The organism is Centipeda infelix ATCC 43532 (assembly GCF_000234095.1).
GTDB lineage: Bacteria > Bacillota > Negativicutes > Selenomonadales > Selenomonadaceae > Centipeda > Centipeda infelix.
In genome coordinates this window covers 149,095-205,894 of sequence record NZ_JH376798.1, presented here as the reverse complement: position 1 = coordinate 205,894, position 56,800 = coordinate 149,095, and the positions used below count along the sequence as shown (strand labels likewise).

Genomic DNA, 56,800 nt, shown 5'->3' with positions numbered 1-56,800 from the left:
GAGACATTTGCCACGACGCTCGCCTGACTGCCGATCAGACCGCCCGTGAGATCAGCAAGCCCGAAGGAATCCTCTTTCGCCGAGAGGTTTGTGAGTGCGCCGAAGATCTTGTACTCGACACCGCTCAGGTTGCCGACCTCGGCAGCGGTGTCCTCTGCGATGAGTCCGGTCATACCGAGACTCTGCTCATCCACGAGATCTTGGAGTTCGATACGTTCATAGACTTGGAACACGTCGGGACGGTCGCTGATGAGGGTGATCAACTCCTCGGTTGCGATGCCTGCATGGTCGCCGAAGCCTCCCCACCGATCCGGCACCTTGTTCTGGAAGGGCATGATGGCGACGGTGGGATTGTCGTACAGTCCTGCCTGACAGACAGAACCCATCGTCAGCCCCAGGAGCAGGACGAGGGTGCCCATCATTTTCTTAAGCATAGAATTCCTCCTTAACGATGATCCAATGGCTCCCTGCGTGCACCGCGCGGTCGGGCGAATGATGGCGATTGGCAGAAAACACGCGGACTGCCCGCCGTGGGTACATGGATGTCGACATACAGGATGTCGCCTGTTATTTTAACACAAATTAAAACGAATTGAAACTGTAGAATATGACAGGTGAAAAAGTCCCGTGTTTCTCGTAAGGCCTGTAATGGCGGGATCTTTCGCGATTTTTGAAGCAGTGGACGGGCGGCAGAGATTAGAAAAATTTTTACAAAAAAAGTCTGCCGCACGATGGATTTCGTACGGCAGATTCTTGTTTTGCTGTTTGTGTACCTTTCCCCTGCAATGCGGGAACGGTATCAGCGCAGTGCGATCTTGAGCTCGCTGTCGCTTGTGCTCTCCACGAAGATGGAGAGATCCGTCTCGCGCTGGAGCATCTGGAGAATGGTGAACGGCTTTTGTGCCGAGGCGATGTCGATGGTCGTCTTGCCCGCGCTCGTGCCGCGCACGTAGACATCCTGTACGCCGCGCAGTTCCTTGAGCTCGCGTACGAGCTTCTCGACGAGGGAGAAGTCATTCGCGCGGACGGTGAGCTGGATGCCCGAGAATCCGCTTGCCGCAGCTTTGAGGAACTGCTGCTCGAGCTTCTCCGCCGCCTTGCCTGCTGCTGCTTGACGCGACTTGCGCGCCGCGAGCGCAGGGCTGTTTTCGACGCCCTGTCCATCGACGGAGTAGGTGCCGATGATCGTGCTCGTGCCGAAGGAGATGATCTTGAGGTCGAGGTGTGTGCGTGCCGAGGACATCTGTGTCTCGACGTACCCGCCGTGATTGTCCGGCAGCTTCACCTTGTAGCCCTCTGCGTGGCTGCGTCCGATGACGAGATAGTCGATCGGGCGCGCAGAGGCATCACCGTCGTATGGGAGACGGCTGTCGCCGCGATAGACGGCGTTCAGTACCGACGAATCCTGCAACTGCGAGAGGAGGTTCACATCGACGACGTGTTTGAAGCCGACGGTGAGAAGCCGCTCGTTGAGTGCTGTCTCGAGGATGGTGTCGTGGCCGGGGAGGCCGTCGAAGCTGTGGTCGAGATCCGCATCGTCCGAGAGAATGACGACGCCGATGCGCGGGTCGCTGAGGCGCATGACGGCATCCATACGCTTCATGAACGCCGAGTTCGGATCGGTGTTCACGTCAACGCTTGCGCGGACGCGGTACTCACCGCCATTCATGGACTCGCTGATGACGGTGATGTTCTGGACGTAGCCCTGCGCGTGCGAGAGGATCTCGTCCATCTCCACGGAGGTATTCGACACGACTGTATTCGAGTTGATGTACATGCCTGCGACCTGTTCGACTGCCATACGGGCCGCGTCGCGCATGGCGGAGTCGCGGTCAACGCCCACGCCGTCCACGGTGACGGTCTGTGCGAGGGCGGTCTGTGCGAACGCCATGCATAGGAAAAGCATGATGAGAATTTTCTTCATAACGTGTGGATGCTCCTTTCGTTGATCAAAGGAATGCACGTGTTTTCTGCATATTTATCATACCACAAAAATGACCACACGTACAGAGGAAAGAAGCCGCACTATTTCTTCTTGGGGTCGAGATCGGCGAGATCGAGGTGTCCCGTCGAGCTCACGGTATCGTTGAAGTCGTCGATGACATCGTTGCCGTCCGCCTGTCCTGCGAGATAGCTGCGCACCGTGCCGATAAAGCGGTTGAGGTTCGACTTGTAGGAGCCGAGAGCGGGTACGTCGGTCAGCTTCGCAGACAGGTCGTTCATCTCGGCGATCTTTGCCTCGGCAGCGGTCTTGTCAATGTTTTCTTTGTCGAGCATATCGACCAGTTCGCGCGTCTTGATCGTCAGCTCAAGGTAGTTGGCGGCGTTCACTCGGCCGTCCTTGCGCATTTCCTCCAGCTGGGCGACACGCAGCTCTTTGAAATGCTCCGTGACCGTCGCGTCAAACTTGTCATACGCCGCATCGAACTTGTCGTAGAGCGGGAGGAACTGTGCCGCCATGCGGTCGCTTTCGGCGTAGCCATCCGCCATGTAGCTCTTGGAGGAGTAGTACGCTTCCATCTTGTCCGCGAGCGGTGCGAGATCCTTCAGCAGAGCGAGCACTTCGTCCGCATCCGCGTCAATGTCCTTGAAGACACCTGCGGTTTTCGGATTCGCGCGTGCTTCCTCAAGATCCTTTTTCAGCTGTGAGAGGTTCGGGAGGGAGATGTAGGTGTCATGCCCCCCGTTTCGCAGGTTGTTGAGGGACGGCGAGATCGCGTAGTCGAACGTGACAATGTTGTGGTTGTAGTTGTTCGTTGCGTCGAGATAGGGCGAGAGTGCCTCCCCCTTGCTTTCGACGCTGTTGTCCGAGAGTAGGGATGAGACGGCGGCAGCAGCATCGTCTGCCTTGCTGCTGCTGCCAAAACAGCCTGTCATGAGCGCGGCGGGCGCACAGAGCAGTCCGCCGACAGCGAGGACAGAGAGGGTGCGGCGCATGGAATAAAACATAAAATCCTCCTTTTGATGCAGGGCGCGCATAGGCGTCCGTGAAACAAATGGATGCCGCGGAGCGGACATCCACATAAAACGCTTGTGTAAAAACGAGAGGAGCTCGTTTTGTGTGATGTGCATTTTCAGCACGCAGTATTTACGGGACGATGACGACGTTCCAACTGCGTGCGCCGCCGTCCCTGCGTACGGCGTGGCGGCGGTCCTGCTCTGCCCGACGCTCGGCGCGGCGTAGGCTCATCCAGAGCTCGTCGTCCGTCTTGTCCGAGGCATCCCACGCGCTCATGAGGTCGTTCGTCGCGTCCTCATAGTGCCCCTCGTTGTAGGCGATCAGTCCGCGGTACTGGTAGAGCCGCCAGATGGGATAGGCACTGTTTGTGTGGGGCGTATGCTCTGCTGCCGTAAAGTCGGCGCGTGCGAGTGCGTTCGCGTGACGATCATAGTAAGCGCGTCCGCGCAGGACGTAGGCATAGGCACGCACATCATCTGTCACGGAGGGGTCTTGGAGGAGCAGCGAGAGATCGGCGACTGCGTGTTCGTTCTCACCGCGCAGGATCATTCCTTCCACATCGGCAAAGATGGCGTTCCACTTGGCGCCGTCCGATGAACCTTGTGCATTTGTCGGATCCGGCTGTGCATCGCGTGCGCGGAGAGCGTCGTTCGCGCGTTTCAGCTCGTCGCGCTCCCGCGTCAGACGTGCCAGCTCCGCCTTGCTGCCTGCGAGTTCCTTGAGGTCAATTCCCTCCGTATCCACGGAACAGACGAGATGAACGCGGTAACGCCACGCGTCGCCGACGAGCTCGGGGGTCGCCTCCTCGCGCAGGACGCGCAGGACGGCGGCAGCAACCGTGCGGATTTCGTCGCGCGTCAGTGTATAGCCCTGCACCTCGCTCGTACTCTCGATGTAGATGCCCGCCCGCTCCGTCGCGGCACGCATCGCCTCCGCCCGCGCCGCATCGCGTGCGAACTTCGGCGCGTCGTTGTCGCCCATCATGTAGACACCGTCCACATCGATGATCTCGGGCGCGGCAGAGACATTGGGGGCGATGGCAAGGATCAGCGCACACAATCCGGCACGCAGAGTCTTTTTCAGCATGACATTCCCTCCTGTTTGTATTGTTCCAAAAGGCGATTAGAGCATGGTGAAGAAGGGATGAGAAGGAGATTGATTTTTCGCGCAAAAAGGAGTTTTCTTTTGGCGGTAGAATCTCTATATAATAAGGAGGGATTTGCGATGAAACGAATCATCATGCTGCTCGTGGGCCTCTCTATGCTCGTGCTGCCTGCGACTGTGAGCGCGAACTATCCAACGTATCTGAACGGCGACCGGAATTTCATCCTCTGCGATGGGCATATGGGGACGGCATGGTACGTTGATGCCTCGTCGCTGAATGTCCTGCGCTACGAGCCGCCGGAGTACGTCATCGCCGTCAATGTTGTCACTGCGCGCAGTGCCATCGGGAACGAAGATGATTTCTACAGCGGCGGCAGTGGGTCGGTGACCGATGTCCGCACGATGCGCTTCCTCTATGACTGGGATGCGTGCGCGATGTATGCGTGGAACGATGCGGAGATGGACTGGTACTATCTGCCGCCGGGCGGCTCGTGGGCGGAGACGGGAATCACGATGCCGGCGGGCGAGATCGCGTTTTACCTCGCCTACCGTATGAAGTTCTACGGGCGCAGATCGCAGTACTATGCGTATCTGGATCGTAGTGTCGCTATTTATGAAGACGCATTCTATGCACGGATTCCGTGATTCGTGCCGGCAGCTCCGCATATGAGAGAAAAATTTTATTTTCAGGGTTGACAGAAGCACCCCGCTCGGGTATAATTCCACTATCGCCTGTAGAGGCGGTATGCTGATTTAGCTCAGTTGGTAGAGCAGCTCATTCGTAATGAGCAGGTCGTAGGTTCAAGTCCTATAATCAGCTCCATTTGAAACGAAGGGCTTCCGAGGGATCGGAAGCCTTTATTTTTGCGCGTGAAGGAAAATAGCACGATATGGAGAAGTAGGGAACATTGGTCAGATGTCGATGGAGGTTGTGCGATGCAGGGGCAGGTACGTGTCTATTTTTATGCCGTCAGTGCGGTTCTGATTTGGTCGACGCTCGCGGCGATGGCAAAGAGTCTCCTCACCGTGATTCCGACGTTTGAGGCACTCTTTCTAAGCAGCCTCATCGCATCGGTCTTCCTGCTCGTCCAGCAGGGCGTACGCAGAGGGTTGCGGGTATTCCGCGCGTATGATTGGCGCGGCTACCTCGCGATGGCGGCACTCGGTTTTATCGGACTCTTTGTCTACTCGGGGCTCTATTTCTACGGACTGACGCAGCTGACCTCGCAGGAGGCGTGCATTCTCAACTATCTCTGGCCGATGATGATCGTCCTCTTTGCGGCACTCCTCCTCGGGGAGCGGATCACATTACGGACTGCCGCTGCGCTGCTCCTGTCATTCTCAGGCGTGCTGGTGCTGACGCTCGGCGGGGAGGGGCGTGCGGATGGAAATGCCGTTCTCGGTGCGCTCGCGTGCGTGCTTGCGGCACTCTGCTACGGCCTGTTCTGCGTGCTGAATAGGAAGCGGAATGTGGATGCGACGGTGCTCATGACGGTCGCGTGGGGCGTGACTGCGCTCTGTGCACTGTCCGTGATGCTCATGGCGGAGACGTGGGTCGCACTCTCGTGGACGCAGTGGGCGGGGATGCTCTGGTTCGGCATCTTCATCAATGCGGTCGGCTATCTCTGGTGGACGATGGCACTGCAGCAGGCGCAGAATGCGGCGATGGTCGCGAACCTCGCCTATTTCGTGCCGCTCCTCTCGCTCGTCGTCTCTGCCGTTACGCTCGGGGAGGAGATGTCGCGTGCCGCGCTCCTCGCGCTCGTCCTCATCATGGGCGGAATCCTGCTGCAGAACGTACGGCGGGGCAGGAAATCGGGATAGGCGGCTGTGCGCACGCCACGCGAACGCCTCGTTGCGTAATCGATCGCGCGCTTGTATGCTCAAATACCGGCGGACTTCTTAAACGCGCTACGCTTGAACGAAAGAAATCCGCCGGGGCATACCGTACACTTTCCTCGATTACTCCACTAGGGTTCTCTTTGGCGTATCGCACATGTCGCCCACATCCGGCAGGGCTGCGTGCAGCGTCGCACCGATGGGCTCGCGGATGACGAGTTCGGCATGGCGGTCGGCACTCGTCTCACTCTTGTTGATGAGGACGAGATGTTTGCCGCGGAAGTAGTCGATGAGCCCCGCCGCAGGGTAGACGATGAGCGAGGTGCCGCCGATGATGAGCGTGTCCGCCGCGCGGATGGCGGCGACTGCGCCCGCGATGGTGTCATTGTCGAGGCTCTCCTCATACAGTACCACGTCGGGACGAACCATCCCGCCGCAGTCGCAGTAGGGGATGGGCGTATGCTCCATGATGTAGTCGAGTGCGTAATGTGCGCCGCAGTCCGTGCAGTGTGCGCGGCAGATCGAGCCGTGCAGTTCGTAGACTGTCTGCGAGCCCGCTGCCTGGTGGAGGCCGTCGATGTTCTGTGTTACAACCGCCGCGAGGTGTCCCTGCCGCTCCAGCTCCGCGAGTGCATAGTGTCCCGCGTTCGGCGCGGCGGAGAGATAGACGAACCGCCGCCGATAGAAGTCGAAGAACTCGGCGGGATGCGCCATGAGGAATGAGTGTGATGCCATCTGCTCGGGCGCGAACTCCCTGTGCAGCGTCTCGCTGTAGATGCCGCCCGCACTGCGAAAGTCGGGAATCCCCGACTCCGTGGACATCCCCGCCCCGCCGAAGAATACCGCACGGTTGCTGCTTGCTAGGATTTCTCTGAGTCTTGCAATCGTGTCCATCGTGTACCTCCCTTGACAATTTTTTCGTGAATCGATATAATGAGAATACAAAAGGACGACTGGTGATTGGAACCGCCGGTCTCTCCGCAGAATTTTATGTTCTTGAAAGAGGAGCCGACGTGAACCGCGCGTACGGTTCTTTTTTCTGTCTACTTCGTGATCAGAAATATAAGGAATCACTGATAAAATGAAGTCTGTCAGATTGGTGCAGATTTTTTGTCCTGTCAAGAAGACAAACCGGACGCATAGCAAAGGCTATGTGGAGGATTTGTCGACACAGACAGGGCGGAAAAGATGCGTCAAGATGGCAGTGCTGAATTTATCAGTGATTCCGTAATGTTGACCGCGAGCGTTGCCGCCGCAATCAGAAGCGATAGCTTTTCAAAAAGCGTCACGCACATCACCCCCACAAAGGGAGGAAACCGACATTCACCAGTCGCTGGATTCATTATAGCACATAGATTCGTTATGGGGAAGTGAAAACGGAGCAGATGATGATCTGCTCCGTTTTGTGTGCGATGGACGAAATCAGAAGTTGTACGTTCCGCCGAGGATAAAGTGGCGGCTCGGCATGGCATACGTACCCATGGTTACCCAGGCGGATGGTGTGACACCGATGGATTCGTAGCTCTCGTCGGTGAGGTTGATGCCCTTGAGATAGACCTTGAACTCCTTCGAGACATGATAGTTCACGCCGAGATCGAGCGTCAGGTAGCGTGCATCCGTGAAGCGCGCCGTGCTGAGCCCCGTCACATAGTTGAGGTAATGATATTCATACTCATAGAATACGGGATTTCATACTGCCTGTCAATGAAAATCTATAAGGAGGTAAAGGTATCCGCCGATACGACATTATTGAGGACGACATGGGATTGTTGCTCCTATCAAAAATCGGTCACGCGCAATGCGTGACCGATTTATGGAATTGCTGATAAAGGAATCGCTGATAAAATGAAGTCCTTCCGATTGGCGTAGATTTTTTCGTCCGAACAAGGAGACAAACCGGACGCATAGCAAGAGCTATGTGGAGGATTTGTTGACACAGACAGGCTGAATTTATCAGTACTCCCTTAACAAAAACGAGGTTCTGTCACCAAGACAGAACCTCGTTTTATGTGAGTACCTACTTCTTCGCAACCAGCGCGCTCCCGACCTTGCCTGTCATGTGCGCGATGCTCATCTCGAGCATACAGAAGCGGCTCCATGCACCGTCGATCTCCGCCGCGTGCTGCTGCTCGGTATTGTCCGGCGCGTATTTGACGGCGAGCTTGCGGGCGGCGGCACGCTTTTCCAATTCGCCCTCGATGATGCGGACGCTGCCGAAGACGACGACGCTGCGGTACGCTGTCGTGTACTTTTCGGGCAGAACCTCGTCTTGGTCGATGACGGCGAAGGAGGCATTCGGATTCCGCTGGATCGCGTCGATCTTGTGTCCCTCGGTCGCACTGTGAAAATAGATGTGCTCGCCGTCGTAGACGTAGCTGAGGGGAACGGCGTAGGGGAATGCCTTGTCGCCCGTGAGGGCGAGCACGCCCGCCGATCCACGCAGGAGCACTGCCTCCGCCTCCTCGTAGGACAGCTGTTGAACGGTGCGTCGCATTTTGTGAAACATGGCAGTACCTCCCTACCAAAAAACGGAGGGATCCAGATGGATTCCTCCGTACATAGTCAATAATGGTGGAGACGAAGAGGATTGAACTCTCGACCCCCAGATTGCGAACCTGGTGCTCTCCCAGCTGAGCTACGTCCCCGTGACTGACAGGGGATATTATACCGCGCTGCCGGGAAAAATGCAAGCAGTTTTTTACCACATCTCCCGCAGCACGTCCGCCGCGATCTGGGGGGCGGTGAGGTGGTACTGACGCGCGAGTGCGTTGGGGTCGTAGCGGTTGAAGAACTTCTTCGGCAGACCGTAGTTCCGTACGCGTACGCCCTTTTTGTCTCCATAGAATGCCGCGACTTTCTGCCCGAAGCCGCCCGCGAGGATGCCGTCCTCGATGGTGAGGATGAGGCTGTGGGTCTCGGCGAGGGAGGCGAGGAGCTCCGCATCCAGTCCCGAGAGGTAGAGCGGGTTGACAACGGTTGGGTTCAGTCCCTCGCGTGCGAGCTCATCTGCCGCCTCCGAGGCGAGCGCGGCGAAGTTGCCGATGCCGATGAGTGCGACATCTCTGCCCTTGCGCACGACGATGGAGCGGTTCAGCTCGCTGTAGTCCGCGCGCACGGGATAGGGGCTCTCCTCGTAGCCCGTGTAGGGCATACGGATCATGACGGGATGCTCGGTTTGCTCTACCGCCCAGCGCAGGACGGCAATGTGCTCGGCGACGCTCGTCGGTGCGAGATAGACGAGGTTCGGGATGTTGGAGAAGATGGAGATGTCATAGAAGCCGAGGTGTGTCACGTCCGTCGAACGATAGAGGGATGTGCCCGTCGCCAGAAAGACGGCAGGGTTATGATTGATGGCGACATCCTGCGCCATCTGATCGTAGACGCGCTGGAAGAAGGTGCTGTACGTCCCGAAGATCGGACGCGCACCGCCGCGTGCCAGCCCCGATGCCATGGCAACGGCGTGCTCCTCGGCGATGCCGACATCGACGTACTGACTGCCGAGCGCAGCGCGATCGGCGGGACTGAGGTTGATGCCGCCGACGATGCCCGCCGAGAGATAGACAAAGTTTGGATTCCGCTTCGCCGTTTTGAGGACAAAGTCCACGGTCGCGACGGCGTACGGGTCGGGGGTGGACTTCTTTTTCGCAATGCCGCTTTCGATGTGAAAGGGGGCGTGGCGATGCCAGCCCTCGGGATCGTTTTCGGCGAAGGACAGCCCTTTGCCCTTGACGGTATGGATGTGGATGACGATGGGGCGATTCGAGTCCTTTTCCTCGGAGAATACGCGGATGAGTTCCTCCGTGTCGTTGCCGTCTGCGACGTAGCGGTAGGAAAGCCCCAGCGAGCGGAACAGGTTGTCCTCCGCCGTGCCGTTTGTCTCGCGCAGTTCTTTGAACTTGCGGTACATGCCGCCGTGGTTTTCGGAGATGGACTGGTCGTTGTCGTTAAGTACGATGATGAAGTTCGAGCCCATCTCGCCGATGAAGTTCAGCCCTTCGAGCGCCTCGCCGCCCGACATCGCGCCGTCGCCGATGACAACGACGACATTCTCCGTGCCGCCCGTGAGGTTGCGTGCCTTGGCAAGCCCCGCCGCGAGACTGATGCCCGTTGAGGTGTGCCCGATGTTGAACAGGTCGTGTGCGCTCTCGTCAGTGTTGGTAAAGCCGGAGACTTCGTGATACTCTGCCTCATTGATGTACGCGCCGACGCGTCCCGTCAGCATTTTGTGGGGGTAGCACTGGTGGGAGACATCGAAGACGATCTTGTCGCGCGGCGCGTCAAACACCGTGTGGAGTGCGATGGTTGCTTCGATGATCCCGAGGTTCGGACCGATATGCCCGCCGATGAGGCTCGTGCGTGTGATGAGCGCATCTCTCATCTCCTGCGCGAGAATGCGGCGCTGCTCCGCCGTATAGCCCCGTATATCTGCGGGTTCGTTGATCTTCTCAAGATACAAGGGTAAAGCCCTCCATTATTGTGTGGTAGTTGACATTATTATAGCATAAATTCTAAGAAAATATCATCATTGGATAAAAAATAACGGGAGATACGAAAAAGGACTGCCGTTCGTGACGGCAGTCCGCGATGAAGTTGCGTATTCAGGCGAGTGATTGGATCTTTTCAACGAGACGCTGTGCATGGGCGTGGGATGCTGCAGCCATCTCTGCACGCTTTTCTGCGTCCGCACGCAGACTGTACGATACCCCGCCGGTGTAGATAAACCCGACGTAGTCCATGCCTGTGAGCCCCGCTGTGCGGACAAAGCGTTCCGCCATCGCCTCCACGGGGAAGGACGCATCGTATGCGCTCTCGGGTGCACCTGTGGTGAAGGAGAGGAGGAGTTTTTTGTGGACGAGTGCCTTGCCTGTCGTGCCGTGCGAGAAGCCGTGGACAAAGACATCTTCCATCCATTTTGCGAGGAGGGCGGGCATGCTGTACTAGAAGATCGGGAACTGCAGCACGATGATGTCCGCATCGACGAGTTTCTTCTGCTCTGCCTCCACGTCGATCCGATAGTCGGGATAGAGGTCGCTGAGGCAGTCAAATGTCGCCTTGGGCAGCAGCTTCTCCAGATCCTCCATGATGAGCTTGTTCGCAAATGAGTTGTCCCGCAGCGCGGGATGTCCTGAAATGATGAGTATGTTCTTCATAAAATCTCCCCTTGTGTTCGTCTGTTTGCGGCAATGAGATATGTGGTTCGCCCCTTCCACCGCTCACGCGGTCCCCCTCCCCCGCATGCGGGGGAGGCTCGGGGACGCGGCGCGTACGGTGAGCGACGCTGTACGTCAGCCCTTCCATGCGCTCAGCGTATCCGCCGCGATCTGCTCGGCAGTGAGGTGGTGCGCACGCGCAAGTTCGGATGCTCTGTAGCGGTCGTGGAACTCCTTCGAGAGCCCATAGTTACGGACGCTGATCTGCGTGTCCATGCCGTAGTACGCGGCGATCTTCTGCCCGAAGCCGCCGTCGAGGATGCCGTCCTCGAGTGTGAGGATGAGGCGGTGTTTTTCCTTGAGACGTTTGAGCAGTGCCGTGTCCAGTCCTGAGAGGAAGATCGGATTGACGACGGTCGCTTGGATTCCCTCTTTTTCAAGCAGCGCGGCAGCCTCGCTTGCCAGAGCGGCGAAGTTGCCGACCCCGATGATAGCGACCTCCGCGCCCTCCTGCACGACCTGATACGTGTTCAGGTCGCTGTAGTCCGTGCGCACGTCGTAGGGGTTCTCCTCATACCCGCCCACCGGCATGCGAATCATAACGGGATGGCTCGTCTGCGCAATCGACCAGCGCAGCACCGCCTTGTACTCGTCGAGGCTCGCGGGTGCGAGGAAGACGAGGTTCGGGATGTTCGCAAAGATGGGGATGTCGAAGAAGCCGAGGTGCGTCACATCGTTCATATAGTAGAGCGACGCGCCGACGGAGAGGAAGACAGCGGGGCTGTTGTTGATCGCGACATCCTGCGCCATCTGATCGTAAACGCGCTGAAAGAAGGTGCTGTAGGTGCCGAAGATCGGACGTGCGCCGCCGCGTGCGAGCCCCGATGCCATTGCAACCGCGTGCTCCTCGGCGATGCCCACGTCGACATAGTGACTGCCAAGCTCCGCGCGGTCTGCTGGACTGAGGACAATGCCGCCCATCGTGCCCGCCGCGAGAAAGACGAAGTTCGGATTTGTCTCTGCCTGTTCCTTGAGGAAGGCCTTCGTCGCCTCCTGATACGGGTCGGTGTACGGATGTTTCAGCGCACCCGTCTCAATGTCGAATACCGAACAATAGTGCCACGTCTCGGGATCTTCCTCGGCGAACTTATAGCCCTTGCCCTTTTGCGTTGCGATGTGAACGACGACGGGCTTCTCGCTGTCCCTCACCGCCGAGAATGCGGCGATCAGTGCCTCGCAGTCGTTGCCGTCCGCGACATAGCGGTAGTCCAGCCCCATCGCACGAAAGAGGTTGTTCGGCGCGGTTCCGTTTGTCTCACGGAGACGGCGAAATTCGCGATACATACCGCCGTGGTTCTCCGCAATCGACCGATCGTTGTCGTTGAACACGATGATGAAGTTCGTCCCCATCTCGCCGACGACGTTCAGCCCCTCCAGTGCCTCGCCGCCCGACATCGAGCCGTCGCCGATGAGGGCGATGACATTTTCCCTGCGTCCCGCGAGGTCACGCGCCTTTGCGAGTCCCGAGGCGAGACTGATCGAGGTGGACGTGTGCCCCACGTTGAAGAAGTCGTGCGGACTTTCCTCAGGATTCGTGTAGCCCGACACCTCGCCGTATTTGTCCTCGTCGATGTATGCCTCCACGCGCCCCGTCAGCATCTTGTGCGGGTAGCACTGGTGCGACACGTCGTAGACGATCTTGTCCGTCGGCGAATCAAAGACCGTGTGCAGGGCGATGATCGCCTCGATGATGCCGAAGTCCGGGCCGAAGTGACCGCCGTGCACGCTCGCACGTTTGAGGAGCGCGTCGCGCATCTCCTGTGCGAGCACCCTGCGCTGCTCTGCTGTATAGCCCTTGATGTCGGCGGGCGATTTGATTGTTTCCAAATACATAGAGATTCCCCTTTGCCATATGCATTCCATTTCCTGAGCGAATTATATCACCGAAATGTACGTGGATGTCAAGGCGCGTAGCAAATGTAACGGATTATTTTCAGCAAAGCGTGGTAGAGTGGGTACTCCGATGAAAAGATATTTTGATGGGGGATATATAATGAAAGAATGCAAAATGAAGGACAGCCGTATCGTTATCAGCGAGGTCATGATGCCCAGCCAGGCGAACCCGAACGGGAATGTGCACGGCGGCGAGATCATGAAGCTGATGGACTCTGCGGCGTACGCAGCGGCGCGGCGGTATGCGCGGTCGAACGTCGTCACCGCACGCGTGGATGAGCTTGAGTTCCATCTGCCTATCCGCATCGGCGATCTCGTCGTTGTGACGGCGGATATTGTCTACGTCGGGCACAGCTCGATGGAGGTCGCCGTCAACGTTATCGTCGAGGACTTGGACGATGGCGGCGATCCGCAGCTCGGCCTCTCGGCGTACTTCACCATGGTTGCGCTCGACCGCAACGCACGACCGAAGGTCGTGCCGCCGCTCACACTTGACACCGAGGAGGCACGCGCCGCGTTCGAGGAGGGCAAACGCCGCTACGAGGCGCACAAGGCACGCAAGCGCGGTACCGTTACGCCCACGGGCGGTTGCGTCTGTGATGCCATTGCGCAGCAGACAAAGGCGGCGCACACTGCACATACGGCAAAAGAAGTGAAGAAGTAAAAGTACATATACCGCACATTGTGAAAGAAAAAACGCAGCTCCGCGCGGGGCTGCGTTTCCTTGTGTGAGGGAGAATTGTTGCTGTGCCTGACAAAAGTGCTTTGGCAGAACGACGATCAGAGATCAAGCGTCATGTTGTCCCCTCAAGCCCGAGCAGATACTCCTTTTTGTCGAGCCCGCCCGCATAGCCCGTGAGGCTGCCGTCTGCACCGATGACGCGGTGGCACGGGATGAGGATGGAGATCGGATTGCGCCCGACCGCGCCGCCGACCGCCTGTGCAGACATACGCTTTCCTGTGACTTTCTCAAGACGTTTCGCAATCGCTCCATAGGTCGTCGTTCCCCCGTATGGGATCGTTCGCAGGATTGCCCATACCGACATCTGAAACGCCGTGCCCGTGGGATTGAGTGCGGGCATAAAGTCAGGCTCTTTGCCGGCGAAATACAGATCGAGCCAACGCATGGCCTCTCCGAACACGGGGAGGTCTTTTTTGTGCGCCGCCGAAAGATCGGGGAAATCCCTCTCCCCGTCGAAGTACAGCCCCGTGAGGGCCATGCCGTCACTCGCGAGTGTGATCCCGCCGAGCGGGGAGGTGTAGTGTGCTGTGTAGATCATGGGCATTCTCCTGTCGGTTGATGTAGTTCTATTATAGAGCAAAATGTCCTTTTCTCAAAATGTCGCTTTCCGTGCGACCACGCGTCTCTCTCCTCCTGCTATACTCTGAACCATCGAAAAGGTCATACAGCATAGAGGAGGAAAACATTATGGCTGAGGAAAAGACAAACGGACAGACGGAACTCGTATTCATTCTGGATCGGAGCGGGTCGATGTCGGGGCTGGAGAGCGATACCATCGGCGGGTTCAACGGCATGCTCACGCAGCATCGCAGCGAGGGCGGGGACGTGCTCGTCTCGACGGTGCTCTTTGATCACGAGAATGAGGTCATTCATGACCGCGTGCGGATTGCGGATGTCCCCACACTCACATCGAAGGAGTACTACACACGCGGCTGCACGGCTCTGCTCGATGCGATGGGCGATGGCATCCGTCACATCAAGAACGTGCACAAGTATGCGCGTCCCGAGGATCGCCCCGCACGCACCATGTTCATCATCACGACCGACGGGATGGAGAACTCGAGCACGCGCTACACGGCAGATCAGGTGCGGGCGATGGTGAAGCAGCAGGAGGAAGCGGGCTGGGAGTTTGTCTTTCTCGGCGCGAACATCGACGCGGTGCAGGTCGCGGGCGGTCTTGGCATCCGCGCCGAGAACGCCGTCGAGTTCGCCTGTGATGCGGCGGGCGTGCGCGAGAACTTCGCGTCGCTGTCGCACATGACCTGTGCCTTTGCCGCAACAGGTACCGTTGTGCCGACATGGTCGCGGAAGATCAGCGAGCATCTCGCAAAGCAGAAGAGCGGGCGCAGTTAAGGAAGCACTGATAAATTCAGCACTGCCATCTTGGCACATCTTTTCCGCCCTCTCTGTGTCGACAAATCCTCCACATAGCCCTTGCTATGCGTCCGGTTTGTCTCCTTGACAGGGCGAAAAATCTGTACCAATCTGACAGACTTCATTTTATCAGCGATTCCTTAAGCGGAGAGCGTCGAAAGTTTTTTGAAATAGCGTTTGGCATGGACTTTTTTCGTCCATGCCGTTCGCTATACTTACGGAACCACTGATAAAATCGACACCGTCATCCAATCGGGTGGAGTTCATTTTATCAGTGCTTCCCTAGCTGCGGTCAAGAGATATGGAGGAAAACATCATGGCAGAGGCAAAGACAAACGGACAGACGGACACACGGAGGGGGTATTTCGACGTGGACGGCAGCGGAGCGATGACGGAACTCGTATTCCTGTTGGAGCTGAGCGGACCGATGGAGGATCTTGAGTCCGATCTGATCGACGGATTCAACGATATGATCGTGCGGCTCAGGGAGGAGCGGACGGATCTCCTTGTTTGGCTCCAGAAACAAGGCGGTCAGTGTGTGGATATGAATACCCGCGTGCCGATCACCGAGGATTCCGCGCTCATCGAACAGGGCTGCTTTACGCACCTCCGTACACTTGTTGAAGAGTATCGACGCGCACATCCCGAGGAGTTCATACATCAGGACAACGTGCGCGGCAGCGGGTGTCTGTTCGGTGTAGGCGGGTGCATTCACATGGCTCAGCAGGTGTACCAAAAGGCTCTCCATGAGGATCGCCCCATGCGTACGATGGTCATCATCGTCACGGACAACACGAAGATCGAGTCCGAGAGCGGGGACTACTGGACACCTGACAGACTGAGGGAGCTGGTAGAGCAGCAGGAAAAGGAGGCGGGCTGGGAATTCGTTTTCCTCGGTACGAACATCAACGCGAAGCAGGTCGCTGAAGATGTCGGCATTCCTGCCAAGAATGCCGACACCTTCGCCTGTGATGCGGCGGGCGTGCGCGAGAACTTCGCAGCACTCGGAGCGCTGATTATGGAGTTTTCCGCGACAGGCGTTGTTCCACCGACATGGTCGCAGAAGATCAGCGAGCATCTCGCAAAGACACAGAGCGGGCGCAGCTGAGCGGGAACGAAAAGGGGGCTGTTGCACGAAGCTAAAAACTTCGTACAACGCCCCGTCTTTGTGCCCCTTCCACCGCTTGCGCGGTCCCCCTTCCCCGTCAAACGGGGAAGGCTTAGGATAATGGCATATCAGCTTCCCCTGTTTACGGGGGAAGTGGCGAGCGTAGTGAGCCGATAGGGGGAGACATGCAACAACCCCAGCGAACGATATGAGCCGGTGGGGGCGTTTGCTGCGATAGAGCAAACATGACCGGGACGGTTGTATCTGTGGCAAATAAATGAAAACAAATCTCTTGCGTGTATGATTCATATCTGTTAAAATTTTATGAAAAGAAACTGAGAGGGGAATGCCTATGTTACCGCCGCACCAAACTCCATCGGCCGACCTCCTTGAACGGATTCGCCGCTATATTGCCGCGCATTTGCAGGGTTCCTCCGACATCATCGAGGAAGCAAAGCGTAAGCTGCCGCGTCCCGTACCGCGTCCCTTCGAGGGCGAGCGCGAACGTCACGGCCTTGCGCGCGATCCCGGTGTCCATGAAGAACCACTCGTATGCGGCGTCACTCTTCCACGTCCGCGCGTTGGTCTGGACGGGATCCTCTCGCGTCTCAAGAGCAAACTCGACAAGCCGAAAGAAACCTTCTCCGAGCGGCTCCTGCGCCTCATCGATGAGAGCGGCATGACCGATGTAGAGGTGTACAAGCGTGCGGGGATTGACCGCAAACTGTTCTCCAAGATCCGTACTGACAAGAACTATCATCCGAAGATTCGCGTCGTCTACGCATTCATCTTCGTCCTGCGGCTGAACCTCGACGACGCGAGAGACCTCCTCGCGAGCGCGGGCTACAGCATCTCGCCTGCGTACGAATACGACCTTGCCATGCAGTACTGCATCGAGGAGGGCTTTGACATCGACACCGTGAACGAGATCCTGTATGCGCTCGGGATGGATGTGCTGTGAGGAGGTTTTATTTTATGGATGCGTGTACACCGATACAGACAAAAATTCTCTCCTTATTGGAAGACCTTGAAAAAGAGGAGTCGCTCCAATCGGTGCGAGGATTTGCTGCAGAATTGGAACGGCTGAAAGAACGAATGCAGGACGACGTGTTCCGCATTGCCGTGGTCGGTGAGTTCAGCTCTGGCAAGTCCACCTTTATCAACGCTCTGCTCGGCAGGGATGTTTTGAGCCATGCCTCGAAGGAAACGACAGCGGTACTCACGCAGGTTGTCAACGTGCCGCCGAATGATCCACGCGTTGGCACGGGACTTGTTCGCCACAAGGATGGCACAGAGCAGGAAATCCGCATGGATGAGCTGCGGGAGTATACTACGACCGTGAGTGAGCGACACGCGGTAGCTCAGGAGATTGCATCTGTCGATATATATACGCCATTGCTCCACGCAGAGCGTCCTCTTATGCTGATTGATACACCGGGGCTGAACGGAGTTGCCTCCGGACATCTGGATCAAACCATACGTGTGGTTCAGGAGGCGCATGCGTGCATCTACCTCCTGCAGCAGCGCGGGCTGACAAAGGAGGATCTTGCCTTTCTGCGTAACTATCTCATGCCGAATCAGCAGAACTTCATCTTTGTCCAGAACTTCATCGATGCATTCAATCCGATGGAGGGAGAGTGTGTGGATCAGCGCATTCCGCAGTTGGAGAAAATGCTGCGGGAGAAGATCTTTACGGGGCGCGATGGCTATACATTCCATATCTGCGGTGTCTCAGCACTGAAGGAACTTGCGGGACGGGATCGTGCGATCACGCGGCTCTATGAGGACAGTGCAGAGGCTCTGGATGATGCGGCACGGAAGCAGCTGTTGAAAGAGTCAAATTTTGCAGCATTTCGCAAACTCATGGAGGAGAAATTTGACGAACGGCGGCTTGCGGAGATCCAGTACCGAGGGACAGCAAATGCCATCCTCTGGTGGGTGAGAGCGCTCCTTGACCGCATTGCTTTCCGCGCCGAGGATGCACGCAAGGTATTTGAAGTGAGCAAGGGACATCGAGCGATTGAGCACCTGACGCATCTGCAGAAATTGCTGAGGGCGAGCCGTGAGAAGAACCTGGCGGCAATCGATGGATTTATCGCAGGCTGGGTCAATGAGAAGCGAAAGGCAGTTCAGACCGCTCTTGCCGATGCGGGAGAGCAAATCGAGCGTGAGATTCGTGTGCAGGTTGCCGACTGCCATACACTGGATGAGATTCAGCGCAAGAAAGAGGAAATTCCGCATACGGTCGAAGGGCAGTTCCGACTGGCACAGCAGAATCTTTTGGAGGAAACTGATATTTCCATTCACCTGCTGTATCAGATGATCGTGGAGCGCGTCGAGGAGTACAGCGGTATCGGGAAAATAGCTGCGGAGATTCAGCGTGTCGGGGTAGGGGAGCTGCCCACGATGAAGGAGATGTCGTCGGGGCACGGAATCGTTGAGCAGCGTCAGGAGGAGATTGCCGAGCTGCGAGCACAGGAGGAGGCACTGGACCGTCAACTTGCACAGGAACGTCATGCCGTTGCCGAAGCGCACAGGGAGGTGCAGCATCAGGAGGCTATCGCCGACCGGGCACGGCGAGAGCAGGAGGCGGTACAATATGATCTGCACCGCATGGGCAGCCGTCCCGCCGAGCGCGTTTGGCAGGAGGAAGTGGTCGTTAAACGAACCGGTCTAGCGCGTTTTTGGGATCTCTTTTCGACCAAAACTGAAGTCCGCACCATGCGCGATGACAGTGCCGGCAGAGACTGGGATGATCGACGCCGGGCACTGCAAGAGCAGCAGAATCGGCAGTCGGTGGAGTATGAGAGGCTTCGCCGTGAAAAGATGGACAAGGAGAAGCACCTCCGATACTATCAGCAGCGAGCCGATGAAAGTGAGGCGCGGATCCGTCGCCTGAAAGAGCAGTTGCGCCGCTATGAAGAACAGTTCAAGGCGGAAAAGCAGAGGGCTGAGACCGAACGCAAGCACGCACTGCAGGCATACCTTGAGCAATGCCGCAGACACCTTTGCGACTGGGTGCATCGGTATCTCTGCGGCGCGAATGACGATGAGGGCGAGATCGAGCACCTTCTTGACGCATGGAAGGAACGCCTCGAGGAGGTGCGGAAGGACATGCAGCGCGAGGCTCGCCAGATGTATGAGGAGGCAGAGACGCAGCGGATTGCACAGCTTGAGGCTGCAAAGCAGGAACAGGCGCCCGAACTCATGCGTGAGGTGCAGGATCTGACACGGGCAAAGGAACTCTTGGAGCGGAGCATTACACAGATGGAGGAGGGCTTGGCATTATGAGCAAAGAGCAGTATTTGGCGCAGCATGGCGAGCGCAAGGAAAAACTTCTGACACTACTTCATGACACGCAGACGTTTATGACCGCACAGGGAAAGGAGGGGGATGCACAGGCATTGGAAAAACTGCAGAACAATATTGAGCAGGGGTTGTTCAGTATCGTTCTGATCGGCGAGTTCAGTGCGGGGAAATCGACCTTTCTCAATGCGCTCATGCAGAAGCGCATTCTCCCCTCGTATACGCGTGAGACAACTGCTACCGTCAACTTTTTGCAGCACGCATCCAAGGCTCCGAACGGAGAGCCGGGCATCGTCTATTACCGCGATGGTCGTACAGAGGTGCTGCCAGACCTCTCCGTTGATACCCTGACGAAGTACGTCACAGTCGGTGAGGGAGAGGACAGAAATGCTGTTTCGGAGTCGACGGAGCGTGTGGATCTCTTTCTCGCGAGCAGATTTCTCGAGGATGGTGTCATGCTCGTCGACAGTCCGGGACTGAACGGCATTACAGAGAATCTTGAGGACATTACGCGGCGGCAGATCAAGGAGTCCCACGCCTCCATCTTCATGTTTAGTGCAGACCGTCCCGGTTCGAAGACGGATTTCGATACGCTGCGCGACCTGCGCGCGCAGTGCAGCCGCATCTTCATCGTGCTGAACAAGATTGACGCGATCAAGGCGAATGAGGGCGAGTCGGTGGAGAGCGTCGTTCAGCATCTGAAGAACAGCTATGCCGAGCAGTTCGATGAGGCGACACTCCCCGAGATCTATCCCATCTCTGCACATCAGGCACTCGTTGCACGGGATGCGGACTATGAGGATCCGAGGCAACCGAACAAGGACACTGCTTACTGTGCGCGCATGGAGGAGATCTCTCGTCTGCATGTCTTCGAGGATCGTCTCTGGCGTTATATCACGAACGGGGAGAAAACGCGTGAGGAGCTTATGGCACCCGTTCATACCCTGCTGCATATGCTTCGCGATGAACGCAGTGCTCTGGATACGAGTATTGAAGTCCTGAGTGCGCAGCACAGCCCCGATGAACTCATCAAGCAGCAGGATGAGATGAAGGACAAGATCGAGGAACTTCGTCGGGAAGAACAGGCACAGCGCAGCCCCTTGCGGAAGAAATTCCAAGAGGTCATGCGTGATGTGCGGGAACGGGCGAGTGACTATTGTGCACGGGTCGTGGCGCGCGTTGCAGAGGAAGCGGGCGATATTGAGGATGCAGATGAACTGCGCGCCTATGCTGCCGACTTGCAAAGGAAGCTTGATGGAGAATACCGTCGGCGTCTGCAGCGTATGGACGATGATCTGCGTGAGGAACTCGTACTGGTGACGGATGAGATCAGCGGACAGGTGTTGGAGGGCGTGCAGGAGATACTGTCTGCGATCCCGGGGATCGATCTGAATATCTCCGCCACGGCGTTTCAGATGACCGAGGTGGAGGTCGGCAGCCGCATGGAGGCGGCTGAACGTGAGTTCGCCGAGAAACGCAAAGAAATGGAACGCATCGAGGAGGAGTTGCATCGGCAGGAAAAGGGGAAGCTTGCGGCACGGCGCATCGAGCAGAAACGGGCGGCGTTGGAGCAGGATCTGCGGGAGCTTTCCGAACGTCGCCATCATATCGAGACGATGTTTGAGATTCCTGCTGTTCATAAATACAGGCAGGAGACTATTATCAAGAGAGACCGTGAGGGCGTGTTTGGTAAAATCGCACAGGTCTTTATGGGGCGAAAGAAAGACGTAGAGACTGTGGAATATGTGGATGATACGGCGCAAGTTGCAGCTTTGGCGGAGCGTCAGGCACGGCTGAACAGTATCTCCGCAGAACGTGCGGAGCTGCTCTCGGTGATGGAACAGTACCGCGAACCGGATGTGTGCAGCGAGGAGTTCGACATCGAAGTCCAGCGGTGCAATCGTAGACTGGAAGAACTGCACAAGGACTATCTCGACTCTATGCAGAAATATACGGAGCGGCTCGAAAAGGATGCTGCCCGTGCGCGAAAGCGGATCATGCGCGAGATCACGCGCTATGCTGAGGAGCGCGGTGAGGAGTTCGAGCGGGCGGTAGCCTCAGGTCTGAAGGAGATGGAGCAGCAGTCCTACGAGGCGGTGCGCGGGATGGTAACAGCGCGTGTCACGGATGAAATTCGTCGCTATGAGGAGCGGTTGAATCGTCTCATCGAGGACTGCAAGGCATCCGATGCGGAGCGCGATGCGAAACTGGCACAGGCACAGGCGGCACGTGAGTCTGCAATTGAACTCCTGAGCCGCTGCGCCGAACTTGAGCAGGAGTTGCAGCAGATGCAGGATACAATAGGGGAGGCTGAGTAATATGGTGGATGAGCGAATTTTCACACTGCTTGACGAGGGCATGAACGAGCTGGCGTGGGAGGCGGAGCGCGAGGATCTCCGCGTGTGCATGGAACGCTACAAGGCGGGTATGTATTTCGTCGCGTTCATCGGACAGTACTCTGCAGGCAAATCCTATCTCATTAACAATCTTTTGGGTCGTGAGCTTTTGCCGCAGGGGACGGTGGAAACGACGCCGCTTCTGACCTATATCCGCTACGGTGCAGAGGAGATGGCGCGTCTGTACTATCTTGATGGGTGCGTGGAAGAGGTTTCGCTTGCCGAGGTGTGTCAGATCATACAGAGTGGCTCGGACTGTGGCAGGAATCTTGCTGCTGTGGAGCATATGGAAGTGTTTCTGGCAGCGGAGATCCTGCAGCAGGGGCTGATCCTGCTCGATACACCGGGCGTCAATACCTTGATCGAGCACCACGAGCATCTGCTCATGCAGTCGTTGGCACTTGCCTCGAGCATCATCTATGTGACACGCGGCACTCCTTCTGCCGTGGACATGGACAAGCTGGAACTGTTGGTGCATGGCGGGAGACCGCTGACGCTCGTACGGACGCACTGCGATCAGATCAACGAAGCTGAGGAGAGCTATGCAGAGGTCGTCGCCTATGAGGAACGTATCCTCACAGACCTTGGCATTCGCGAGCACTTGGAGGAGAGTTTTTATATCTCGAATCTGGCGGATTCGCCACACTTTGGCGGGATTGCTCGGATTCGCGATCTGCTCGCGGCGAAGGGGGCGGATGTGCGCCGTTCTCTTGCGGAGGACACGACACTCGGGCTTCGTGTCGCGGCGAATGAGGTCATGGCGGCACTCGAGGCACAGGAGAAGATGCTTGCTGCAGGACAGGAAGAGCGTGCTGCTGCAATCCGGAAGCAGCGTGAACAGCTTGATCGCGAGGTCGCTGCTCTCACTGCCTCATTGGACGAGCGACGAATCCGTTTGCAGAAGGAGATTGCCGCCTGTCAAAAACGCATGGAGTCGGATGTCCATACATTCATCGGCACTGCGGCAGACGAGGCGGCAGTGCGTATTGCAGGAGCAGGAAAAGAGGTGCAGACGAACGAGCAGATGAAGTCGTTGCTGCAGCGCGAAACACAGCATATCCTGCGGCGTACATACGATCGTATCAATGAACATGTTGATCCCGTCCTCAAAGACATCAACAGTGTTGCTCTTCCTGTCGGGACGGTGCTGCCTGTGATCGCTCTGCCTGAGGCAGAGCATTATGCCGCCATTGTCGAGGAGCAGGATAGTACGCTTGACAATCTCCGGAGGCAATATGCGCATCTGCAGGAGAACCGTGCGGAGATTGAGGAGCAGTTGATGCGGGTAGATGATGGTGAACGCGCAGAAATGGCGCAGGCAATCGCTCTTTTGCAGCAAGAAATTGCGGCAGCAGGAGAGGAATATCGTGAGCTTGGACCCTATATTCCTCAGATGATTGAAGCGGATCCGGGCAATGCAAGCGGCGCGGCGATGGGGAAGATGATCGGAAATGTTTTGGACTGGGCAACACTCCTGATCCCCAGCAGTGCAATGGCAAAGATTGCTGCAAATCCACGCATCGTGAAATTTATTGCCAAAGTGCCGACGGCCTTTGGCAAGTATGGAAATGCAATTGCAAAGGGGCTCAAGGAAGGGCAGTCAATTGCCAAGGCGGTATCCAATATTCAAAATGTGAGTCGGACGTACGCTACTGCAAAACGCGTCGCCAAGGCAAAGAACCAGATCGATCAGGCAATCAAAGTAATCAATGTTGCGAAGGACGCAATGCCGGCATCTTTCTTGGAACGCCTGACGCTTGAGTATTGGGGGGAGCAGATCGGCAAACAGTTCGACCATCCGCCGCGCTATGAAGAGGATCTTGTGTTTCGTGCAGAGTATGAGGAGAATAAGCGTCGCCTCGAGCAGGGGATCCGCCGTATGCAGGAGGAGTTATATCAGCGAAAACGCAAGCTCGGTGCATTCAAGAATGAGCAGGAACAGAAGGCGGCGCTCCGCGACAGCCTGGTGGTTGACGAACAGGAACTTGCGCGTCAGATCGCTGCGCAGGAGCAGCAGTGGCGGGAAGATGCTAGGAAAAAGTCCCTGCAGGAATGGAAGCGTACCTGCGCCGACAGCTACCGTGATCACTTGAAAAGTTATCTGGCACAAGTGACCGATGACTATATGGGGGAGGTGTCGATGCGCCTTGAGACCTATCAGGTGCAGCGCTTCCTTCCTCTTGAGGAGAAGGTTAAGGAAAAACAACAGGAGTATGACCGCCTCGGAGCACTCTCGCAGGGAGAGGCGGATGAAAAACGTGGGCGTATCAGCCGCATCCTTGCTGACCTGCAGCAGACCGTCGGTGCGTGATGGAGACGGCCTTTGTACTGGACTCTCAATGGGCACTCATCGGAGACCGTTCGCGCTATCGCTTTGCGGCGTGGCTTTTGGGGCATCCTTGTAAGGAGGCATACACGGGGAAACGAATATGGATCTCGCAGCGGCCGAAATCATCTGAGGCAGATGTAGCGCCGCAACATGTGGATGAAATCCATCTGTATAGCCCTTGTGTGCCGCCAGGAATGTGCATCTGTATCCTGCCAGATGGTGAGGAGCAGGACGCAGAATACCTCGCAAAGTTCCCCTTTGTTCTACTGTTCGAGGGGTTTCCATGGAAAAAGGAGGCGACCGACGATTGGTTGAAGGAGAAGTGGCAGCGAATGTCGACGCATTCCGTGCTTGCTCTCGTACTCATGAAGGAGGAGCACAGGGCGGGGGCTACGGATCTGGACAGGATTGAAGATGTGATGCGCGAGGCGCGCTCCTATTATGAGGAACAGGGGCTATCGGTGTATCTCCCGCAGGCATCGGATTTTACGGAGGTGTTCTCCCTGCATGCCTCTCTGATCGACACACAGCGGGAGCGTCTGCGTGAGAAACTGTCACTTCTGGAGTATCGGATCGAGGATTTTTCGCATGACTATGAGGAACTCCTGCTTACCCATGGGAAGCTCAAAGACAGCCTTAGTCTGGATGTGCAAAAAAGAATCTGCCACACCTATGCTTCTGCGCGTAAAAACCCTGAGGACTGCCTTTGGATGACCTGGAACCAGATAGCACTCGCCCTGCTCTTTGCAAAGGGAACGGGATATCTGCACAGTGTGCCGGAACTCTATGAAACTATCCTCAGCGATGTTGAGATTCCCCGTATTGCTGACTGGGACGTGCGCAAAATGTGTGAGCAGCTTGGCAGCACACTCAAAAGAGAGTTTAAAGAATATATGCAAGTTCCTGCCCAATATGCGACACCCGTCTCCTGGCATACGATCGAGAACCAAACTGCCTACGAGAAACTCCTGTATAAGAGTGCGGGGATGCCCGTCATCTACTGGAAAAAATATCAGGAGTTCGTCAGAGAGCGCGTCCCTATGGTGGTCAAAGAACAATTGACGCAATATTATATGGTGTGGAAGGAGCTGATTTCGTGAAAGAGAAGGAAGCACTGTTTTCCTTGGTTGTCTTTGCCGTCGTGGCATTTTTATGCGCAGGAGCATACTATCTGCATACGGGACAATTGGGTGTACTGTTTGCTATGTTCGGCATCGGAATCTGCACGGCGGCACTGTTTCATCGTGCAATGCAGGAGTATTTTTCCGCACATAAGGCGTCTATGCGGGAGCGTGATGAACAATCATGCCGGATACTGCAGGAACTTTGCGAACGGATGCAACAGAGTCAAGGGGTGCAAGAAGATGGAAATCGTCATGTAGCGGCCGAGCTTCATGACGTGCGTGATGGGCTCGATGTCCTCACGCAATGTTTTCGGGAGAGCCTTTCTGCTTTGCGGGAGGGATCGACGGAGCGGAATGCGCTGCTGACAGAAATCCGAGGTATCACAGACAAAGTGGATGGGCTTTCTGCTGTTTATGAGAAGGTCATCACGGGAATCACGCAAAACGAACAGCAGCTTGCACAGATCGGTCAGGAGCTCGCCTCACTAAAACCGATACAGGTACAGGCTGAGGCAATCCGGTCGGAACTGCGAGCCGGTAATCAACAGATGGCGGCGCTTCTTGCCGATGTCCTGCCCAATCTGAGCTCGGCACTTGAGGAACGCATGTCGGAGGTGCAGCAGCTTGTTTCTCTAGCACTTGGTAAACTGGAGGAGAATCAGCGTGATGCCATTGTACCATTGAGGACTTTGGCAGCACTCCAAAAGAGTTCCGTTGAGCTGCTTGAGGCATTGGCGGCGAGCCAGCAGAAAGTCTCTGAGCAGCTGGGGGAACTGTCAGAGAGTGCTGAGGGGATATGGGATACCTGTGATCTCCAGAGTAAGGCTGTAGAGACGGGAAATCTACATCTTGAAAATATAGTAGGTGCACAGGTGAAGACTGTTGATTTTGTGTGTGCAATGGACGATTTCCGCAAACAACTGAAGACCTATGCGAAGAGCATAGAAGATGCCATGGACGATGTATGCCAACCAGTGACGGACTTGGGAGAGCATTTGTCGAACTCCTTGCAGAGTGTAGTGCAGGAGATTGAGCGTCAGAATGCGGCTCAACAGACGGCGATGGAGCAGTACAAATCCATGACGGCAAAGGATATGCAGATGCTCGAACGACTAGTAAAGGCAATGAAATGAAAACAGAGCAAATTATGCAGGAAGCACTCCTCTACGGTCTTTTGCAGAAGCTGGAGAGTCAATACCTGACCAAAGACCTCGTTTGCTGTGCTATCCTCACGGGCGACCACTGTAAACTCCATCATTTTGAATGTATGGAAGCCGTCGGACATGCTATTTTGACGTCGCTGCGTTTTCGGGACTATCACCGTGCCGCAAGGTATCTGATCGTATTCGAAAAGCTGTGCAGAGCGCAGGAGCAATGACAGCAGCTTTGCTGATCTGTTTTGATAGAAGGGAGTACAGACATGAAGGAACAAACCGCTTACGAAGAGATGCAGGTGCGAAAGATTGAGGAGTGGAAGGGTGAGGAGATCGGAGGCTTTTCACGGAAACTCGGAGCCCTTTTCCGTCCAGTTGGAAATCTGATAGATGCAGTCATCCCGCAGTCGGCACTTGAGCACGCGTTGGATGGAATTGGTTCGGCAGGGAACTTCCTAACAGATGAGAAAGACATCCTCAAGGGGGCCGATGTAAGCGCGATCCACGAACTACGCACCAAGGATCTGGCGGTCTCTGACCATCTCGCAAATGAGGTTCACAACATGGCAATCCTCATGGCGGCAGGAGCGGGCGGTCTTATCACTCCGATCGTGGCGGATATTCCTGCTCTGCTCGTGCTGTCTATGCGGACGATTCACAAGATCGGCTTGTGTTATGGATACGAGACGAATACTGCACAGGAGCAGCTTTACGCCCTGCAAATTCTATCGATTGTGGCAGCGAACGCGACAGAGGAGAAGCGTGCGGCAATCGATGAGCTGACTCTCCTGAAGGCTGCGCTCAGAAGTCCGCAAAATGCTCTGATTGAAAAGGATGCACAGGATCGTCGATCGCTTTTGATTCACCAGCTGTGCAGACAGCTCGGAACGAACCTCGCAAAGCGCAAGGCGGCACAGCTGATTCCCGGCGTGGGTACTGTTGTTGCTATTGCAGTTAATGGAAGCTTTATTCGCGACCTTGGCTATGCTGCAATTCGCTCCTATCAGGAACGCTGGCTGACGGATAACGACAAATGGAGTGACGTTGGCTGAGAATTTTCTTGGAGGCATGGACGTAATTTGTCCATGCCTTTTGCTATACTTGGAGCACATAATGAAAATGTCGCCTGTGCGGCGACCTGGGACGGCGGGAGATTTGCTAAGATAGGGACAGATCAAAGAGCAGTTATTTGGAGGTGTGCGTCATGGGGATTTTGAAGAATTTGCAGAACGTGTTTCGCACGGTACGGCCGCCGTGTGCGAGCTGTCCCTATCGGCTCGGGCTGGTAGTGTTCGTGCAGAGCCCGTGCCCTGCGTGCCGGATGGACGGCTACCGCACGTATGATGTGTTGACACACAGGCAGCGTGGCTTTCCCGAGATTTGGCGCGGCGGCATATTTCGCGACGGGGCGGACGATGGACGAATGATGTAAGGAGGCTAGTCGAATGGAACGCATGGAGATACGGGGACGCTGCGGCACAGCGATTGCATACGCAAAGGTGATCGAGGAGGAGGCGGTCGCGCAGATCCGCCGCATGTGTGACTACGAGTTCACGGAGGGGGCGAGCATCCGCATCATGCCCGATGTGCACTGGGGCAAGGGCTGCACGATCGGCACGACAATGACTGTGCGGGACAAGGTCGTCCCGAATCTCGTCGGTGTCGACATCGGCTGCGGGATGTATACGGTCGACCTCGGCAAGGGGGAGATCGACCTCGAACGCTTCGATGAGGCGGCACACTTCGTCCCGTCGGGGCGCAATCTCTGGGATGGGCGGCAGGAGAAGTTTGACCTCCTCGGGCTGCGCTGCTACCGTGCCCTCAAGGACACGAAGCGCATCGCACGCAGCCTTGGCACGCTCGGCGGCGGCAATCACTTCATCGAGATCGACCGCAGCGCGGACGGCACGAACTACCTTGTCATCCACACGGGCAGCCGCAACCTCGGCAAGCAGGTCGCCGAATACTACCAGAACATCGCCATTGACCTCTCGCACGGCAAGGACGAACTGTTCCGTGCGCGTGACGAACTCATCCGCCGCTACAAGGCGGAGGGGCGGCGCAGCGAACTGCAGGAGGCACTCAAGGAGCTGAACCGTGGATTCCAAGCAAAGGAGGCGGAGATCCCCGCCGACCTTGCATTCCTCTACGGCAGCTATCTGGAGGACTATCTGCATGACATCGAGATCTGCCAGAACTTCGCACGGCGAAATCGCGAGGTCATCGCACGTGTTCTCCTCGAACGGACGGGGCTGACCGCAGGGGCAGCGTTCCACACGGTACACAACTACATCGACGTGGAGGAGCGGATTCTCCGCAAGGGTGCAATCGCGGCGCGCGTGGGCGAGCGCGTCCTCATCCCGATCAATATGCGCGACGGGAGCATCCTCGCCGTCGGGCGCGGCGATCCGGACTGGAACTGGTCGGCTCCGCACGGGGCGGGGCGGCTCATGTCGCGCACGGCGGCAAAGGAAAACCTCTCCATGGAGGAATTCCGCGAAACAATGGCAGATGTCTATACAACGGCGGTCAATGAGAATACGATCGACGAGGCACCGATGGCGTACAAGTCCCTTACGGACATCATTGATGTGATCGAGGACAGCGTGGACGTGATCGAGGTGCTGAAGCCAATCTACAACTTCAAGGCGGGGTGATGCTTATGTACGGCGCGATATTGATGACATCAGAAGTTTGCCGAGCCGCAGAATAAAAAGAAATAGCTTAGCGGTAGATCTGTACTTGTTTGGTCAAGTGAAGTGATAGGTGGGCTTTCATGTGGAGACTTGTTCTTGCTCTACTTGCTCTGCTCTCTAGCATTTGTGAAAAGTATGGTTTCATCGGTGTATTAATATTTTTTGCTGTGATTGTCCTCGTCCTTGGGATAATAGGCTTTCTGGCAATGGAGAGCGATGAAGTGGAGGAGAACGATAAGCACAAGTGCGACATGGGGGACGGCGTTGATGTTTATCGTCGATTGAAAGAGTGATCGGAGGTGTAAAGAATGCAAGCAGATGAAAAAGGGCGTAGTACAGACTCCAAACCGATGATACTATGTGATCCTCTCATAACACCGCAGCCCTTTCATCGGAAGGTGAAGAATTGTTTTCGGATAACCGTGAAGATGATAGAGAGGGCACGGTCTATGTTTAAGGAATCGCTGATAAAATGAAGTCCGTCAGATTGGCGTAGATTTTTTCGTCCGAACAAGGAGGCAAACCGGACGCATAGCCAAAGCTATGTGGAGGATTTGCCGACACCGTGCGGGCAAAAAAGATGCGTCAAGATGATGGTGCTGAATTTATCAGTGCTTCCTTAAGGAAACGAAATGAGGGAACATCCATGTACGGCGCAATCTTGGGGGACATCATCGGCTCGCCCTATGAGTTCGACCATGGGGAAAAGACGAAAGAGTTCGAGCTTTTCCCCGCACACGCACGCTTCACGGATGATACCGTCATGACCATCGCCGTCGCCGAGGCATTGATCGGATTGGGGGCGGATGTGAACGAAGAACATGTGAAAGCCGATGTTGTGTGCTTTATGCGGCACTGGGGACGGCGTTATCCGCGCATCGGCTACGGCAACTTGTTCCGTCAGTGGTTGCTGATGGAGAATCCGCAACCCTACGGCAGCTACGGCAACGGCTCTGCCATGCGCGTCTCCTCCGTTGGCTGGCTCTATGACAGTCTCACGCGCACGCGTGAGGTCGCACGGTGGATGGCAGAGGTCACGCACAATCACCCCGAAGGGGTGAAGGGGGCGGAGTCGGTTGCGAGTGCCATCCATCTCGGGCGCATGGGACACTCCAAGGAAGAAATCAAGGACTATATCACGCAGGAGTTCGGCTATGACCTCACGCGTACCTTGGGTGAGATTCGCCCGACCTACTCCATGGATGCCACCTGCCCCGGCAGCGTCCCTGAGGCAATCACCGCCTTTTTCGAGAGCACGAGCATGGTTGATGCCATCCGGGGCGCCGTCTCCCTCGGCGGCGATACCGATACCATTGCCTGCATTGCGGGCAGCATCGCCGAGGCATTCTACGGCTGTCCTGATGATCTGCATGAGGAGTGCGTGAAGCGGATTCCTGCGGATATGCGCGAAGTCCTGTTTGCGTTCGATATGATGCGGGAGGAACGCAGGGGCGGAGACCTTTGCTGGTGTGAGGAACGTCCGTTGAACAGTTTCTATGGGGGGATACGGAGAAATTCGCTCCGCAGCAGGAAAAAGGAGAAATGATGCAGAATTAGTAATATATTAAGAAAGTGATACGTTCAACATTACCATCTTAGTGCATCTTTTTACCCACATTTCGGCAGAAAAAACTACGCCAATCTGAGCGTCTACTTTATCAGTGATTCCTTTGCTTGTTTGATGGAATGGAGCGATGGTGATGCCCTTCGTATTTGTTTTTGTAGTTCCTCCACTTCTTTGCTTGCTCGGCGAAGTTTATCACTCGTTTGGCTTCCTCGGTGTGTTGATATCCCTTGCGATGATTGTCCTTCTCCTTTGGCTCATTGCCTTTCTGGAGATGAAGAGCGATGAGGCGGCGGAGCAATATAAGAAAAACTGTGAAATGAGGGACCACCGTGGAACTTGACTACAAGGAGAACAAGGGCTTTCGTTTGCTCCAGCTGTACGAGCGGCTGAGTCGGGGCGAGGTTGTCTGCAAGGCAGAGCTGGCGCAGAAATTTGCCGTGACGGACAAGACCATCCAGCGCGACATTGAGGAGCTGCGTGCCTATCTCGCGGAGACGCGTACCGATGCGGGCGAGGCATCCATCGTCTATGAGCGAAATCGCGGCGGCTATCTGCTCTCGCACGCGGCGAGCGAGTGGCTGACGAACGAGGATGTGCTCGCCGTCTGCAAGATCCTCCTTGAGAGCCGCGCCTTCTGCAGGGAGGAGCTCGACGCCCTCCTAAAGAAGCTGCTGCGGCAGACCGCGCCGCAGGATCGCGCACAGGTCAGGAAGCTGATCCTCAGTGAGCAGCATTACTATGTCCCACTGCGCCACGGGAAAAAACTGCTCTCCGCGATCTGGGAACTTTCGCAGCACATGACGGCACAGCATACAATACGCATTTCCTACTGCCGTCAGGACGGCACGGAACGCACACATGAGGTGAACCCCGTCGCCATCATGTTCTCCGAGTATTATTTCTACCTCATCGCCTATCTGGCGGACGGGCGCAGGGAGTTCCCGACCATCTTCCGCATCGACCGCATTGTACGTTTCGAGCCGACGGGCGCGACCTTCCGTGTGACGCATAGCGGGAAATTCAGCGACGGCGAGTTTCGTCAGCGCATCCAGTTCATGTATGCGGGTGAACTTCGCCGCGTCACCTTCGACTACAGCGGCACCTCGGTCGAGGCCGTCCTCGACCGCCTCCCCACAGCGAAGATTATTTCGGAGGAGAACGGTGTGTATCGCATTGCCGCCGAGGTGTACGGGAGCGGCATTGATATGTGGCTCAGAAGTCAGGGGAGCGTGGTAAAGGTGGTGGATCAAAAGAAGTGATTTTGAAAAACCGTTGTTGATGGTATGCAGGTCGAGAATCGTTGAAAGAGTTTGCGTTTCAGTGATGGAGGTTATCGTATGAGCACACATGACGACATCAAAGTCGAGGAGATTGAGAATCTGGACTTTGAGAAGTATGAGGACAAATACTCTGAGGCGGGGCTATGGGACAAGATTCGCAAGAACATCGCAAAGATCGGTGTGAAGGTGATCTATCAGGCACTGCTCCTTTACTATGTGGCGCAGTCGCCGAACTGCCCGCCAAAGATCAAGGCGGGCATCATCGGTGCGCTCGGCTACCTGATCTCGCCGTTTGATCTGATTCCGGATATCATGCCGGGGATTGGCTTTGCGGATGATGCCATTGCGATTGCAACGGCGGTCGCGCTCGCTCAGATCTACATCACGGATGAGATTAAAGCGCAGGCAAAGGCGAAAATTGCGGATCTCTTGGGTGAGGATGTACTCGAAAATCTCGATGACTGAACACTAAAAGTTTTTGCGTGTATCAAAAAAATTCCAAACAGACAATATATGTCCTCCTTCCTCCCTATACTGTAATCATAAGGGGCGAACGCCCACGGAGATGGTATAGAGACGAAGGAGGATTTGTCATGAAGAAGGGATTGACGGAGCTGGTGTTTATCGTCGATCGGAGTGGGTCGATGGCGGGGCTTGAGAAGGATACAATCGGCGGGTTCAACTCCATGCTGAAGGAGCAGGCGGAGTTTGAGGGCGAGGCGCGTGTGACGACGGTGCTGTTCGACAATCAGTATCGGCTGCTGCATGACCGCATCGACATCCGTGCGGTTGCGCCTCTCTCGGAGGCGGACTATCGTGTGGGCGGCGGCACGGCTCTCCTCGATGCGATCGGGCGCACGATGGAGAAGATCCGTGCGGTGCAGAAGCAGACGGCGGAGGACTACCGTGCGGAGAAGGTGCTCTTTGTCATCATCACGGACGGGGAGGAGAACTCCAGCCGCAAGTATTCGGCGGCACAGATCAAGGAGCGGATCGAGCACCAGAAGGAGAAATACGGCTGGGAGTTCGTCTTCTTCGGTGCAAATATGGATGCGGTCATGGAAGCGGCGAAGATCGGTATTGGTGCGGAGTTCGCGCGAAGTTGAATGGCGAATGCCGCAGGTACGGCCGTGGCGTATAACGCCATGTCGGCGCTTACGGCGGATATCCGTAAACGCTAAGAACAGGAGGGAAGACGAAATGAGCACATTGAAAACGGTTGGAATCACGACGGCACTTCTTGTAACAGGTCTCCTTGGCTATGGCATCTATAAGGCGATGCAGGATGAGGACGAGCAGGGATGCTCCTCGGATGATTCGGCGGATTGGGTTGAGATGGAGGAGGCGGAGGAAGGCGCGGACGAAGAGGGATTCGATGATGCGGAGGATGATGTTGTCTATGGATGAAGGGAATTTCTGCTGATTCATATCGAGCGACATATATAGCCATCAGACTGGGCATGAAAAAACCACCCACATGCGGGTGGTTTTTTGTGTGCACAAATACTCAGATTTCGGTGCGGAACTTGATCGCCTGGATGATGCCCGCATCGTCGATGTCGAAGGTGAGCGTAGCGGCCTTGTCATCAAATGCGTATGTGCAGGAGGTGAGTCCGTCCTCGTTTGTCTCGGAGAAGGAGGGTTCGCCGTACATTTCCTCGATGTCCTCGTAACTCTTTCCAACACGGAGTCCGCCGAGGGTGCGGACGCTCTTGCCCATGATATCGTAGCTCGTCACGGTCAGCGCACCGGCGTCGCGCGTATCCTTCGCGCCTGTCACGGCACGGAAAATGAAGTGTTCGGCGTAGTTAAAGTCGAAGGTGACGAAGCGCATGCCGTCGCCCGTGAAGTCCTTGCCCTGGTAGTCGTCCGCAAGCCCTGCGCGGACGATAGCCCTGCGGGCATCAGAGAGTGTGGCTTTGCGCGGTTCCAGTTGGTTCTGCCCGCCCGTAGCCGTATCATCCAGCACAAGTGTCGCTTCCCAATAGGTCATGCCGTGGGCAGATGCTGTCGCCGCACCGAGGAGGATGCCTGCGGCAAACAGGGCGGTGCAGAGAAGGCTGAGGAATCGTGTTTTCATGATGATCGCTCCTTTAATATTTTCCACCGCCGCCGCCGTAATCGCTGTCACTGCTGGAGGTGGTGATGTGAGAGCCGGAGGACGAGGTTTTTGACTCGTATTTCGCCCGCCGGGATTCTGAGGTGCGGATATGGGTGTCCTTGCTGTGTGTGATGCGGACGCTGCTGTATGAGAGGTAGTCATCCGCCTCGGCGGCGTGTGCGGTGGTCTCTATTCCCTCCTCGAGGTGGGAGGAGATGGCGTGGTGGACGACCGCTGCGAGGAGAAGAGCCGTACCGAGAATCCCGACGATCGCCCACGGATCGAGGGGGACGTACGGTTTGCCCTCCTTCTCGTAGTAGGTCAGCATCTCGTCCACGGTGGCGGCAAATGCGGTGTATGCCTTGCCGTATTCATTGTCCTTGAGATCGGGGACGAAGTTGTCTGCGAGGTGCTCGATGCCGTACTCATCGGTGATGCGCTGGCGCATCTTGTTGTCGGTGGAGATGTAGAAATCACGGTCTTTCGGCGCGAGGAGGAAGACGATCGTGCCGTTTGCGCCGCCGTCCGCGATGCGGTCGACAACGGCATTGGCGACCGCGCCGAGCACCTGTCCGTGCGTGTCCTTGATGTTGCCGACGAGAATGCGCACGCCGTGTGCTTTTTCAAACGCGGCGATGCTGGCATCGAGTTCCTGCTCCTCGGCATCGGTGAGGAGATCCGCCTCGTCGATCACGCGTGCGTTTCCGATGCCAGAGGCATCCGCCGTCGCCGTCGCTTTTTGCGGCAGTGTGAGGGTGAGGAGACTGAGGCAGAGGAGGAGCAGTGCGAGAAGTGCACTACGTCCGTGTTTCATTTCGTTCATCATGTGCCGCACCTCCTACCAGTCCAAGATCAGCCAGCCGATGTAGCAGGTGATGAGAAAGACGAGGACGGCGGGCATGAGGGGGTAATAGCGTTCCTTGAACTCGTCCCGCGGCAGTGAGGAGCTGACGACTTTGCCGGTCTGTCCGTTCATCATGAAGGTGTACGGCTTTCCCTTGTAATTCGTGGTAAGGATCCAGACGGGCAGCATCGCATAGCGGACATTCCCCTCTTCCTTATGGATCAGCGGCGCGCCCTCGGGGGTGACGTTGCTGTAGTTCTTGACGCTGGTGGAGAGCACCCAGGAGGCGCTCTCTGCGAGACGGCTGTCGGCACGCGGCAGGGATTCCTTCACGTCGACATCGTACTTGTCCGCGAGGTGCCCTGTGAAATATGCGGCGGAGAAGGGAACGAGATCCTTGTAGTCGAACGGCTCGATGCTGTCCATGAAGGAGTCGTCCATGCGCTTGCTGGCATCGACGGGGATCCCGTGGAATGTCATCTCGCCGCTGCGCTCGCAGCGGTAGTGGGATGTTTCGGTGACGGTCTCATTCGTTGTTTCGCGGGTGTTCCTGCGCTCCGCATTGAAATTTGCATCGACGTTCACATGTGCGTCGAACAGCCAGAAGGGGACGTACATGGACTGGATCTCTTTGATGCGGTTCTCGGAGGTGAACTCCTTCGGGAGCAGGCGCTTTCCTTTGTAGAACTCCGTGAGCGCGGCGACTGCCTCATCCTTTGTCTTCTTGAACGGGATGATGACATCGGGGCGCAGCATGCCGTCGAAGCGGCGCGGGATCATGTTCGGGCTGCTGCAGTAGGCGCACTCGGTCGCCATGGTGTTGCCGTCGGAGACGAGCTCTGCACCGCAGGAGGAACACGTCTGGATCATCATGTGCACCGTTTCGGCATCATCCCATGTGCCGGAGACATTCTCGATGTTCCACTGCGCCTCTTTTTTCTCCGCAGCTTGCACGGCCTTTTCCTGCTTCTGTGCAAAGAGGGCATCCATCTCTGCGATGCTGATCTTGGCATCGCAGAATTCGCAGGTCACATGGCTCCGTCCGGGGAGGAAGGTGAGCGGCGCACCGCATTTGGGGCATTTGTAGCTGACACTTGTATCGGGCATGGGCACCTCTAGTATTTCCCGCCGCCGCCGCCGTGGCTTTCGTCGCGGCTGGAGGTGGAGATGTAGGAACCCGAGGAGGATGATGATGTCTCCTTGTGCTTCGTCTCACGGGACTCTGTGGTGCGGAGGAAGACGTCCTCTTTGTGTGTGAGGCGGAAGCTGCCGCGCTCGACGTAGTCGTCTGCCTCGTGGGCACTTCGGACACTGAACATGCTGTCCGAGAGATTGGCAAGGATGAACCAGTAAACGATGGCAGCAGGGATCAGCGCACCGACGAGGGTGACGATGGTGAGCAGGAAGGCATCGGGGTTGAAGGGCTTTCCTTCCTTCTCGTAGTAGGTCACCATCTCATCCACGGCGGCGGCAAATGCGGTGAATCCCTCGGCGTATTTGTTCTCCTTCAGGGAGGGGACGAACTTGTCGGCGAGGTGTTCGATGCCTCTGTCGTCGGTGATGCGCACGCGCATCTTGTTGTCAGTGGAGATGTAGAAGTCGCGCTCCTTCGGTGCGAGGAGGAGGACGATGGTGCCGTTTGCGCCGCCGTCCACAATGCGGTCGACGACAGCATTGGCAACTTTGCCGAGCACCTGTTTGTGCGTGTTTTTGACCGTGCCGACGAGGATGCGGATGCCGTGCGCCTGTTCATATGCGGCGAGCTTCGCGTCGAGTGCCTGCTCCTCGGCATCGGTGATGAGGTCGGACTCGTCGATCACGCGCACAGCACCCAGTCCTGCATCCCCTGTCTGTGTCCCCCCGGCCGCGACTGCACGCGCAACGGCACTGAGTGCGCCGCCCGTGGTGAAGGGCTTGCCTTCCTTCTCGTAGTAGGTGAGCATTTCGCCCGCGACTTGACCAAATGCCGTGAACATATCGGCATATTTCTTGCTCTCGAAGGCGGGCAGGAATTTCTCCGTGAGGTGCTCAATGCCCTCGTCGGTAATGCGTGTCCTGAGCTTTGCATCGGTGGCGACGTAGTAGGTGTTGTTTTCGGGCGAAAGGAGGAGCAGGACTGCGCCATGTTCACCACCGGGGGCGATGGTCTTGATGATGTTCTCCGCGAGCGGCTTCAGCGGCTTGTCCTTCCAATCACCGACGATTGCCGCGAGGATGCGGATGCGGTGTGTCCGTTCCACTGCCGCGAGCTGCGCATCGAGCCTTTGTACCTCGGCATCGGAGAGGAGGTTCATCTCGTCGATGACGCGTGCGTTTCCGATGCCTGAGGCATCCGCCGCCTTTGGTACGGCGAGGATGAAAATGCTGAGGCAGAGGAGGAGCAGGGCGAGGAGTGTGCTGCGTCCATATTTCATTTCGTTCATCATGTGCCGCACCTCCTACAAGTTAAACATGAGCCGACCGAGCCAGAAGAGGACGGCGAAGACGAGCGCGGACGGGATGAGCGGGTAGACGTACTCCTTGAATGTGTCCTTGGGCAGATCCGAGCCGACGAATTTTCCGGTCTGTCCGTTCATCATGAAGGTGTAGGGCTTGCCCTTGTAGTTCGTGGTGAGGATCCAGACGGGCATCATGGCGTAGCGGACGTCGCCTGCCTCCTTATGGATCTTCGAGCTGCCGCTCGGAGCGGTGCTGGTATAGCCGCTGACGGTTTTGCTCAGCGCGTGGATGACGCTCGCCGTGAGGCGCGTGTCGGCGCGCGGCAGGGATTCCTTGACATCGACATCGAATTTGTCGGCGAGGTGTCCCGTGAAATACGCAGCGGAGAAGGGGCGGAGCTCGCTATAGTCGAACGGCTCGATGCTGTCCATGTACTTGTCGTCCAGGCGTTTGCTCGCGTCGACGGGGATGCCGCGGAACGTCATCTCGCCGCTGCGCTCGCAGCGGTAGTGGCTGGTCTCGATGATGATCTCGTCTGCCGTATCGCGCCGACTCCTCGTTTCCGCGCTGAAGTCCATGCTGGCGCTTACCTGCGCGTCGAAGAGCCAGAAGGGGACGTACATGGACTGGATCTCCTTGATGCGGTTCTCGTCGCGGAACGCCTTCGGGAGCAGTTTTTTCCCTTTGTAGAACTCCTTGAGTGCGGCGATGGCGTCCTCCTTTGTCTTCTTGAATGGAATGACATAGTCGGGGCGCAGCATGCCGTCGAAGCGGCGCGGGATCATGTTCGGGCTGCCGCAGTAGGCGCACTCGGTCGCCATCGTGTTGCCGTCGGAGACGAGTTCCGCGCCGCAGGAGGAGCAGGTCTGGATCATCATGTTCGCCGTTTCGGCTCCGTCCCATGCGCTGCCTGCATTCTCGGTGTTCCACTGCGCTTCTTCTTTTTCTGCCGCCTGTGCCGCCTGCTCCTCTTTCTGTGCATAGAGGGCATCCATCTCGGCAATGCTGATCTTGGCATCGCAGAACGCGCAGGTCACATGATTGTGCCCCGGGAGGAAGGTGAGCGGGGCACCGCATTTGGGACATTTGTAGCTGACGCTTGTGTCGGGCATGGTGTTACCTCGCTTTGCTTATGTCATGTTTGCCCATTCGTTCAAGGCGCTCCCACCACCGCAAGCGGTCCCCCTCCCCCGCTGCGGCAGGGGAGACTGGGGCGTACATCAGAACTTCCCGCCGCCGCCGCCGTGGCTGCTGTTGCTGCTAGAGGTGCTGACATTGGAGCCGGAGGAGGATTCCTTCTTTTCCTTGGTCTGGCGCGTGACGGTGGTGTAGAGGAAGTTGTCCTCGTTCTGCGTGAGCCGGAAGCTGTCGCGGTTCAGGTAGGCATCCGCCTCCGCTGCAAAGGTGACGTTGCTCTCATACTCGTACAGCATATAGTAGATGGTGCCGCCGAGAATGAGCGCACACGCGAGGGCGATGCCGAGTGCCATGAGGTTAAAGGCGTTCGCGGGATCGTATGGCTCGCCTTCCTTCTCGTAATAGGTCAGCATCTCGTCCGTGGTCGCCGCAAATGTCGTGAATGCGGCGGCGTACTTGTTCTCCTTGAGCTCGGGGAGAAATTCGCCCGAGAGGTATTCCACGCCCTTGGTATCTGTGATGCGTACGCGCATCTTGTTATCGGTGGAGATGTACCAGTCACGCTCCTTCATCGAGAGGAGGAGGACGATGGTGCCACTGTCGGCATCGCCGCTGATTTCGTCGACGATGTTGTTCGCGATCTTTCCGAGCACGATGCCGTCTGTGCTCTTCATCGTGCCGATCAGGATGCGTACCTTGTGTGACTGCTCGATGGCGGCGAGCTTGGTGTCAAGTGCGGCTTCCTCGCTGTCCGTGAGAATATCTGCCTCGTCGACGACGCGGTCTGCCCCGATGATCTGTTCCTGTGTCTGTGCCTTCGGCGGCGGGGCTGCCTGACGCGGCACGGCGAGGGCGATGGAGGTCAGGCAGAGGAGCAGGATGGCGAAGAGTGCGCTGAGGCTCTTTTTATTTTTGGTAAACATAGCTGCACCTCCTACCCTAGTCCGACAAGACGAATTTCGCGAGGTAGTAGAAAATGGGGATGCTGACGATGGCGGGGATGATGGAGTAGAGAAGTACCTTTGCACGGTCGATGGGGACGGAGCCGACAACCTTGCCGGTCTGTCCGTTCATCATAAAGGTGTAGGGCTTCTCGTGATATTTCGTCGTGAGGATCCAGACGGGTGCCATCGCGTAGCTGACGGTGCCGTCCTCCTTGATGACGCTCGCCTCGCCGTCGAGGGAGCAGCGGTCATAGCCTGTGACCGTGCCTTCGAGTACGCCGACGGCGCTCTCGTGTACGCGTTTATCCGCGCGGGGGACGCTCGCCTCGGCATCCACGTCGTATTTGTCCGCGATGTGGCCTGTGAAGTAGGCGGCGGAGAAGGGGACGAGTTCGCTGTAGTCGAACGGCTCGATGCTCTCCATGTACTTGTCGTCCATGCGCTCGCTGCCGTCGACGGGGATGCGCTCGAATGCCATGGAGCCGCTGCGGTCGCAGCTGTAGTGGCTGGTCTCGGTGATGATCTCGTCCGAAGTCTCGTGCACGCTGTCGTTCTCGGCGTGGAAGGTCGCGCTTGCGCGTACCTTTGAGTCGAACAGCCAGAAGGGGACGTACATGGACTGGATTTCCTTGATGCGGTTCTCGGAGGTAAACGCGGTCGGGAGGATGTATTTCCTGAGGCCCTCGCTGTAAAACTCCTTGAGGGCGGCGATGGCATCCTGCTTCGTCTTTTGGAACGGGATGACGTAGTCGGGGCGCAGCATTCCGCCGAACTGGCTCGGGATCATGTTCGGACTGCCACAGTAGGCGCACTCGGTCGCCATCGTGTTGCCGTCGGAGACGAGCTCCGCGCCGCAGGAGGAGCAGGTCTGCACCTTCATTGTCTCCGCCTCGGCACTGTCCCATTCGCTGCCCGCGCTATCGGTGTTCCACTTCGATTCCTTCGCCTCGGCGGCAAGCGCTGCCTTTTCCTGCGCTTTTTGAAAGAGCTTTTCGACGGTTGCAACGTCGAGCTCTGTGTTGCAGTACTCGCAGGTTACGTGGTCGTGCCCCGGGAGGAAGGAGAGGGGCGCGCCGCAGTTGGGGCATTTGTAGCTGACGCTCGTGTCTGCCATATCAGTCACCTCTTTTACGATGATAACAGTGTGGTGTGCGTCCTGCGTGAACGCTTGGCTGCGTAATTACTGCTTATCGTTCTCGTCAAAGACATCGCCGCACTGCGGGCAGAACTTCGGCGGGTGGGTGGGATCGTCGGGTTTCCAGCCGCACTTGTCGCACGCGTAGAGCGGTGCGTCCGCCGGTTTCGGCTTGCCGCAGTTCGCGCAGAACTTGCCCTGATTCATCGTGCCGCAGGAGCAGCTCCATCCCTCGGCGGACGGCTGTGGTTTGCCGCACTCGGCGCAGAACTTGCCCGTATTGCCCGTGTGCCCGCAGGGGCAGGTCCATCCTGCCGCAGGTGCCGGCTTTGGCTTGCCGCAGCCGGCGCAGAATTTGCCCGTGTTGCCGCTCTGTCCGCAGCCGCACGTCCATCCTGCCGCCGCACCGCCTGCTGCCATGCCGCCGCCTGCTGCACCTCCTGCGAGCGGATTGCCCTGCGGGGCAGCACCGCCCTGCGGACCAAACGCGCCCATGGCACTCATGCCGGCGTTTCCTGCCATACCCATACCCATGAAGCCGAACGCGCCGCCCATGCCCGCCTCGTTGCCGGCGGCGGTGCGCATGGCATCTGCCGTGGCGCCTGCGAGACGACCTGCACGCAGGTTCGGATCGCTCATGATGGCGCTGTCCTGGATCTCCTTGATGCGCTTCTCGTCCTCCTCGTCTGCCTTGACGCTCGACACACCGAAGGAGACGATCTCGATGCCGCGCCGCTTGCCCCACTCGTCGGAGAGTTCCTCGGACAGCTCGTTCCGGATGTCCTTCGTGTAGTTGATGAGCTGCGTATAGCGGATGCCCTTCGCTGCGATCCGCCCGAACGTCGGCTGCAGCGCGGTCAGCAGTTCGCTCTTGAGCTGCGAGTCGATCTCGCTGCGCTCATACACGCCCTCGACGTTGCCGCAGACGTTTGTGTAGAAGAGGATCGGATTCGTGATGCGGTAGCTGTACTCGCCGAAGCAGCGGATGTTGACGTTCAGCATGTACTGGCCGATCATGGTCTCAAACTGGATGGACTGCGCCGTCCCGTACTTGTTGCCCATGATTTCTTTCGTATTGAAATAGTAGATGCGCTGATCCTTCGGTGCGTCGCCGCCGAACGTGAAACGCTTTCCGATATTCTTGAACACGGACACGAGGTCGTTCGCGAGATCACCGCCGAAGACCGTCGGCTCGGTGGAGCTGTCGTACGTGAATGCGCCAGGCTCGGCACAGATCTCGACGACCTTGCCCTGCTCGACGATGATCATGCACTGTCCTTCGTTGACGGCGATGACGGAGCCGTTCGAGATGATGTTGTCCGTTGCGCTCGTGTTCGAGCTGCGGCCGCTGACGCGCTTCTGTCCCTTTGCGACGAGGGAGTCCTTGTCGAGGCTGTCGCAGTAGAAGTATTCTTTCCACTGATCGGCAAGAACCCCGCCCACAGAGCCGACTGCTGCTTGGATGAGTCCCATGAGTTTTCCTCCTTTGTATGACAAACAAGAGTGTTCTGACAGTTTTTTCCATTTTATCATATTGCATGGAAAAGTGCACTGTCATAAATGACAGGTTGGACGAAAAAATTGAAAAAGCAGGAAAAATAACCCCGCCTCCACTATGCGCGGGAAAACGACACATTAGGGGGCGCTGCCTGCGTAGCCGCGCTCGGTCGCCTCGACGGCGAGACCGACGATGCTCTTGTAGCCCGTCTTGGCGAGCATATTGCCAATGTGGAAGTTGACGGTGCGCTTCGTGATGCCGAGCTCGGCGGCGATTTCGTCATAGTTCATGTTGCGGCAGATGCGCTGCAGGATGGCGAGTTCGCGCTCCGTGAGTGGGTTGTCCGTGCCGCCGAGTGCACATCCGGCGGCTGCGCTCGGGTAGATCCGTCTACCCTCCATGGTGGCGCGGATGCAGTCGGCGAATGCCTCGCTCGAGGACTCCTTGTAGATGAAGCTGTCCGCGCCCGCGTCCTTTGCCCACTCAAGAAAGGCGACCTCCTGCATGCCCGTCATGAGGACGATGCGCAGGTTTGGAAACTGCTTCTTGAGCCGCGTACAGATCTGAATGCCGCTCGTGCGTCCCTCCATGCAGATGTCCATGAGAACGAGGTCGGGGGCAAGGCGTATGCACGCCTCCTCTGCCAGCTCCGAGAGAGTGCAGGTGCCGACAACCTTGATGTCATCGAGGGGGGCGAGGATCTTGACGAGGCCTTCGAGCAGTATTTTCTGATCGTCCACGAGAAGAATTTTAATCATCCTGTTTTTCCCCTATCTGTGCATCGAGTTCAAAATGCGGTGTGTGGGTGATGATGAGCCGCCCGCCGAGTTCGTTCATGCGGCGGATCATTCCTGTGAGCCCGCCGCCGGGACGGAGCGTCGTGCAGCCGATGCCGTTGTCCGAGACACGCAGCCGTCGCTCCGTGAGTGTGATGCGGATCTCGTTCGCGCGCCCGTGACAGACAGCGTTGCTGAGTGCCTCGCGGATGATGGCGGCAAAGGCGCGTGCACGCCGCAGGTTGCGCGGCAGCTCGCCTGTGAGCGCAATGCGGATGCCGAGCCGCCGATAGGTGTCCGTCATATCGGCGAGCAGTGTTGCGGGATGTGCCTCCTGTGCGAGCGGTACCGACTCGAGGAGGCTGTCGATCCGTACGATCGTATCCAGTGCGTCCTTCGGCGCGGCACTCGCGAGCAGCTGCTGGAGCATACTGATGCGCTGGCCGAGGATGTCGTGCACGCGCGAGGTAATCTCGTGGAGGGCGCGGTGACGCTCCGCCTTTTCGAATCGCGCGAGCAGATCCTTCTGCGCGCCGATCATGTTCGTGAGGGCTTCGTTTTTCGCCGCGAGCTCGCGCGTGACGGCATCCAGCTCCGTCACACAGGAGGCGGTCAGCTGCCAGCCGTCCAGATCACCCGCGAGCTGTACGCGCTGCACGAGCCACACGTCGCCGGCGGCAAAGCGGAACAGGACGGCATCCTCGCGCAGTTCCTTTTCTGCCACAGCGGGCGCATCAAACGCCAACAGATCCCGCCAGAACACCGCCGCATTCCGATACTGCCGTCCACAGAGCCGTTCCATGAAATGCAGCATGGCGATGTTGACGAGCACGGCACTGTGGTCCGCACGGGCAAAGAGCAGCCCGTCGGGCATGAGATCCAGCCCCGCGCGGATGGAGGCGGCGGTTACGGCACGGCTGCGCTGCCGCTGTGTACGCGCGGCGAGGAATAGGAGCCGCGCCGTCAGCATCCCGAGGACGAGCAGTGCACTCATCGGGAGCAGCCTGTCCAGCGGAGGCAGGGAGAGCACGCCCCCCCCGATGAGCAGCAGCGAGGGGACGAGTCTGCGCTCACAGGCGGTGCATCCGATCACGATCGCTGCGATGCCCACTGCCCAACGCTGTGGCAGGAGCCACTCATCGGGCGGCAGCTCCATGCGGATGAGACTCCAGCTGCCGCCGAGGAGAAGCGTCATATAGAGCGCGAGGAGCAGTGCCGCCGTATCCGGCAGGGCATGATGGATGCGGCGCTGCGGGAGGTTTGCGATGCTGCGGCAGAGAATCGCCGTCTGTGCGATGAGGACGAGATTTGCGAAGAGAACGAGGGCGAGGATCGTCTCATAGCCGTATGCACTCAGTCGTTCCATGAAGAACCCTCCGTCTCCCCCGCGCGCGGTTCGCATGCCTGTGCACGGGCATCGCCGCCCGCTGCCGCGCACGTCGCCGCATTATCTGCAGCAGCGGTTTTCTCCGTCTCTGCGGGGCGGACACGCAGAGAGAGCGCATAGCCACGGTCGGCGAGGGCGATCCGTACCGCGTGCCGCGCCTGCCAGTCTGCCGTCCACGGTGCGATCCAGTCCGCCGGTTCGAGCAGGAACGTGAGCGTACCGTCCGCGAAACGGCAAAATACATCCGTTGTTTTCTCCCGCGCGGCGCGTGCCAGAAACTCCGCGAAGAAGTCAAACAGGGCAAGCGCATCCGCCTCCGGAAGCGGTTTTTGCTGTGCCCATTCCACGCCTACATGCAGTCCGAGCGGACGCAGGTAGGTGCACGTCTCCGAGACCGCCATCGAGAGCTCGTCGGCACGGATGTAGCCGTCCTCCTGTCCCTTGAGGAAGAGTACGCAGCGCTTTTTGAGATAGGAGGAGAGCAGGTTGAGCCGACGGATCAGCAGCGTGACCGCCGCCTCGTCGTCCGTCGCCATCAGCTGCTCGCGGAAGGCACGCAGGAGCGGACGTTTTGCCGCGAGGATCGCCTCCAGTTCCTCCGAGAGCTGACGGCGAAGCGTGAGCCTGAGAAGCCGCTTTCGGATCGTGTGCTCCTCCCGCAGGACACTCTGTGCACGCAGGAGTGCGTCACGGGTCAGTGTGAGCCGCCGTTTCTGCTCGTGCAGGAGAGAGAGATCCTCCTGCCAGAGGAGCGCGCCGCCGTCCACCTCCATGCGCGAGGTGCGGATGTCACGCTGCGGTGCACGCGTCCGCGCCGCTGAGACGAAGACGGGCGTGCCTGCCGCATCCGTGAGCTGCATCGCGAGCCGCGAGTGCGTGAAGAACTTTTGATGCAGACGGTTCGACGGCATCAGCCCCGTGCGCATACAGAGCTCGATGAGCAGCAGGAAGAACAGTGCCGTCACCGATGTCAGCTCCGCCCATTGCACCCACGCAATCAACTGATAGGCGATCGAGTACACGATGAAGGCGAAAAACAGCGCAAACGGGAGTATCATCGTATTTCGCAGAACCTGCTGCGCCTTCGCCTTTTCGAGGAGGAGCAGGAGCGCGGCGAAGATCTCGGAGAACCAGAGCGTCCAGTAGGCATACGTGCCCCACGCCATGTGCTCCGACCACTCCATCGTCTCCGTACTCCATGTGAAGTAGAAAAATTGATGATGCAGATCGTTGCAGAGAATGAGCACAGCGAGAAAGAGATTGACGCCGAAGACTGCCTTGAGCCACGGCGGCATTGTGCGTTCCAGCACGTCCTCATCCGATGCCCATGCGATCCAGAGCAGTGCCACCGAGAGCCCGCCGCGAAACACATAGTAGAGATACCAGAGGAGGCGTTCGAATGCCTCGTCGTGCGTGAACGTGAGAATCTTTGCCATGCGGTCGAGTTCCCAGAGCAGGAGCATGGCGATGAGAAGGAGAACGGCCCGCCGCGCTCCGTGGTGGAGCACGCGCTGCCGGAACGTCATTCCCCAGACAACCGTCACAATGAGGGTGAGGACGAGGATGATGAACCGCTCATGCGGCTCCGACGGCGCGAGGAGGGGGCGCTGTCGGATCTCCGTGTGGTAGCGTGTGTTTGCTACACGCAGGGAGAGGAGAAAATCGGGCGGCACCGCGCGCGCGGGGAGGATATCTGCGGGTGGGGGGTAGCCTGCCGCCGCCAGCTCCTCGAACAGCGCATCGGAAAATGTGAGCGGCGTGCGCGAGAGCAGCCCCTTTGTGAACGAGAGGGTCCCATCCACAGGGGTGACAATCGTGAGGCGTGCGCCGCGCCGAATGAGACGGTCTGCCTCGTGGGCAAAGAGCACATAGACATCGTGCTCCCCCCTCTCGGCAAAAAGTCCGCGAACGCCTCGGTGCAAGGGATACAAACGGAGCGTTCCCATCTCCTGCATACGCGCGAGTTGTGCAAACGAAGCATCGAGATCGGGAGCGATGCGCTGTGCGAGCGCGAGGAAAAAGATCTCACGCTCAGGTGATTTGTCGGGCAGGACGACCGTGACATTCTGCCGAAGATCCGCCCAGTGTGTCACAGGCACGGGAGTACCCTCGGGCACGGCGAACACGACAGTCGCCGTGAAATGTGGATACCAGTACAGCGGCTCCGATGTTCCGCGCTGAAACCGCTCCGCCTCGAAATCGTAGACTTCGATTGCATCCACGCGGCGATCCTGGAACAGTTCGAGACGCTTGTGCGTACATCCCAATATCTCCATCGGTTCCATGCTCGCGCGGCGCAGGATGTTGACATACGCCGTGCCATAGTTGCGGTCATAGCCGAGTGTGAGCGCATCCGCACGCGCGGCAGGGAGAAGGAGGCAGACCATGACGAGCAGACAGAGCGAAAACAGGGACAATGATCGCAGTCGTTCCATCGCCGCACCTCCCTCTATTTATATTATTTCGTTTGAAACGTATAAAATTCCTTGCGCGAAAAGTCCTATTAGCTAAGAAGTTAGAACAATTTACGGGGTGTTTTCTGTGATTTCTTGTGAATTAACTTGTTTCATGGTAGAATGAACCCAGTTTTGCGACAAAACAATTTCTGCCCGATTGGGCACGATCAGAACGGAGGACACCGTGCGACACATCCAACACCTTGTTCCCCTCGCGCTCATGGGCGCATCCCTTTCCTGTGCCGTGCCCGCCGCAGCTGCCGCACTGCCGCCTGACGCGGCGGAGCAGAGCACACCGGAAGAGCAGCGCATGGACACAGCGAACGTCGAGAAAACACCGCGCTTCGAGTTCTGGGGCGACTACCGCTGGCTCTACGGCAAGGCACGCATGGAGCTTCCCTCCGTGCATCAGCAGCGGGACGTATTCCTCTCCACACGTCGCTTCCGCATTGCGCCGACCGCTCACCTGGGCGGCGGGTGGAGCGTCAGTGGGATGCTTGAGGACATCCGCTATGACAAGGACACGATCGCGGGCGCACATCGGAATGACCACCATCTCTACCTCTCGCGCCTCTACACCGAACACGAGAACGGACATGGCGCGAAGATCCGCGCGGGCAGATTCATCTTCACCCCGATCGAGGGCAACGTCTTCGACAAGCGCGTCGAGGGTGTACGCTGGCGGTACGGCGACAAGAGTGTTGGGATGACCTCCATCTTCTACGGGCGCACCGTCGCGCCGACGGGAGACAAACGGAAACGCGGCGTCATCCTCGGCTATGAGCGGAACCGGGCGAAGTGGATGGGCGGCGCGTTCTACTACGATATGGAGACGGAGCTGCCCGCCGTCACACGGGAGCGGGCGATGAAAGACCCGCTTGCCCTCCACAACGGCATCGACCATCAGCGCATCCTCGAACTCTTCGCAGGTTATCGGTTTGATCGATATCGCAGCATCGAGGTCGAGTACCTGCACGGGTGCGCAGAGACCGATCTCGACCGCTATGACGACGAGGGACACGGGTATGTGGCGACGCTGCGTCTGCGCCCCTCGCCCGATGTGGAGAAGGCGGGCGACTACGGCGCGTGGATCGCCTACTATCATCAGCCGCGTGCGACGTATCTCCATCACGCGATGGACGGCGATCCGACCTTCTTCGGACGTGCGGGATTCCGCGGTTGGGGGGCGCGTGCCGACATCGTCCTTGCGCGCGGCGTTGCACTCGCCGTCGAGGGCTTCGACCTGCGCCCCGCCCGCTCCGGCACGTCGCTCTTTATGGGGCGTACCTTTGACGGCGCACGGCAGAAAGTGCTCGGAATGAGTTTGACGGCGTATTTTTGAAAAACAAAGAACAGGTGTGCAATGCAGTATTTGCATTGCACACCTGTTCTTGCGTTCACCAACTATTCCATCGGATACGCCGCCGTAAAGAGGCGCGGTGCATCCTGCCGTGTAATCGTGAGGGTGAATGCACCCGCTGCGTAGGAGGCGAGCACGGAGTCCGGGTAGTAGATCACGAGACTCCCGTCGGCTGCCATGTACCAGCAGAACGACGAAAGCCCCTTCTCTGCCGGATGCTGCATGAGCAGTGCCTCCATGATACCGTGCGGGAAATCCCGCTCCACTGCTGCGGGATACTGCGTTTGGAATGCCGCCTCGATGGCGGCGATCAGGAGCGTTCGGTTCGTGACAATCTCATCGAGCGCGATTTGCCGCCCCGTTTTCCGATCAAAGGTATACGCATCGACATGGGCGATGGGATGCGCGCCGCCCGCATACGATGACCCCTCCATAAAGAACGAGACGAGCTGCTCATCCACCCGTCCCCACCGCGAGATGGGCGTGATATCGCTGTAATAGAAGGGGAGCTCGTACCCGTCCCTGCGCACTTCCTCGCTGGCGGTACGGATCGAGCTGTGCCATGCGCCCATGCTCTGTTCCGAAGACCACTCTCTAAATGCCTTTGCCAGCGGTGAGATGTCATCATCCACGAGCGCAATCTCGGGATAGACGGCGCGGTAAGCCTTGACCTCGTTTGTGTCGTAGACCGTCAGGACATGATCCTCGACCGTGAGCCACGAGACAGGGGGTTCTACGGAGCGTGACCAGTCCCGCGCCGCCATGTCCTGCACGTTCTCCAGAGACTGTGGCGGCCGTGTGTGCTCCTCCGTTCGGTCATTCAGGACACCTTCTGCTGCCGAGAGAGGCGCACAGAGGAGGAGCGCGGACAGGAGGGCGGATAGAAACGTTTTGGTATGCATGGTTGTTCCTCCTTGCGTAAATGTCGGGGAATGAGTGATTCGTCGTGTTTATCTTAACATGAAAATAGTGCGCTGTGACCTGTCACAAATGACAGGTTTTTGAGAAAATTTTTGATAAACCTGTCATTTATGACAGTACACTCTCCGAATCATTTCGACTATAATAAGACAAATGAGCTGCGCAGCTTCATTTTCCGAGCAGTCTGTGTTGAAAAGGAGATGATGTACCATGAAACGGGCAGCTAAAGTGATGGCACTGGTCTTCACGCTGATGCTGGCGATGTCCTCCGTGACACTGGCGATGTGGCACGGGACAATCAGTCAGAGCGACTTCCAGAACCATGTGAAGGCGGGCAAGTTTGCAATCTTCGTCAAGAGCGGCAGCACGATCACGATGTACGAGCCGAGCTCACCGTCGTCGGCGGTCAGCGAGTTCCGCAGCGCACTGCCGAGCGGGCGGATCGATGTCTACACGGGCAACATCGCCGTGCGGGACTACCTTGAGGAGTATGGCTACTACGATGACTACTACAGCGGCGTGGATGTCGGTGGTGGTGCGCGAGCCTTCCGCTTTACCGAGTGGCAGAGGATGTGAGCATAGCGCTGAAAGCACTATGAACTGCTGCTAGGGACACAAAAGCGGCTGCTGTACGAAGGGATAACCTTCATGACAGCAGCCGTTTTCTTATGTTTTTGGGTGCTTTAGGAATCGCTGAATTTATCAGTGCTTCCTTTACTTCTCGTGCAGCCAGATCGCACGGATGCCGGGGCTGTGCTCGGCGCAGATGTAGAATGCGATCTGCGCTGTGTCGCCGTCGTAGAAGTAGCCGCAGACGGGCGGTGCGTTGTTGCTGCATTTGGGCTTCGGCAGGTAGCTGTACGCCTCCTCAAGATCCTCCTTCGTGCTGTCCAGATGGATGCCGCGCGGTGTCTCAAGGCTCTGCGACTCCTCGGACGGCTTTGAAAGGTACTCGTTCACGTCGTCCACGCCGAGATGCACGCTGATGACGTGCCAGCCCCTGTCCGAGCTGCGGTACGTCACATGGAGCGACGCGCCGTAGTCAATGGCGTGTATGCCGACATCCTCGCCGTTCCACACCTCCACACCATCTGCGTAGTGATTGCCATTGCCGTAGAGCTCCTCGACCTCGGCACGCGTATCGCCGATGCGGATGCCGCCGAGGGCGAACTCCTCCTCCGGTAGATTGGCTGCCGCACACGGCTGTGCGGAGGCGAGCAGGATGCACAGGAGCAGGGCGTATAGAAGTTTTTTCATGATGTCCTCCTTCGTTCGGTGATGCCTATCGTTTAGCATAAAAGATTTCTCCTGTGGGAAGCACCGATGACCTCCTCAATCGGACAAAAAATCTACGCCAATCTGAGAGCCTATTTTATCAGCGCTTCTGTGTGTATATCAGGAACCGAATCCGAACAGCCCGCGCAGACGCTGTCCGAACGATTTCTGCAGCACCTGATCGAGCGGAAGGACGCGGTGCAGGAACGGCGAGCCGACGCGTTTGACCGCAACGGGCGGCGTGCGCACCGTGTGCTCCGTCGACATCGCCTTCGGGTGAGACGGTGCACGCGAGACGTACCGTTCCTCCCGCCCGTATTGATAGAACAGTGCGGCTGCCTTGCCCGTCTGTCCGTTCACCGCGATGCGTACCTGCCGTGCGTTTTCACCGTCCTCTGCGCGCCGATCCAGATAGTAGACGGGCAGGAGGAAGGTTGCGCTCTTGTGCTTGCGGAAATCCTGCCCCCAGAGCATGATCTCCGCTTTCGTCAGCCCGAATGCATCCTTTAGGTCGGTGACGAGCCGCTCCGCGAGGAGATTGTCGATCACATCCGCGCGTGAGGCGTTGTTTGCCGTCGCCGCAACGCGGAAGATCCCCTCGGCAAAGGCGGGATCGAATGGAATCACCGCGCCGAAATCCCACGGGTCGAGCCGATCGAGCAGGTGGATGTCATAGAGTGTCGTATCGGGGCACGCCCAGTTGACGATCTCTTCGTACGCCTCGAAATCACCGCGATTGCTGTGCGTGGACATCTTGACACTGAGATCGGCAAGTGAGAACGGGATGTAGACCGCCGCCATCTCCGCGCGGATGCGCCGCTCGATGTCCTGCCCCGCGAACTCCTGCGGAAACTGCTGCGCGAGCACCCGTGCGGCATTCTGCGCCTGCGTCATCGTGACAGAGAACGGAATCGCCTTTTCGGGGATATTCTCCGCGCCAACCCCCATGATGAATTCCCGCCGATAGCCGCCGGGGCGTACGAGCTGCTCGTCCTCGAATGTATTGCTGCAGTAGCCGCACGTAAAGAAATGCTGCGTTGACTCGCCCGTGAACTCGCCGCCGCAGAACGGGCATATGAACGTTAGGCGGCAGACCCCTGCGAACGCTGCCGTCGTCGTCTCGTCCCAGAGCGCGAGCTTGCCCGCGACACTGTTTTGGCGGTATTTTTGACTGAGAACCCGCGCATCGTGTGGGTCGACCTCCGTCATCACCTCCACATGGCCGAGCTTCATCGCCCCGTCCACGATCTGTACGGGCTTGTGACGGAACGTGATCGGCGACGACCAAAAGACCTGCTCGTTCGTCCACGGAACCGACGTGCCGCAGAACGCACAGACATATGCCGCCGCCTTCTGATCCGAGTACATCGCTCCGCCGCAGCTGCGGCACTGGATTGCGCGAACCTCCTCGGGCATGAAGATCACCTGCCTTTCGATTATTTTGTGGAAGCATGAGATTTATCAGCGATTCCTATAATTTTAGCATAAAAGATCTCCCTTGTGACCTGTCATATATGACAGGTTTTCGAACAAAATTGAAAAATTCACGGATGGAGAGAAGGAAAATGAATCATAAATACCGAATGGTTTATCGAACGATAGACATGAAAACATAGTCCAGTAAATACATGCGGAAATGGGAAAAAGACCGATGCAACCAAAAAGGGAGGAATGTGCGGTGAAGAAACTGCTGCTTTTGTGCATGGCATTTGTGCTTCTCGCATTCGCAGGTGGCTGCGGGAGAGACTGCGCGGACGAGGTGCACGGTTCGCAGCTTGTCTATGCCACAAAGGACTACGATCAGCTCAACGTGCTTGTGGATGAGTACTCCGAGGTTGGGCAGCTGCTGTTTGACGGGCTGATGCGCCGTGACGAGAACGATGCCATCGTCCCAGCGCTCGCTGCGTCGGTGGAGTATGACCCTGAGACCTATACCTATGTGTTTCATCTGCGCGAGGACGTGCGCTGGCACGATGGGAAGCCGCTGCGGGCGGCGGATGTGAAGTTCACCATCGAGGCGATCAAGAATCCGCTCATCCGCTCCCTCCACGCATCGAATTTCGAGGAGGTACGCGAGATCACGGAGGTTGACGACCGGACGGTGCGCATCCGTCTGTCCGCGCCGAACGCGGCCTTCCTCGACTATATGATGCAGCCGATCCTGCCGGCGCATATCCTTGCGGGACAGGATCTCACAACGACGGGCTTCTTTCGCAATCCCGTTGGGACAGGTCCCTTCCGCATGGAGCGTTGGGAGGCGGGCAAGGAGATCGTCCTCGTGAAGAATGAGGACTACTATCGCGGTGCACCGAAGATCGACCGCTTCGTCGTCAAGATTGTGGCGGACGATGCTGCCGAGGCAAAGGCACTCGCCGATGGGAAGGTGGATCTGGTACGGCTCGCGCCGAAGACAGCGGCTCCCTTTGAGGGAAAGGACGGCTATCGCTACTACGCGATGAAGTCCGCGCACTATGGCTCGATCATGATCAACTGCACCCATCCCTACTGGAAGCACAACCGTGACCTCCTGCCTGCCATCGCCTATGCTATCGATCGCGCGGCAGTAGTCAACGAGGCGCTGCTCGGGCACGGGATGCCAGCCTATGGCCCGCTGCAGCGCAGCCCCTTCAACAATCCGAAGATCGAGCACTATGACTATGACCCCGCGAAGGCACAGGCGATGCTTGAGGCGGCGGGCTGCAGAAAGGGCTCTGACGGTTACTATATGCGCGGCGGGGAGGAAGTCGGATTCGTCCTCACGGTGAAGAATGACAAACGCAACCGCATCGATATTGCCAACGTGGTGGCGGCGCAGCTGCGTGCGGTCGGGATTCACTGCACCGTGGAGACCCCCGCAAAGGTCGACTGGGACGGACAGATGGCATACCTCAGCGGCGTGGGGAACGAGATCGATCCGGATTCGCATACCTACAAGGTGTACTCGACGAATGCACGGGGGAACGACAGCCACTACTCGAATCCGCGCGTGGACGAATACCTGCTTGCCGCCCGCCGCGCAACCGACACCGCCGAGCGGATGCGCCTCTATGGGCTCTTTCAGGAAGAAGTGACGAAAGACCTCCCCTATATCTACATCTGCTACATCGACTTCATCTACGTGACGAACGCACGTGTCCACGGCATCACGCCGAACCGCCTGCTCGGCTATCGCGGCGTCGGCTTCTTCTGGAACGTCAACGAGTGGACGGTGGAGTAGAACGTACTCCATGTCAAACAATAGGAGTGATGATGTTGAAGCCGAATGCATCGAAGAATGAGATTGTTTATTTCGTGGGTGACATCACAACGCTCGCCGTAGATGCCATCGTAAACGCGGCGAATTGTAGCCTCCTCGGCGGCGGTGGCGTTGACGGAGCGATTCATCGGGCGGCGGGCAGGGAGCTCCTCGCGGAGTGCCGTACGCTCGGCGGCTGCGCAACGGGCGCGGCAAAGATTACGAAGGGATATCATCTGCCCGCGCACTATGTGATTCATACGGTTGGTCCCGTCTACAGCGGCAGCACATCCGATGCGGAGCTCCTGCGCTCCTGCTATTGGAACTCTCTTGCACTCGCACGGACACACGGACTGCATACCATCGCGTTTCCTGCCATCTCAACGGGTGTCTACGGCTATCCGAAGGAGGCGGCGGCAGAGATCGCACTCATGACGATTCGGGAGTGGTTTGACGCGCATCCGGATGCAGACATGCGCGTCACCATCGTGAGCTTCAGCGCGCAGGACGATGCGGTCTATCAGAATCTACAGAGGGAATTTCGGCAATCATAGGCAGGGAGAAATGAGATGAGGGAATACGAATGAATTTGATATGGTCACAACTGACATAATCTGCAAGTTGTAAAATATGCTTAATACTATGAAAGAAAATAGCCTAATGGCCGAGTCGGTTAAAGGTGTTGTGCGTCAAAAAGGCTGTCACACGTTGATACGAGTGCAACAGCCTTCGGTTATGGGCCTCTAGAGGGGCATGTATAAAACATCCGATTGACGGATGTTGTGATTATCTGGCGGGGTCACAAGGACTTGAACCTTGCCATAGCGCTTTGCTATTTTGAAAAGTGCAGCCTCTCTCGACTATTGCTCCCATTATTGGCATTAACCCCGCAATGCGCTATCATACCCCGCCAATAAAGTACAAGCCGTCATAAGAAATCCTCCGATCAGAACAAACATCTTCTTGAGCCTTGTTTTACAAGCAGGATAAACCTGAATGACCAAGGTGGTTAGAAATGACGCGATGGAGCTGAAATTCCCAAGATTCGCTACACTTAAAAATACTTTTTTATTATTATATCATATAAAAGACAAAAAGTCGATGAGCTTGCAAGAATGACCGATTGTGGTAAAATACATTTAGCATAAATTAGGAAGGTGAGTAAAGGCATGGGCATTTTTGCGGGGAATGATTTCTTGCGAGATGCGCTGCTGCAGCTCCTTCGTCGTCATTTTCCCAATGGCTATCGGCTCAATTCGCCGATTGCAATGCGGCAGCTGCGTGAGCGCTGGCGGGAAGATCATGGTGGTGAGGAGCTGCTGGCATCGGATCATGCTGTGCGTGCACAGATTGCTGCGTTCACCATACAGGACGGGCAGATGGCATTTCTGATTCCTCGCGATGTCTTGGACTGGCTGCAGTTTATTGTTACGACTTATCTCGGAAAGTCGCAGGTCATCTTCTATGAGGCGTTTTTCACACGCCATCAAAAGGAGTTGAGCGATGCGCATATATTTAGCGAATCCATCTTGATTGCTGTCTTGCGGCAATTATTCCCCGACCTGCACTACGAAAAAATGTACTTTGGGAAGCGGGATGGTACTCTTTTTGATGTAATCACAGACGACATAATAGCGATCTGGGGCGATAAGGTACTGTGGACGTATGAGGAACTGGCGGATCGGCTCTATATCCCCTATGACAAAATCAAGCAAACATTGGGGGCACGCGGTGCTTTCCTGTGGGTGTCGAACGAGACGTATACGCATGTTTCGCGTGTTGCAATCCGTGATGAGGTGAAGATTCGGCTGCGCGAAAAGGCTCAAGAGCTTTCGGAACAGTATGTATCCTATAACATTAAGGAACTCCCGGTCGATGATGTTCTTGCTGAGAATTATGAACTTGAGACGGATACGAACTCGGCTGTTTATGATGCAATATATGAACTTTGTTTGGCGGATGGATACAGCAGAAAAGGAAATATACTGACTAGAAAAAGGTCGTTATCGAGTGGAGAAATGGCGAAGAAAACCTCGCCAATTGACCTAATGCGTGCGTTTTGCAGAGGTTTGGATGTCTGTACGATGGAGGAGTTACAGGCGTACGCAAAATCGTTCACTGATAGTCCCACGATTGCTTTGCAGGCAGGAATAGAGTGTATGATACGACTGGACGAGGAACATTTTGTTTCCGATGCTCATGTAAATTTTGATGTGCCAGCAACAGATTGTGTGATTGACAGCATCATTGATGGGGAATACCTTCCACTAAAGGATTTTTATGCGATGTTTGCACGCTTTCCAGCGTGTGGGCAACAATGGAACTTGTTCTTGTTTGAAAGTTATTGCAGGAGATTCAGTAAATGCTTTTCAGTGTGGGCTCTGCGCTATAATAGTGATCACGTGGGCGCAGTGATTCGCAAGGATCGTACACTCAGAACTTATGATGATCTATTGGCTGATGTTGTTGTTCGTGCAAATATAGAACTCGATCCAGAAACTGTAGGAAGATTTTTGCGTGATTCAGGTTATATTGTCAGAGCTGTCACGGGACGCCAGATCAATGCTGTGATCGCTCTAGCGAAGGTGAGGGGTTGAAATTTATTCCTATACGTATGATGACGAGACGGGGGGGCTGCTGTTAAACTCCTCACCGACGAAGATGTCCAAGGAGCCTCGTCCTGTATATGCTGCCGAGTTGGATGTTTTGGGATTTGATGCGTATTGGAAGTATGCACATCAGAATGAGTTGCCCTATCTCTGGGCAGAGGCGAATTGCTACTACTACCGTGGGCAGATGGTTGCAAAGCTCAAGGGCGGCGATGTCTATACCGCACCGCAGATTGAGCTGATGCCGGATGAGAACGGCGACTTGCTTCTTCCGAAAGGCGCGGAGCTCATCTGTGTGGATGTTCCTCGTATGGTTGCGAAGAATCGCGAGATGCTGGAGTTGATCGAGCAGACAACGGTGAAGAAGATCGTCGCGGTCTATGAAAAGTACCGAGCGAAGCTGGATTGTTTTCATGTTGCGTTCTCGGGAGGGAAGGACAGCTGTGTCCTGCTCGATCTCGTGAAAAAGGCACTGCCGCAGGGCAGCTTTGTTGTTGTATTCGGAGATACAGGGATGGAGTTCCCCGATACCTACGCGCTCGTCGATCAGATAGAGGCAGAGTGCAAAGCCAAGGAGATACCGTTCTATCGGGCTGCCTCGC

Annotated in this window: 53 protein-coding genes, 2 tRNA genes and 1 pseudogene (2 of these 56 running past the window's edge); 29 read left to right on the top strand and 27 right to left on the bottom strand. The window is 57.1% G+C overall.

The features are described from left to right. The 4 genes from HMPREF9334_RS04235 to HMPREF9334_RS04220 form a co-directional block, all read right to left on the bottom strand. A protein-coding gene (locus HMPREF9334_RS04235; RefSeq protein ID WP_006692263.1) for a CsgG/HfaB family protein crosses the window boundary here: on the bottom strand, nt 1–434 show its 5' portion. 241 nt of this gene lie to the left of the window's left edge; 434 of the gene's 675 nt are visible here — the first part of the coding sequence; it begins with the start codon at nt 432–434; its stop codon lies off the left edge, out of view. A 365-nt stretch (nt 435–799) separates the two neighbouring features. Next, the gene (locus HMPREF9334_RS04230) at nt 800–1,924 is read right to left on the bottom strand and encodes a hypothetical protein (protein WP_006692262.1); all 1,125 of its coding nucleotides are present in this window, start codon (nt 1,922–1,924) and stop codon (nt 800–802) included. Between the two features lie 101 nt (nt 1,925–2,025). Then, nucleotides 2,026–2,949 (bottom strand): DUF3829 domain-containing protein, encoded by a 924-nt coding sequence (locus HMPREF9334_RS04225; RefSeq protein ID WP_006692261.1) that lies wholly within the window; start codon nt 2,947–2,949, stop codon nt 2,026–2,028. A 139-nt stretch (nt 2,950–3,088) separates the two neighbouring features. After that, a complete protein-coding gene (locus HMPREF9334_RS04220) occupies nt 3,089–4,045 on the bottom strand; it encodes a tetratricopeptide repeat protein (protein WP_006692260.1) in 957 nt (318 codons plus the stop codon). 138 nt (nt 4,046–4,183) lie between these two features. On the opposite strand from HMPREF9334_RS04220, the gene HMPREF9334_RS04215 reads away from it, so the two are divergent. The 3 genes from HMPREF9334_RS04215 (at nt 4,184) to HMPREF9334_RS04205 (ending at nt 5,887) form a co-directional block, all read left to right on the top strand. Continuing rightward, entirely contained in the window at nt 4,184–4,708 is a 525-nt protein-coding gene (locus HMPREF9334_RS04215; RefSeq protein WP_006692259.1) for a hypothetical protein, read from the top strand. A 102-nt stretch (nt 4,709–4,810) separates the two neighbouring features. Beyond that, nucleotides 4,811–4,886: transfer RNA gene (locus HMPREF9334_RS04210), tRNA-Thr, on the top strand. A gap of 113 nt (nt 4,887–4,999) precedes the next feature. Then, nucleotides 5,000–5,887, top strand: coding sequence for a DMT family transporter (locus HMPREF9334_RS04205; protein ID WP_006692258.1), 888 nt, complete (start codon nt 5,000–5,002; stop codon nt 5,885–5,887). 138 nt (nt 5,888–6,025) lie between these two features. Here HMPREF9334_RS04205 and HMPREF9334_RS04200 read toward each other — a convergent pair whose 3' ends face one another. Continuing rightward, the gene (locus tag HMPREF9334_RS04200) at nt 6,026–6,796 is read right to left on the bottom strand and encodes an NAD-dependent protein deacylase (RefSeq protein ID WP_006692257.1); all 771 of its coding nucleotides are present in this window, start codon (nt 6,794–6,796) and stop codon (nt 6,026–6,028) included. Nucleotides 6,797–6,983: 187 nt separating this feature from the next. On the opposite strand from HMPREF9334_RS04200, the gene HMPREF9334_RS12485 reads away from it, so the two are divergent. Further along, nucleotides 6,984–7,133 carry a secretion protein HlyD gene (locus HMPREF9334_RS12485; protein ID WP_245535219.1) on the top strand — a complete coding sequence of 50 codons (150 nt, stop codon included), beginning with the start codon at nt 6,984–6,986 and terminating at the stop codon, nt 7,131–7,133. Nucleotides 7,134–7,324: 191 nt separating this feature from the next. Here the strand turns inward: HMPREF9334_RS12485 and HMPREF9334_RS04195 are convergent, their stop codons facing one another. The 6 genes and pseudogenes from HMPREF9334_RS04195 to HMPREF9334_RS04170 form a co-directional block, all read right to left on the bottom strand. Further along, nucleotides 7,325–7,549, bottom strand: coding sequence for a TonB-dependent receptor (locus tag HMPREF9334_RS04195; protein WP_006692255.1), 225 nt, complete (start codon nt 7,547–7,549; stop codon nt 7,325–7,327). A gap of 370 nt (nt 7,550–7,919) precedes the next feature. Further along, the gene (locus HMPREF9334_RS04190) at nt 7,920–8,408 is read right to left on the bottom strand and encodes a pyridoxamine 5'-phosphate oxidase family protein (protein ID WP_006692254.1); all 489 of its coding nucleotides are present in this window, start codon (nt 8,406–8,408) and stop codon (nt 7,920–7,922) included. Between the two features lie 63 nt (nt 8,409–8,471). Beyond that, a tRNA-Ala gene (locus HMPREF9334_RS04185) sits at nt 8,472–8,547 on the bottom strand. 53 nt (nt 8,548–8,600) lie between these two features. Further along, entirely contained in the window at nt 8,601–10,358 is a 1,758-nt protein-coding gene (locus tag HMPREF9334_RS04180) for a 1-deoxy-D-xylulose-5-phosphate synthase (protein ID WP_006692253.1), read from the bottom strand. A 142-nt stretch (nt 10,359–10,500) separates the two neighbouring features. Continuing rightward, nucleotides 10,501–11,052: pseudogene (locus HMPREF9334_RS04175) on the bottom strand (NAD(P)H-dependent oxidoreductase). Between the two features lie 135 nt (nt 11,053–11,187). After that, nucleotides 11,188–12,945, bottom strand: a complete 1,758-nt coding sequence (locus HMPREF9334_RS04170) for a 1-deoxy-D-xylulose-5-phosphate synthase (protein WP_006692250.1) — start codon at nt 12,943–12,945, stop codon at nt 11,188–11,190. A gap of 160 nt (nt 12,946–13,105) precedes the next feature. On the opposite strand from HMPREF9334_RS04170, the gene HMPREF9334_RS04165 reads away from it, so the two are divergent. Continuing rightward, complete coding sequence (locus HMPREF9334_RS04165) at nt 13,106–13,669, top strand: acyl-CoA thioesterase (protein WP_039957280.1); 564 nt, start codon at nt 13,106–13,108, stop codon at nt 13,667–13,669. A 130-nt stretch (nt 13,670–13,799) separates the two neighbouring features. On the opposite strand, the gene HMPREF9334_RS04160 is transcribed toward HMPREF9334_RS04165, so the two are convergent. After that, nucleotides 13,800–14,285 carry a methylated-DNA--[protein]-cysteine S-methyltransferase gene (locus HMPREF9334_RS04160; protein ID WP_006692248.1) on the bottom strand — a complete coding sequence of 162 codons (486 nt, stop codon included), beginning with the start codon at nt 14,283–14,285 and terminating at the stop codon, nt 13,800–13,802. A 149-nt stretch (nt 14,286–14,434) separates the two neighbouring features. Here HMPREF9334_RS04160 and HMPREF9334_RS04155 point away from each other — a divergent pair, with 149 nt between their 5' ends. Further along, complete coding sequence (locus HMPREF9334_RS04155) at nt 14,435–15,100, top strand: vWA domain-containing protein (RefSeq protein ID WP_039957279.1); 666 nt, start codon at nt 14,435–14,437, stop codon at nt 15,098–15,100. Here HMPREF9334_RS04155 and HMPREF9334_RS12475 read toward each other — a convergent pair. Then, nucleotides 15,097–15,246 (bottom strand): hypothetical protein, encoded by a 150-nt coding sequence (locus tag HMPREF9334_RS12475; protein WP_006692246.1) that lies wholly within the window; start codon nt 15,244–15,246, stop codon nt 15,097–15,099. The two genes, HMPREF9334_RS04155 and HMPREF9334_RS12475, sit on opposite strands and share 4 nt — an antisense overlap. Before the next feature lie 191 nt (nt 15,247–15,437). Between HMPREF9334_RS12475 and HMPREF9334_RS04150 the strand changes: the two genes are divergently transcribed. From HMPREF9334_RS04150 to HMPREF9334_RS04065, 17 genes are all read left to right on the top strand, one after another. Beyond that, entirely contained in the window at nt 15,438–16,229 is a 792-nt protein-coding gene (locus HMPREF9334_RS04150) for a hypothetical protein (protein ID WP_156792908.1), read from the top strand. 346 nt (nt 16,230–16,575) lie between these two features. Then, entirely contained in the window at nt 16,576–17,190 is a 615-nt protein-coding gene (locus HMPREF9334_RS04145) for a helix-turn-helix transcriptional regulator (RefSeq protein ID WP_245535218.1), read from the top strand. Between the two features lie 14 nt (nt 17,191–17,204). Continuing rightward, the gene (locus tag HMPREF9334_RS04140; protein ID WP_006692243.1) at nt 17,205–19,520 is read left to right on the top strand and encodes a dynamin family protein; all 2,316 of its coding nucleotides are present in this window, start codon (nt 17,205–17,207) and stop codon (nt 19,518–19,520) included. Continuing rightward, complete coding sequence (locus HMPREF9334_RS04135) at nt 19,517–21,853, top strand: dynamin family protein (RefSeq protein ID WP_006692242.1); 2,337 nt, start codon at nt 19,517–19,519, stop codon at nt 21,851–21,853. Before HMPREF9334_RS04140 ends, HMPREF9334_RS04135 begins: the two co-directional genes overlap by 4 nt. 1 nt (nt 21,854) lies before the next feature. Continuing rightward, nucleotides 21,855–24,242: a dynamin family protein gene (locus HMPREF9334_RS04130; protein WP_006692241.1), complete on the top strand. Its 2,388-nt coding sequence runs from the start codon at nt 21,855–21,857 to the stop codon at nt 24,240–24,242. Then, nucleotides 24,242–25,360: a hypothetical protein gene (locus tag HMPREF9334_RS04125; RefSeq protein ID WP_039957278.1), complete on the top strand. Its 1,119-nt coding sequence runs from the start codon at nt 24,242–24,244 to the stop codon at nt 25,358–25,360. Before HMPREF9334_RS04130 ends, HMPREF9334_RS04125 begins: the two co-directional genes overlap by 1 nt. Beyond that, nucleotides 25,357–26,517 carry a hypothetical protein gene (locus HMPREF9334_RS04120; protein ID WP_006692239.1) on the top strand — a complete coding sequence of 387 codons (1,161 nt, stop codon included), beginning with the start codon at nt 25,357–25,359 and terminating at the stop codon, nt 26,515–26,517. The genes HMPREF9334_RS04125 and HMPREF9334_RS04120 overlap by 4 nt, the downstream gene beginning before the upstream one ends. Nucleotides 26,518–26,804: 287 nt before the next feature. Continuing rightward, nucleotides 26,805–27,590 carry an EcsC family protein gene (locus tag HMPREF9334_RS04110; RefSeq protein ID WP_006692237.1) on the top strand — a complete coding sequence of 262 codons (786 nt, stop codon included), beginning with the start codon at nt 26,805–26,807 and terminating at the stop codon, nt 27,588–27,590. 152 nt (nt 27,591–27,742) lie between these two features. Continuing rightward, on the top strand, nt 27,743–27,970 hold the full coding sequence (locus HMPREF9334_RS04105; RefSeq protein WP_006692236.1) for a hypothetical protein: 228 nt from the start codon (nt 27,743–27,745) through the stop codon (nt 27,968–27,970). A 13-nt stretch (nt 27,971–27,983) separates the two neighbouring features. Then, a complete protein-coding gene (locus HMPREF9334_RS04100) occupies nt 27,984–29,195 on the top strand; it encodes an RtcB family protein (RefSeq protein WP_006692235.1) in 1,212 nt (403 codons plus the stop codon). Nucleotides 29,196–29,314: 119 nt separating this feature from the next. Then, nucleotides 29,315–29,527: a hypothetical protein gene (locus HMPREF9334_RS04095; RefSeq protein WP_006692234.1), complete on the top strand. Its 213-nt coding sequence runs from the start codon at nt 29,315–29,317 to the stop codon at nt 29,525–29,527. 353 nt (nt 29,528–29,880) lie between these two features. Further along, entirely contained in the window at nt 29,881–30,780 is a 900-nt protein-coding gene (locus tag HMPREF9334_RS04090) for an ADP-ribosylglycohydrolase family protein (RefSeq protein WP_006692233.1), read from the top strand. 148 nt (nt 30,781–30,928) lie between these two features. Continuing rightward, nucleotides 30,929–31,141, top strand: coding sequence for a hypothetical protein (locus HMPREF9334_RS12275; protein WP_050803402.1), 213 nt, complete (start codon nt 30,929–30,931; stop codon nt 31,139–31,141). Continuing rightward, the gene (locus tag HMPREF9334_RS04080; RefSeq protein ID WP_006692231.1) at nt 31,131–32,060 is read left to right on the top strand and encodes a helix-turn-helix transcriptional regulator; all 930 of its coding nucleotides are present in this window, start codon (nt 31,131–31,133) and stop codon (nt 32,058–32,060) included. Before HMPREF9334_RS12275 ends, HMPREF9334_RS04080 begins: the two co-directional genes overlap by 11 nt. 78 nt (nt 32,061–32,138) lie before the next feature. Beyond that, on the top strand, nt 32,139–32,546 hold the full coding sequence (locus HMPREF9334_RS04075) for a YkvA family protein (RefSeq protein WP_006692230.1): 408 nt from the start codon (nt 32,139–32,141) through the stop codon (nt 32,544–32,546). Between the two features lie 128 nt (nt 32,547–32,674). After that, nucleotides 32,675–33,187 carry a vWA domain-containing protein gene (locus HMPREF9334_RS04070; RefSeq protein ID WP_156792907.1) on the top strand — a complete coding sequence of 171 codons (513 nt, stop codon included), beginning with the start codon at nt 32,675–32,677 and terminating at the stop codon, nt 33,185–33,187. 94 nt (nt 33,188–33,281) lie between these two features. After that, on the top strand, nt 33,282–33,488 hold the full coding sequence (locus HMPREF9334_RS04065) for a hypothetical protein (protein WP_006692228.1): 207 nt from the start codon (nt 33,282–33,284) through the stop codon (nt 33,486–33,488). A 100-nt stretch (nt 33,489–33,588) separates the two neighbouring features. Here HMPREF9334_RS04065 and HMPREF9334_RS04060 read toward each other — a convergent pair whose 3' ends face one another. The 11 genes from HMPREF9334_RS04060 to HMPREF9334_RS04005 form a co-directional block, all read right to left on the bottom strand. Next, nucleotides 33,589–34,161 (bottom strand): hypothetical protein, encoded by a 573-nt coding sequence (locus HMPREF9334_RS04060; protein ID WP_006692227.1) that lies wholly within the window; start codon nt 34,159–34,161, stop codon nt 33,589–33,591. Nucleotides 34,162–34,174: 13 nt separating this feature from the next. Beyond that, on the bottom strand, nt 34,175–35,008 hold the full coding sequence (locus tag HMPREF9334_RS04055) for a TPM domain-containing protein (protein ID WP_006692226.1): 834 nt from the start codon (nt 35,006–35,008) through the stop codon (nt 34,175–34,177). A 12-nt stretch (nt 35,009–35,020) separates the two neighbouring features. Further along, nucleotides 35,021–36,133 (bottom strand): TFIIB-type zinc ribbon-containing protein, encoded by a 1,113-nt coding sequence (locus HMPREF9334_RS04050; protein ID WP_006692225.1) that lies wholly within the window; start codon nt 36,131–36,133, stop codon nt 35,021–35,023. An 8-nt stretch (nt 36,134–36,141) separates the two neighbouring features. Beyond that, the gene (locus HMPREF9334_RS11365) at nt 36,142–37,452 is read right to left on the bottom strand and encodes a TPM domain-containing protein (RefSeq protein WP_006692224.1); all 1,311 of its coding nucleotides are present in this window, start codon (nt 37,450–37,452) and stop codon (nt 36,142–36,144) included. A gap of 12 nt (nt 37,453–37,464) precedes the next feature. After that, nucleotides 37,465–38,577, bottom strand: coding sequence for a TFIIB-type zinc ribbon-containing protein (locus HMPREF9334_RS04035; protein ID WP_006692223.1), 1,113 nt, complete (start codon nt 38,575–38,577; stop codon nt 37,465–37,467). A 108-nt stretch (nt 38,578–38,685) separates the two neighbouring features. Then, nucleotides 38,686–39,525, bottom strand: coding sequence for a TPM domain-containing protein (locus tag HMPREF9334_RS04030; protein ID WP_006692222.1), 840 nt, complete (start codon nt 39,523–39,525; stop codon nt 38,686–38,688). Between the two features lie 16 nt (nt 39,526–39,541). Beyond that, nucleotides 39,542–40,660 carry a TFIIB-type zinc ribbon-containing protein gene (locus HMPREF9334_RS04025; protein WP_006692221.1) on the bottom strand — a complete coding sequence of 373 codons (1,119 nt, stop codon included), beginning with the start codon at nt 40,658–40,660 and terminating at the stop codon, nt 39,542–39,544. Between the two features lie 66 nt (nt 40,661–40,726). Next, entirely contained in the window at nt 40,727–42,154 is a 1,428-nt protein-coding gene (locus tag HMPREF9334_RS04020) for an SPFH domain-containing protein (protein WP_006692220.1), read from the bottom strand. A gap of 162 nt (nt 42,155–42,316) precedes the next feature. Next, nucleotides 42,317–42,937 (bottom strand): response regulator transcription factor, encoded by a 621-nt coding sequence (locus HMPREF9334_RS04015; RefSeq protein WP_006692219.1) that lies wholly within the window; start codon nt 42,935–42,937, stop codon nt 42,317–42,319. Continuing rightward, nucleotides 42,930–44,321 carry a sensor histidine kinase gene (locus HMPREF9334_RS04010; RefSeq protein ID WP_006692218.1) on the bottom strand — a complete coding sequence of 464 codons (1,392 nt, stop codon included), beginning with the start codon at nt 44,319–44,321 and terminating at the stop codon, nt 42,930–42,932. The genes HMPREF9334_RS04015 and HMPREF9334_RS04010 overlap by 8 nt, the downstream gene beginning before the upstream one ends. Then, nucleotides 44,309–46,777 carry a hypothetical protein gene (locus HMPREF9334_RS04005; RefSeq protein WP_006692217.1) on the bottom strand — a complete coding sequence of 823 codons (2,469 nt, stop codon included), beginning with the start codon at nt 46,775–46,777 and terminating at the stop codon, nt 44,309–44,311. The genes HMPREF9334_RS04010 and HMPREF9334_RS04005 overlap by 13 nt, the downstream gene beginning before the upstream one ends. A 178-nt stretch (nt 46,778–46,955) precedes the next feature. Between HMPREF9334_RS04005 and HMPREF9334_RS04000 the strand changes: the two genes are divergently transcribed. Further along, entirely contained in the window at nt 46,956–48,140 is a 1,185-nt protein-coding gene (locus tag HMPREF9334_RS04000; protein WP_245535217.1) for a hypothetical protein, read from the top strand. A 62-nt stretch (nt 48,141–48,202) separates the two neighbouring features. On the opposite strand, the gene HMPREF9334_RS03995 is transcribed toward HMPREF9334_RS04000, so the two are convergent. Then, entirely contained in the window at nt 48,203–49,060 is an 858-nt protein-coding gene (locus HMPREF9334_RS03995) for an RsiV family protein (protein ID WP_006692215.1), read from the bottom strand. A 229-nt stretch (nt 49,061–49,289) separates the two neighbouring features. On the opposite strand from HMPREF9334_RS03995, the gene HMPREF9334_RS03990 reads away from it, so the two are divergent. After that, nucleotides 49,290–49,655 (top strand): hypothetical protein, encoded by a 366-nt coding sequence (locus tag HMPREF9334_RS03990; RefSeq protein ID WP_006692214.1) that lies wholly within the window; start codon nt 49,290–49,292, stop codon nt 49,653–49,655. Nucleotides 49,656–49,793: 138 nt separating this feature from the next. On the opposite strand, the gene HMPREF9334_RS03985 is transcribed toward HMPREF9334_RS03990, so the two are convergent. Both HMPREF9334_RS03985 and HMPREF9334_RS03980 read right to left on the bottom strand, forming a co-directional pair. After that, nucleotides 49,794–50,336, bottom strand: a complete 543-nt coding sequence (locus HMPREF9334_RS03985) for a hypothetical protein (protein WP_006692213.1) — start codon at nt 50,334–50,336, stop codon at nt 49,794–49,796. Between the two features lie 138 nt (nt 50,337–50,474). Then, nucleotides 50,475–51,770, bottom strand: a complete 1,296-nt coding sequence (locus tag HMPREF9334_RS03980) for a hypothetical protein (RefSeq protein ID WP_039957277.1) — start codon at nt 51,768–51,770, stop codon at nt 50,475–50,477. Between the two features lie 262 nt (nt 51,771–52,032). On the opposite strand from HMPREF9334_RS03980, the gene HMPREF9334_RS03975 reads away from it, so the two are divergent. The 4 genes from HMPREF9334_RS03975 to HMPREF9334_RS03960 all read left to right on the top strand — a co-directional run. Further along, nucleotides 52,033–53,571, top strand: a complete 1,539-nt coding sequence (locus HMPREF9334_RS03975; RefSeq protein ID WP_006692211.1) for an ABC transporter substrate-binding protein — start codon at nt 52,033–52,035, stop codon at nt 53,569–53,571. A gap of 32 nt (nt 53,572–53,603) precedes the next feature. Continuing rightward, complete coding sequence (locus HMPREF9334_RS03970) at nt 53,604–54,143, top strand: O-acetyl-ADP-ribose deacetylase (protein ID WP_156792906.1); 540 nt, start codon at nt 53,604–53,606, stop codon at nt 54,141–54,143. Between the two features lie 615 nt (nt 54,144–54,758). Next, nucleotides 54,759–56,186, top strand: a complete 1,428-nt coding sequence (locus HMPREF9334_RS03965; RefSeq protein ID WP_006692209.1) for a hypothetical protein — start codon at nt 54,759–54,761, stop codon at nt 56,184–56,186. Between the two features lie 64 nt (nt 56,187–56,250). Next, nucleotides 56,251–56,800, top strand: the 5' portion of a protein-coding gene (locus HMPREF9334_RS03960; protein ID WP_006692208.1) for a phosphoadenosine phosphosulfate reductase domain-containing protein. Its footprint extends 1,676 nt past the window's final position; 550 of the gene's 2,226 nt are visible here — the first part of the coding sequence; its start codon is at nt 56,251–56,253; its stop codon lies beyond the right edge, outside the window.

Bases quoted from the DNA above. Each gene is read 5' to 3' on its own strand.
- HMPREF9334_RS04230 (WP_006692262.1), bottom strand. From the start codon at position 1,924: ATGAAGAAAATTCTCATCATGCTTTTCCTATGCATGGCGTTCGCACAG.
- HMPREF9334_RS04225 (WP_006692261.1), bottom strand. From the start codon at position 2,949: ATGTTTTATTCCATGCGCCGCACCCTCTCTGTCCTCGCTGTCGGCGGA.
- HMPREF9334_RS04220 (WP_006692260.1), bottom strand. From the start codon at position 4,045: ATGCTGAAAAAGACTCTGCGTGCCGGATTGTGTGCGCTGATCCTTGCC.
- HMPREF9334_RS04215 (WP_006692259.1), top strand. From the start codon at position 4,184: ATGAAACGAATCATCATGCTGCTCGTGGGCCTCTCTATGCTCGTGCTG.
- HMPREF9334_RS04205 (WP_006692258.1), top strand. From the start codon at position 5,000: ATGCAGGGGCAGGTACGTGTCTATTTTTATGCCGTCAGTGCGGTTCTG.
- HMPREF9334_RS04200 (WP_006692257.1), bottom strand. From the start codon at position 6,796: ATGGACACGATTGCAAGACTCAGAGAAATCCTAGCAAGCAGCAACCGT.
- HMPREF9334_RS12485 (WP_245535219.1), top strand. From the start codon at position 6,984: ATGAAGTCTGTCAGATTGGTGCAGATTTTTTGTCCTGTCAAGAAGACA.
- HMPREF9334_RS04190 (WP_006692254.1), bottom strand. From the start codon at position 8,408: ATGTTTCACAAAATGCGACGCACCGTTCAACAGCTGTCCTACGAGGAG.
- HMPREF9334_RS04170 (WP_006692250.1), bottom strand. From the start codon at position 12,945: ATGTATTTGGAAACAATCAAATCGCCCGCCGACATCAAGGGCTATACA.
- HMPREF9334_RS04165 (WP_039957280.1), top strand. From the start codon at position 13,106: ATGAAAGAATGCAAAATGAAGGACAGCCGTATCGTTATCAGCGAGGTC.
- HMPREF9334_RS04160 (WP_006692248.1), bottom strand. From the start codon at position 14,285: ATGATCTACACAGCACACTACACCTCCCCGCTCGGCGGGATCACACTC.
- HMPREF9334_RS04155 (WP_039957279.1), top strand. From the start codon at position 14,435: ATGGCTGAGGAAAAGACAAACGGACAGACGGAACTCGTATTCATTCTG.
- HMPREF9334_RS12475 (WP_006692246.1), bottom strand. From the start codon at position 15,246: ATGAAGTCTGTCAGATTGGTACAGATTTTTCGCCCTGTCAAGGAGACA.
- HMPREF9334_RS04150 (WP_156792908.1), top strand. From the start codon at position 15,438: ATGGCAGAGGCAAAGACAAACGGACAGACGGACACACGGAGGGGGTAT.
- HMPREF9334_RS04145 (WP_245535218.1), top strand. From the start codon at position 16,576: ATGCCTATGTTACCGCCGCACCAAACTCCATCGGCCGACCTCCTTGAA.
- HMPREF9334_RS04140 (WP_006692243.1), top strand. From the start codon at position 17,205: ATGGATGCGTGTACACCGATACAGACAAAAATTCTCTCCTTATTGGAA.
- HMPREF9334_RS04135 (WP_006692242.1), top strand. From the start codon at position 19,517: ATGAGCAAAGAGCAGTATTTGGCGCAGCATGGCGAGCGCAAGGAAAAA.
- HMPREF9334_RS04130 (WP_006692241.1), top strand. From the start codon at position 21,855: ATGGTGGATGAGCGAATTTTCACACTGCTTGACGAGGGCATGAACGAG.
- HMPREF9334_RS04125 (WP_039957278.1), top strand. From the start codon at position 24,242: ATGGAGACGGCCTTTGTACTGGACTCTCAATGGGCACTCATCGGAGAC.
- HMPREF9334_RS04110 (WP_006692237.1), top strand. From the start codon at position 26,805: ATGAAGGAACAAACCGCTTACGAAGAGATGCAGGTGCGAAAGATTGAG.
- HMPREF9334_RS04105 (WP_006692236.1), top strand. From the start codon at position 27,743: ATGGGGATTTTGAAGAATTTGCAGAACGTGTTTCGCACGGTACGGCCG.
- HMPREF9334_RS04100 (WP_006692235.1), top strand. From the start codon at position 27,984: ATGGAACGCATGGAGATACGGGGACGCTGCGGCACAGCGATTGCATAC.
- HMPREF9334_RS04095 (WP_006692234.1), top strand. From the start codon at position 29,315: ATGTGGAGACTTGTTCTTGCTCTACTTGCTCTGCTCTCTAGCATTTGT.
- HMPREF9334_RS04090 (WP_006692233.1), top strand. From the start codon at position 29,881: ATGTACGGCGCAATCTTGGGGGACATCATCGGCTCGCCCTATGAGTTC.
- HMPREF9334_RS12275 (WP_050803402.1), top strand. From the start codon at position 30,929: ATGGTGATGCCCTTCGTATTTGTTTTTGTAGTTCCTCCACTTCTTTGC.
- HMPREF9334_RS04075 (WP_006692230.1), top strand. From the start codon at position 32,139: ATGAGCACACATGACGACATCAAAGTCGAGGAGATTGAGAATCTGGAC.
- HMPREF9334_RS04070 (WP_156792907.1), top strand. From the start codon at position 32,675: ATGAAGAAGGGATTGACGGAGCTGGTGTTTATCGTCGATCGGAGTGGG.
- HMPREF9334_RS04065 (WP_006692228.1), top strand. From the start codon at position 33,282: ATGAGCACATTGAAAACGGTTGGAATCACGACGGCACTTCTTGTAACA.
- HMPREF9334_RS04060 (WP_006692227.1), bottom strand. From the start codon at position 34,161: ATGAAAACACGATTCCTCAGCCTTCTCTGCACCGCCCTGTTTGCCGCA.
- HMPREF9334_RS04055 (WP_006692226.1), bottom strand. From the start codon at position 35,008: ATGATGAACGAAATGAAACACGGACGTAGTGCACTTCTCGCACTGCTC.
- HMPREF9334_RS04050 (WP_006692225.1), bottom strand. From the start codon at position 36,133: ATGCCCGATACAAGTGTCAGCTACAAATGCCCCAAATGCGGTGCGCCG.
- HMPREF9334_RS11365 (WP_006692224.1), bottom strand. From the start codon at position 37,452: ATGATGAACGAAATGAAATATGGACGCAGCACACTCCTCGCCCTGCTC.
- HMPREF9334_RS04035 (WP_006692223.1), bottom strand. From the start codon at position 38,577: ATGCCCGACACAAGCGTCAGCTACAAATGTCCCAAATGCGGTGCCCCG.
- HMPREF9334_RS04030 (WP_006692222.1), bottom strand. From the start codon at position 39,525: ATGTTTACCAAAAATAAAAAGAGCCTCAGCGCACTCTTCGCCATCCTG.
- HMPREF9334_RS04025 (WP_006692221.1), bottom strand. From the start codon at position 40,660: ATGGCAGACACGAGCGTCAGCTACAAATGCCCCAACTGCGGCGCGCCC.
- HMPREF9334_RS04020 (WP_006692220.1), bottom strand. From the start codon at position 42,154: ATGGGACTCATCCAAGCAGCAGTCGGCTCTGTGGGCGGGGTTCTTGCC.
- HMPREF9334_RS04015 (WP_006692219.1), bottom strand. From the start codon at position 42,937: ATGATTAAAATTCTTCTCGTGGACGATCAGAAAATACTGCTCGAAGGC.
- HMPREF9334_RS04010 (WP_006692218.1), bottom strand. From the start codon at position 44,321: ATGGAACGACTGAGTGCATACGGCTATGAGACGATCCTCGCCCTCGTT.
- HMPREF9334_RS04005 (WP_006692217.1), bottom strand. From the start codon at position 46,777: ATGGAACGACTGCGATCATTGTCCCTGTTTTCGCTCTGTCTGCTCGTC.
- HMPREF9334_RS03995 (WP_006692215.1), bottom strand. From the start codon at position 49,060: ATGCATACCAAAACGTTTCTATCCGCCCTCCTGTCCGCGCTCCTCCTC.
- HMPREF9334_RS03990 (WP_006692214.1), top strand. From the start codon at position 49,290: ATGAAACGGGCAGCTAAAGTGATGGCACTGGTCTTCACGCTGATGCTG.
- HMPREF9334_RS03985 (WP_006692213.1), bottom strand. From the start codon at position 50,336: ATGAAAAAACTTCTATACGCCCTGCTCCTGTGCATCCTGCTCGCCTCC.
- HMPREF9334_RS03980 (WP_039957277.1), bottom strand. From the start codon at position 51,770: ATGCCCGAGGAGGTTCGCGCAATCCAGTGCCGCAGCTGCGGCGGAGCG.
- HMPREF9334_RS03970 (WP_156792906.1), top strand. From the start codon at position 53,604: ATGTTGAAGCCGAATGCATCGAAGAATGAGATTGTTTATTTCGTGGGT.
- HMPREF9334_RS03965 (WP_006692209.1), top strand. From the start codon at position 54,759: ATGGGCATTTTTGCGGGGAATGATTTCTTGCGAGATGCGCTGCTGCAG.